Source organism: uncultured Photobacterium sp. (genome assembly GCF_947502415.1).
GTDB lineage: Bacteria > Pseudomonadota > Gammaproteobacteria > Enterobacterales > Vibrionaceae > Photobacterium.
In genome coordinates, this window is the sequence record NZ_CANMZV010000009.1 from 115,343 (window position 1) to 173,013 (window position 57,671).

Annotated in this window: 45 protein-coding genes (2 of these 45 running past the window's edge); 19 read left to right on the forward strand and 26 right to left on the reverse strand. The window is 46.5% G+C overall.

Features of this window, described 5'->3' with window-relative positions:
* From Q0852_RS11685 to Q0852_RS11705, 5 genes are all read left to right on the forward strand, one after another.
* Positions 1 to 36, forward strand: partial view of a PilZ domain-containing protein gene (locus Q0852_RS11685; protein WP_299018199.1) — the final stretch only. It extends 537 nt beyond the left edge of the window; only the last 36 of its 573 coding nucleotides appear in the window; its start codon lies off the left edge, out of view; it ends in the stop codon at positions 34 to 36.
* A 6-nt stretch (positions 37 to 42) separates the two neighbouring features.
* Positions 43 to 3,498, forward strand: a complete 3,456-nt coding sequence (gene mfd, locus Q0852_RS11690; RefSeq protein ID WP_299018200.1) for a transcription-repair coupling factor — start codon at positions 43 to 45, stop codon at positions 3,496 to 3,498.
* A gap of 29 nt (positions 3,499 to 3,527) precedes the next feature.
* A complete protein-coding gene (locus Q0852_RS11695; RefSeq protein ID WP_299018201.1) occupies positions 3,528 to 4,385 on the forward strand; it encodes a peptidoglycan binding protein CsiV in 858 nt (285 codons plus the stop codon).
* Between the two features lie 164 nt (positions 4,386 to 4,549).
* Positions 4,550 to 5,098 (forward strand): GNAT family N-acetyltransferase, encoded by a 549-nt coding sequence (locus Q0852_RS11700; RefSeq protein ID WP_299018202.1) that lies wholly within the window; start codon positions 4,550 to 4,552, stop codon positions 5,096 to 5,098.
* 196 nt (positions 5,099 to 5,294) lie between these two features.
* Positions 5,295 to 5,717, forward strand: a complete 423-nt coding sequence (locus Q0852_RS11705) for an FKBP-type peptidyl-prolyl cis-trans isomerase (RefSeq protein ID WP_299018280.1) — start codon at positions 5,295 to 5,297, stop codon at positions 5,715 to 5,717.
* A 101-nt stretch (positions 5,718 to 5,818) separates the two neighbouring features.
* Here the strand turns inward: Q0852_RS11705 and Q0852_RS11710 are convergent, their stop codons facing one another.
* The 8 genes from Q0852_RS11710 to hinT form a co-directional block, all read right to left on the reverse strand.
* Positions 5,819 to 7,108 (reverse strand): NAD(P)/FAD-dependent oxidoreductase, encoded by a 1,290-nt coding sequence (locus Q0852_RS11710; protein ID WP_299018203.1) that lies wholly within the window; start codon positions 7,106 to 7,108, stop codon positions 5,819 to 5,821.
* 208 nt (positions 7,109 to 7,316) lie between these two features.
* Positions 7,317 to 7,859, reverse strand: coding sequence for an alpha/beta hydrolase YcfP (ycfP, locus tag Q0852_RS11715; protein WP_299018204.1), 543 nt, complete (start codon positions 7,857 to 7,859; stop codon positions 7,317 to 7,319).
* A 112-nt stretch (positions 7,860 to 7,971) separates the two neighbouring features.
* Positions 7,972 to 8,841 (reverse strand): DUF6279 family lipoprotein, encoded by an 870-nt coding sequence (locus tag Q0852_RS11720; protein WP_299018205.1) that lies wholly within the window; start codon positions 8,839 to 8,841, stop codon positions 7,972 to 7,974.
* A 143-nt stretch (positions 8,842 to 8,984) separates the two neighbouring features.
* Positions 8,985 to 9,827 (reverse strand): phosphotransferase, encoded by an 843-nt coding sequence (locus Q0852_RS11725; RefSeq protein WP_299018206.1) that lies wholly within the window; start codon positions 9,825 to 9,827, stop codon positions 8,985 to 8,987.
* A gap of 31 nt (positions 9,828 to 9,858) precedes the next feature.
* Positions 9,859 to 10,452 (reverse strand): penicillin-binding protein activator LpoB, encoded by a 594-nt coding sequence (lpoB, locus tag Q0852_RS11730; RefSeq protein WP_299018207.1) that lies wholly within the window; start codon positions 10,450 to 10,452, stop codon positions 9,859 to 9,861.
* Positions 10,453 to 10,515: 63 nt separating this feature from the next.
* Entirely contained in the window at positions 10,516 to 10,902 is a 387-nt protein-coding gene (locus Q0852_RS11735) for a YcfL family protein (RefSeq protein WP_299018208.1), read from the reverse strand.
* Between the two features lie 2 nt (positions 10,903 to 10,904).
* Positions 10,905 to 12,290: a hypothetical protein gene (locus tag Q0852_RS11740; RefSeq protein ID WP_299018209.1), complete on the reverse strand. Its 1,386-nt coding sequence runs from the start codon at positions 12,288 to 12,290 to the stop codon at positions 10,905 to 10,907.
* Positions 12,291 to 12,455: 165 nt separating this feature from the next.
* A complete protein-coding gene (gene hinT, locus Q0852_RS11745) occupies positions 12,456 to 12,806 on the reverse strand; it encodes a purine nucleoside phosphoramidase (RefSeq protein WP_299018210.1) in 351 nt (116 codons plus the stop codon).
* A gap of 379 nt (positions 12,807 to 13,185) precedes the next feature.
* Here hinT and Q0852_RS11750 point away from each other — a divergent pair, with 379 nt between their 5' ends.
* The 3 genes from Q0852_RS11750 to Q0852_RS11760 all read left to right on the forward strand — a co-directional run bounded on the left by Q0852_RS11750 (position 13,186) and on the right by Q0852_RS11760 (position 19,125).
* Entirely contained in the window at positions 13,186 to 15,189 is a 2,004-nt protein-coding gene (locus Q0852_RS11750; protein WP_299018211.1) for a methyl-accepting chemotaxis protein, read from the forward strand.
* Positions 15,190 to 15,388: 199 nt separating this feature from the next.
* A complete protein-coding gene (pyrC, locus tag Q0852_RS11755) occupies positions 15,389 to 16,417 on the forward strand; it encodes a dihydroorotase (RefSeq protein ID WP_299018212.1) in 1,029 nt (342 codons plus the stop codon).
* Positions 16,418 to 17,277: 860 nt separating this feature from the next.
* The gene (locus Q0852_RS11760) at positions 17,278 to 19,125 is read left to right on the forward strand and encodes a CHASE3 domain-containing protein (protein WP_299018213.1); all 1,848 of its coding nucleotides are present in this window, start codon (positions 17,278 to 17,280) and stop codon (positions 19,123 to 19,125) included.
* Positions 19,126 to 19,269: 144 nt separating this feature from the next.
* On the opposite strand, the gene Q0852_RS11765 is transcribed toward Q0852_RS11760, so the two are convergent.
* From Q0852_RS11765 to Q0852_RS11780, 4 genes are all read right to left on the reverse strand, one after another.
* Positions 19,270 to 22,338, reverse strand: a complete 3,069-nt coding sequence (locus tag Q0852_RS11765) for an efflux RND transporter permease subunit (protein WP_299018214.1) — start codon at positions 22,336 to 22,338, stop codon at positions 19,270 to 19,272.
* 1 nt (position 22,339) lies between these two features.
* Positions 22,340 to 23,425 carry an efflux RND transporter periplasmic adaptor subunit gene (locus Q0852_RS11770; protein ID WP_299018215.1) on the reverse strand — a complete coding sequence of 362 codons (1,086 nt, stop codon included), beginning with the start codon at positions 23,423 to 23,425 and terminating at the stop codon, positions 22,340 to 22,342.
* A 1-nt stretch (position 23,426) separates the two neighbouring features.
* Positions 23,427 to 24,461, reverse strand: coding sequence for an efflux RND transporter periplasmic adaptor subunit (locus Q0852_RS11775; protein WP_299018216.1), 1,035 nt, complete (start codon positions 24,459 to 24,461; stop codon positions 23,427 to 23,429).
* Positions 24,462 to 24,797: 336 nt separating this feature from the next.
* Positions 24,798 to 26,306 carry a fumarate hydratase gene (locus Q0852_RS11780; protein WP_299018217.1) on the reverse strand — a complete coding sequence of 503 codons (1,509 nt, stop codon included), beginning with the start codon at positions 26,304 to 26,306 and terminating at the stop codon, positions 24,798 to 24,800.
* Between the two features lie 309 nt (positions 26,307 to 26,615).
* On the opposite strand from Q0852_RS11780, the gene pabB reads away from it, so the two are divergent.
* The 4 genes from pabB (at position 26,616) to Q0852_RS11800 (ending at position 31,790) form a co-directional block, all read left to right on the forward strand.
* Positions 26,616 to 28,019 carry an aminodeoxychorismate synthase component I gene (pabB, locus tag Q0852_RS11785; RefSeq protein ID WP_299018218.1) on the forward strand — a complete coding sequence of 468 codons (1,404 nt, stop codon included), beginning with the start codon at positions 26,616 to 26,618 and terminating at the stop codon, positions 28,017 to 28,019.
* Between the two features lie 122 nt (positions 28,020 to 28,141).
* Positions 28,142 to 28,747: a CoA pyrophosphatase gene (locus tag Q0852_RS11790; RefSeq protein ID WP_299018219.1), complete on the forward strand. Its 606-nt coding sequence runs from the start codon at positions 28,142 to 28,144 to the stop codon at positions 28,745 to 28,747.
* A 190-nt stretch (positions 28,748 to 28,937) separates the two neighbouring features.
* Positions 28,938 to 30,191 carry an aromatic amino acid transport family protein gene (locus tag Q0852_RS11795; RefSeq protein ID WP_299018220.1) on the forward strand — a complete coding sequence of 418 codons (1,254 nt, stop codon included), beginning with the start codon at positions 28,938 to 28,940 and terminating at the stop codon, positions 30,189 to 30,191.
* A gap of 237 nt (positions 30,192 to 30,428) precedes the next feature.
* Positions 30,429 to 31,790, forward strand: coding sequence for an L-serine ammonia-lyase (locus tag Q0852_RS11800; RefSeq protein ID WP_299018221.1), 1,362 nt, complete (start codon positions 30,429 to 30,431; stop codon positions 31,788 to 31,790).
* 69 nt (positions 31,791 to 31,859) lie between these two features.
* Here Q0852_RS11800 and Q0852_RS11805 read toward each other — a convergent pair whose 3' ends face one another.
* The 4 genes from Q0852_RS11805 to Q0852_RS11820 all read right to left on the reverse strand — a co-directional run bounded on the left by Q0852_RS11805 (position 31,860) and on the right by Q0852_RS11820 (position 36,946).
* Positions 31,860 to 32,822, reverse strand: coding sequence for an ADP-ribosylglycohydrolase family protein (locus tag Q0852_RS11805; RefSeq protein WP_299018222.1), 963 nt, complete (start codon positions 32,820 to 32,822; stop codon positions 31,860 to 31,862).
* Positions 32,823 to 32,969: 147 nt separating this feature from the next.
* On the reverse strand, positions 32,970 to 33,560 hold the full coding sequence (locus tag Q0852_RS11810) for an acetate uptake transporter (protein ID WP_299018223.1): 591 nt from the start codon (positions 33,558 to 33,560) through the stop codon (positions 32,970 to 32,972).
* A 415-nt stretch (positions 33,561 to 33,975) separates the two neighbouring features.
* Positions 33,976 to 35,217, reverse strand: a complete 1,242-nt coding sequence (locus Q0852_RS11815) for a hypothetical protein (RefSeq protein ID WP_299018224.1) — start codon at positions 35,215 to 35,217, stop codon at positions 33,976 to 33,978.
* A gap of 541 nt (positions 35,218 to 35,758) precedes the next feature.
* Positions 35,759 to 36,946 (reverse strand): iron-containing alcohol dehydrogenase, encoded by a 1,188-nt coding sequence (locus tag Q0852_RS11820; protein WP_299018225.1) that lies wholly within the window; start codon positions 36,944 to 36,946, stop codon positions 35,759 to 35,761.
* Between the two features lie 313 nt (positions 36,947 to 37,259).
* Between Q0852_RS11820 and Q0852_RS11825 the strand changes: the two genes are divergently transcribed.
* From Q0852_RS11825 to Q0852_RS11840, 4 genes are all read left to right on the forward strand, one after another.
* Positions 37,260 to 37,523 (forward strand): GrxA family glutaredoxin, encoded by a 264-nt coding sequence (locus tag Q0852_RS11825; protein WP_299018226.1) that lies wholly within the window; start codon positions 37,260 to 37,262, stop codon positions 37,521 to 37,523.
* Positions 37,524 to 37,713: 190 nt separating this feature from the next.
* Complete coding sequence (locus Q0852_RS11830; RefSeq protein WP_299018227.1) at positions 37,714 to 39,396, forward strand: aspartate:alanine antiporter; 1,683 nt, start codon at positions 37,714 to 37,716, stop codon at positions 39,394 to 39,396.
* A gap of 210 nt (positions 39,397 to 39,606) precedes the next feature.
* A complete protein-coding gene (locus Q0852_RS11835) occupies positions 39,607 to 40,281 on the forward strand; it encodes a response regulator (RefSeq protein WP_299018228.1) in 675 nt (224 codons plus the stop codon).
* Complete coding sequence (locus Q0852_RS11840) at positions 40,278 to 41,621, forward strand: ATP-binding protein (protein WP_299018229.1); 1,344 nt, start codon at positions 40,278 to 40,280, stop codon at positions 41,619 to 41,621. The genes Q0852_RS11835 and Q0852_RS11840 overlap by 4 nt, the downstream gene beginning before the upstream one ends.
* A 64-nt stretch (positions 41,622 to 41,685) precedes the next feature.
* On the opposite strand, the gene fabV is transcribed toward Q0852_RS11840, so the two are convergent.
* The 4 genes from fabV to Q0852_RS11860 form a co-directional block, all read right to left on the reverse strand.
* Positions 41,686 to 42,888, reverse strand: coding sequence for an enoyl-ACP reductase FabV (gene fabV, locus Q0852_RS11845; RefSeq protein WP_299018230.1), 1,203 nt, complete (start codon positions 42,886 to 42,888; stop codon positions 41,686 to 41,688).
* Positions 42,889 to 43,216: 328 nt separating this feature from the next.
* The gene (locus tag Q0852_RS11850; RefSeq protein WP_299018231.1) at positions 43,217 to 45,493 is read right to left on the reverse strand and encodes an acyl-CoA dehydrogenase; all 2,277 of its coding nucleotides are present in this window, start codon (positions 45,491 to 45,493) and stop codon (positions 43,217 to 43,219) included.
* A 46-nt stretch (positions 45,494 to 45,539) separates the two neighbouring features.
* Positions 45,540 to 46,214: a TetR/AcrR family transcriptional regulator gene (locus Q0852_RS11855; RefSeq protein WP_299018232.1), complete on the reverse strand. Its 675-nt coding sequence runs from the start codon at positions 46,212 to 46,214 to the stop codon at positions 45,540 to 45,542.
* A gap of 1,474 nt (positions 46,215 to 47,688) precedes the next feature.
* A complete protein-coding gene (locus Q0852_RS11860) occupies positions 47,689 to 48,525 on the reverse strand; it encodes an NAD-dependent epimerase/dehydratase family protein (RefSeq protein WP_299018233.1) in 837 nt (278 codons plus the stop codon).
* A gap of 322 nt (positions 48,526 to 48,847) precedes the next feature.
* Here Q0852_RS11860 and Q0852_RS11865 point away from each other — a divergent pair, with 322 nt between their 5' ends.
* Together Q0852_RS11865 and pyk are read left to right on the forward strand one after the other, a co-directional pair.
* A complete protein-coding gene (locus Q0852_RS11865) occupies positions 48,848 to 49,702 on the forward strand; it encodes a MurR/RpiR family transcriptional regulator (protein ID WP_299018234.1) in 855 nt (284 codons plus the stop codon).
* Between the two features lie 358 nt (positions 49,703 to 50,060).
* On the forward strand, positions 50,061 to 51,506 hold the full coding sequence (gene pyk, locus Q0852_RS11870) for a pyruvate kinase (protein WP_299018235.1): 1,446 nt from the start codon (positions 50,061 to 50,063) through the stop codon (positions 51,504 to 51,506).
* A gap of 80 nt (positions 51,507 to 51,586) precedes the next feature.
* On the opposite strand, the gene rimJ is transcribed toward pyk, so the two are convergent.
* Complete coding sequence (gene rimJ / locus Q0852_RS11875) at positions 51,587 to 52,171, reverse strand: ribosomal protein S5-alanine N-acetyltransferase (protein ID WP_299018236.1); 585 nt, start codon at positions 52,169 to 52,171, stop codon at positions 51,587 to 51,589.
* A gap of 184 nt (positions 52,172 to 52,355) precedes the next feature.
* On the opposite strand from rimJ, the gene Q0852_RS11880 reads away from it, so the two are divergent.
* Positions 52,356 to 52,859, forward strand: coding sequence for a methylated-DNA--[protein]-cysteine S-methyltransferase (locus Q0852_RS11880; protein WP_299018237.1), 504 nt, complete (start codon positions 52,356 to 52,358; stop codon positions 52,857 to 52,859).
* Between the two features lie 69 nt (positions 52,860 to 52,928).
* Here the strand turns inward: Q0852_RS11880 and tyrR are convergent, their stop codons facing one another.
* The 5 genes from tyrR to pspB form a co-directional block, all read right to left on the reverse strand.
* Entirely contained in the window at positions 52,929 to 54,464 is a 1,536-nt protein-coding gene (tyrR, locus tag Q0852_RS11885) for a transcriptional regulator TyrR (protein ID WP_299018238.1), read from the reverse strand.
* Between the two features lie 228 nt (positions 54,465 to 54,692).
* Positions 54,693 to 55,721 (reverse strand): YcjF family protein, encoded by a 1,029-nt coding sequence (locus tag Q0852_RS11890; RefSeq protein ID WP_299018239.1) that lies wholly within the window; start codon positions 55,719 to 55,721, stop codon positions 54,693 to 54,695.
* Positions 55,718 to 57,115, reverse strand: a complete 1,398-nt coding sequence (locus Q0852_RS11895; RefSeq protein ID WP_299018240.1) for a YcjX family protein — start codon at positions 57,113 to 57,115, stop codon at positions 55,718 to 55,720. Before Q0852_RS11895 ends, Q0852_RS11890 begins: the two co-directional genes overlap by 4 nt.
* 140 nt (positions 57,116 to 57,255) lie before the next feature.
* Positions 57,256 to 57,642 carry an envelope stress response membrane protein PspC gene (gene pspC, locus Q0852_RS11900; protein WP_299018241.1) on the reverse strand — a complete coding sequence of 129 codons (387 nt, stop codon included), beginning with the start codon at positions 57,640 to 57,642 and terminating at the stop codon, positions 57,256 to 57,258.
* Positions 57,639 to 57,671, reverse strand: the final stretch of a protein-coding gene (gene pspB, locus Q0852_RS11905) for an envelope stress response membrane protein PspB (RefSeq protein WP_299018242.1). It continues 192 nt past the right edge of the window; 33 of the gene's 225 nt are visible here — the last part of the coding sequence; its start codon lies beyond the right edge, outside the window; the stop codon is at positions 57,639 to 57,641. The genes pspC and pspB overlap by 4 nt, the downstream gene beginning before the upstream one ends.

Genomic DNA, 57,671 nt, shown 5'->3' on the forward strand with positions numbered 1-57,671 from the left:
CGCCAACGCGCTCAGCAGCGAACTGATACCCAATAAATACACATGAAACAGAATCTTTTACTTTCTCTTCCGTTACCGGGTAAGCAAGGAGACAGCCGATTTATCGGTAATATCTCAGGCGCAGCATTGGCGTTATCGGTTGCTGAACTTGCACAATCTCATCAGGGGCCGGTTCTGGCGGTTGTACCCGATACCCAGACGGCTCTTCGCCTGCAACCGGAGATCACCCAGTTTACTGATGTCGAAGTTAATGTTTTCCCGGACTGGGAAACCCTGCCCTACGACAACTTTTCGCCTCACCAGGATATTATCTCCGATCGCCTGTCGCGCCTGTACAGACTGCCGACCCAGAAAGATGGTGTCATCCTGGTTCCTATCAGTACTCTGCTGCAGCGACTGTCACCGCGTGAATTTATCCACCAGCATGCACTAATCGTCTCCAGCGGTGACCGCTTGTCACTTGACAAGTTACGTCTGCAACTGGAAGCCTCCGGCTACCGCCATGTTGACCAGGTGATGGAGCACGGCGAATATGCCAGCCGAGGCTCACTGCTGGATCTGTTTCCGATGGGCAGCGACAAGCCTTACCGAATTGACTTCTTCGATGATGAAATCGATTCAATCCGCCAGTTTGATCCGGAGAACCAACGTTCTACCGGAGAAATTGACAATATCCACCTGTTACCGGCCCATGAGTTTCCTACTGATGAAATCGCAGTAGAGAGCTTCCGAATGCGCTGGCGCGAACACTTTGAAGCACGCCGCGAACCTGAGTCTATTTACCAGCAGGTCAGCAAACGCACCTGGCCTGCCGGTATCGAATACTGGCAGCCTCTCTTTTTCGATCAGACCGAAACCCTGTTCGACTATCTGCCTGAAGCCAGCCTGCTTGTTACTATCGACGAGCTTGAACCCGCTGTAGACCAGTTTCTGGGCGATGCCGAATACCGCTATGACCAGCGCCGCGTAGACCCGCTACGCCCGTTGCTACCGCCTAAAGAGCTATGGCTAACCAAAGATGAAATGTTCTCTGGTTTCAAAACCTTACCGCAGGTACGGATCCGCCACGAGGCCGAACCAGAAAAAGCAGGCCGCTATAATCCGGAGCTTGAATCCGTACCGGAACTCACCATCAACCACCAGCTCAGAGAGCCGCTGGCAGAGCTACGCCGTTTCTCAGAACAGTTTGACGGCCAAATTATTTTCTCGGTTGCCTCCGAAGGCCGCCGTGAAGCCCTACTCGACCTGCTAGCCCGGATCAAACTGCGCCCGATGGTGTGCAGCAACCTGTACGAAGCGGTTTCTTCACAGTCCAAGTTTACCCTGGTTATCGGTGCCGCCGAGCAAGGCTTCATCCTGAATAAACCATCCGTTGCCTTCATCTGCGAAAGCGACCTGCTTGGCGAACGCATCGTCCAGCGTCGCCGGCGCGAAGATAAAAAATCGGTCAGCACCGACACCATCATCCGCAATCTGGCTGAACTTCAAATTGGCCAACCCGTAGTTCATATCGACCACGGTATCGGTCGCTACCAAGGCTTACAAACTCTGGAAGCCGGCGGTATTACCACCGAATACGTCACCCTGGAATATCAGGGTGGTGCCAAGTTGTATGTGCCGGTAGCGTCACTGCACCTGATCAGCCGCTACTCCGGCGGTGCGGAAGAAACGGCTCCAATCCACAAGCTTGGCGGAGAAACCTGGGCTAAAGCGCGTAAAAAAGCGGCAGAGAAAGTTCGTGACGTTGCTGCCGAGCTGCTTGATGTTTATGCCAAGCGAGAAATGAAACCAGGCCACAAATTCAAGTTAGATCGTGAAGCCTATGCGGATTTCTGTACCGGCTTCCCGTTCGAGGAAACCCATGATCAGGCATTGGCGATAAATGCCGTGCTGTCGGATATGTGCCAGGCCAAAGCCATGGATCGTCTGGTCTGCGGTGACGTCGGCTTCGGTAAGACCGAAGTAGCGATGCGTGCTGCCTTTGTGACCGCCGATAACAGCAAACAGGTAACGGTACTGGTTCCGACTACCCTGCTGGCGCAACAACACTTTGAAAACTTCCGTGACCGCTTTGCCAATACGCCGGTTCGGGTCGAGGTCCTGTCTCGATTCAAAACCGCCAAAGAACAAAAGCAAATCCTGGCTGATGTTGCCGAGGGTAAAATCGATATCCTGATCGGAACCCACAAACTGCTCAACACTTCCGTCAGCTACCATGATCTTGGCCTTCTGATCGTCGATGAAGAACATCGCTTCGGTGTTCGCCAGAAAGAGAAAATTAAGGCTATCCGTTCTGATGTCGATATCCTGACCCTAACGGCAACCCCGATCCCGCGTACCCTGAATATGGCCATGAGCGGCATGCGTGATCTGTCGATCATTGCCACACCTCCGGCCCGACGACTGGCAATCAAGACCTTTGTCCGCGAAAGCGATGACATGCTGGTTCGCGAAGCTGTCCTACGTGAAATCATGCGCGGCGGCCAGGTGTACTTCCTCCACAATGATGTCGAGTCGATTGAAAAGACGGCTGAAAATTTAGCCAAGCTGATCCCGGAAGCGCGGATCACCTTCGCTCACGGCCAAATGCGTGAACGCGAGCTGGAAAAAATCATGGGGGATTTCTACCACCAGCGTTTCAACCTGCTGGTATGTACCACCATTATCGAAACCGGTATCGATGTTCCGACAGCCAACACCATCGTCATCAACCGCGCAGATCATCTCGGCCTTGCCCAATTGCATCAGCTAAGAGGGCGTGTCGGGCGCTCACACCACCAGGCATATGCGTATCTGCTGACACCGCATCCTAAGCGAATGACCAAGGATGCAGTAAAGCGTCTGGAGGCAATTTCTTCCCTCGAAGATCTTGGAGCCGGCTTTACCCTGGCCACCCACGATCTCGAAATACGTGGTGCCGGAGAGCTGCTAGGCGATGAACAAAGTGGACAAATTCAATCCGTTGGCTTTACCCTGTTTATGGAAATGTTGGAACAGGCCGTAGAAGCGCTAAAAGAAGGTAAAGAGCCATCATTGGAAGATTTACTACGCCAGCAAACAGAAATTGAGTTACGTTTGCCAGCGTTGCTACCGGATGACTATATTCCGGATATCAATACCCGTCTGTCGCTTTACAAACGTATTGCAAGTGCAGACAGTGAAAATGCCCTGAACGAGCTTAAAGTTGAACTGATTGACCGCTTCGGTCTGTTGCCTGATGCAACAACAAACTTATTAACACTCAACAAGCTTAAACTCAAAGCGGCGGGGCTAGGCATTCGCCGTATTGAAGCCGGCGAAAAAGGCGGGTATGTTGAATTTACACAAAATGCAGCAATCGACCCCGGCTTCCTGGTCAACTTACTGCAAACGCAACCACAGCATTACCGCATGGATGGCCCGACCAAACTGAAAGTTATGGCACCAATGAGCGATCGAAAAGATCGCGTCAAGTATGTTGACGGCCTTCTAACAAAGCTTGCGGAAAACACTCTATAATTCATGGCACCAAAGTGCGGAGTATTATCTTGAAAAAACTGATTTATTTGCTGCTCTTAGCCATTAGCTGGCCGAGCCTGGCAGCACGACAATTTGATATCGAAGTGATCCTGTTCAAGCGCAATATCGAACCTGCGCAAGTCAGTGAATCCTGGCCGGATCAGCCAAAACCAATCAATCTGAAAGGCGTGATTGGCTTTGATGACGAACAAAACCTGGCAGCAAAAGGCATTACTTTGATGCCGCCCACACAATTTCAGCTGACTCCCCAGTACAACCAGCTGCAAAACCATGCCGGATTCACTCCGCTGGCGCACTTTGGCTGGCGCCAGGGAGATTTGAGCAAAGCCGTAGCTCCTAAGTTCTACATAACTGCAGGAACAGACTTTTCTTCGCAATATCTGCCTGACGGCACATCGAAAGCGGTGCTACGCCAGCGCGACGAGTTAGTTATGGAGCCTGCAGTAGAGACTGAAGTACAGGAAGAGAACGGAATTGTCGTCACAACCGATAATCCCCTTACAGAGTCAGATGCAGTTGCAACGCCAGCAGTAGAACCTGAAGCCCCGCTGTATGAACTGGAAGGAAAAATCCGCGTATACGTTCAGCACTACCTCTTCACTGAAGCCCAGCTGGATTTGCGTGAACCAAGCCGCCGTGAAGTCATTGTTGGTGCAGAGCCAATTGATATGGAGTCTGAACTACTGGCCGATGACAGCAATGTCCAAATCGGTCATTTACAAAAAGTGAAGAAAAAAGTCGAAGTAGAGGAGTTCCTTAAATCTTACCGCTTTGATCAACAACGTCGAATGCGCAGCGGTGAAACGCATTACCTGGACCACCCACTGATGGGAATGGTGATCCAGATCCGCCGTATTGACGGTTAATCTTGCATTAACAGCATATTAAGGGCTGCCAGCTGGCAGCCTTTCTTTCATTTTTATCCCCTGTCACATACACTCTTCACAGATACAACATCCTTTGGTTGCCGCTGCGTCAGCCCTCTGCCTAAGCTTTTATCGGGAAACATTCCAAGGAAAGATTGAACCGTATGAAGCCCGACTTTGAACTCACTACCTCACGACTTCTCTTTCGCCCGTATAAGAGTGCCGACCTACATGCCCTTTTTGATGCAGTCAAAACATCAATTCCACAGCTCAGCCCCTGGTTATCCTGGTGCACAGAAAGTTACGACCACGATGATGCCTACGCCTGGATCAACGCCAGCCGGAACAATTGGCAAAATGATATCAGCTACGAGCTTGCCATTTTTGACCGCCAAAGCCTGCAATTTATCGGTGCAATCTCTCTGAACAACCTATCAGAGCAACTCAACTGTGCAGAGCTTGGTTACTGGATAAAAACCGACTCTCAGCGCCAAGGCTTTGCTACTGAGGCATGCAAGGCGATTGCAAAATTCGCCTTCAGTACACTCGGGTTAACACGGTTGGAGATTGTCGTCCATACCGGTAATCTGGCCAGCCAGCGTACCGCCCTTGCCTGCAGGGCACAGTTCGAGTGTACCGCCAGAAACAAAATTTATACTTCAGGCTGCGCCTATAACGGCTTGGTCTTTTCGCTGATCCCCAGTGACTTGTAGCAAGTTAAGAAGTACCCAGTCACAGTACTTAAGAAACAACAAGAATTGAAAAGAGATATTAATTCCAGTGACTTAACAATTGGTAGGAACGCAGCGCATCAGGTAGTATTAATACTTACCTCTAGCTAAGGAACAGGTATTTATTGTGTTTAAAATCATCATTGCCGTTGTTGTTATCGGCCTTGTCATTTTCTTTATGCAACGCGTGCAAGTCAGCAAACAAGCAGCAACCGAAAACATTAAAATTGGGGAAGAGTTTCTTGCCAACAACCTGAAGCAAGAGGGGGTAAAAGTCACCGAATCAGGCCTTCAATACCTTGTTCTCCAGCCTGGCACTGGTACGGCTCACCCGAAAGCATCAGACAAAGTGACCGTTCATTATCATGGAACGCTTCTTGACGGTACCGTTTTCGACAGCTCTGTCGAACGAGGTGAATCTATCCAGTTTGGCCTGAACCAAGTAATCAAGGGCTGGACGGAAGGCCTGCAGCTGATGGTCGAAGGTGAAAAGACGCGTCTGTTTATTCCTGCAGAACTGGCTTACGGTAACCGTGCTATTGGCTCAATACCACCGGGCTCTGTACTGATTTTTGATATTGAGCTGATCAAAATTAACTAATCGCATTTAATCCCGATTAGTATTACTAAATCAGTAAATAAAAAGATCAAAAAAACCGCCAAGAATGGCGGTTTTTTTTATATCCAGATACAACTACACCATCAATGCAGTTTCAGGTTTGGTCGCAACACACGGTTAATACGGCCAACCAGCATCATCAAACCGGTTTTAAACATACCGTGAAGCGCTATCTGGTGCATTCGGTAAAGCGATATATACACAATACGCGCGATACGGCCTTCAACCATCATTGAGCCCTTGGTAAGGTTACCCATCAGGCTACCTACCGTTGAGAAACGGCTCAGTGAGACCAGTGAACCATGGTCGCTGTATACGTAAGGCTTCTGTTCACGATCTGTCATCTTAGCGACAATGTTCGAGAAGCAACGGCTTGCCATCTGGTGGGCAGCCTGCGCACGCGGAGGTACAAAACTGCCATCTTCCTGAACACAAGAAGCTAAATCACCAATTACGTAAATATCATCATCACGGGTAGTCTGGAGTGTCGGCTTCACTACCAACTGGTTAATACGGTTAGTTTCAAGGCCCGCAATTTCTTTCATAAAATCAGGCGCCTTGATACCTGCAGCCCACACCATGATCTGCGCAGGAATATGATCGCCATCTTTGGTTGTCAGACCCGTCTCATCAGCCTTGGTAACCATTGTCGCTGTGCGTACATTAACACCAAGCTTGGTCAGTTCGCTGTGAGCAGCACCGGAAATACGCGGAGGCAATGCCGGCAGAATACGCTCACCCGCCTCAACCAGATTTACGTTCAAACGAGAGCTGTCCAGATCACCAAAACCGTAATTCTGAAGCTCTTTCACTGCATTGTGCAGCTCCGCTGACAACTCAACACCGGTTGCGCCGCCGCCAACAATCGCAATATCGACTGTCTGCTGATCTTTATTGGCATGCAATTTCAGGAACTGGTTATTCATCTCAGTACGGAAACGGTGCGCCTGCTCCGGACTATCCAGGAAAATACAGTTTTCACGTACCCCCGGAGTATTGAAATCATTCGATGTCGAACCGATGGCCATCACCAGAATATCGTACTCCAGTTCACGCTCCGACATCAGCAGCTCATTTTGCTCATCATAGAGCGCCGCTAATTTAATTACCTTACGTTCACGATCGATCGACTGCAGGCTGCCCATCTGGAAATCAAACGAATGGTTCTTGGCGTGTGCTCGATAACTAAGTGCATCAACACCGGCATCCATCGAACCTGTTGCCACTTCATGCAAAAGTGGCTTCCACAAATGGCTGGCCTTACGATCTACAAGGGTAATAGAAGCACGACGCTTACGCCCCAAGGTACGACCTAACTTTGTGGCAAGCTCAAGGCCGCCCGCACCGCCACCGACTACGATAATACGTGTCACGATAACTTCCTCTTATTTTCTTAATATTTTTTGCTCTGGCCTTAATATCGATTATTCATCCATAAATCACAGATAATAATGCACTGGCAGACTGACTAATACCAAACAGAAAAATGCTCTGGGCATGACAAGACAAGCTCAGAAGACCACTGTTCAATTTAGTATTGATACAGACGGAGCGGCTCCGTCTGCGGAGGGTATAGAGGTCTTACACTGTTTCTTTAAATGCTTTTATAGTTTGTAGATGCTGTGAGATTTTTTTGAATTTATGACCCTGAGTCTCATCCCAGATAATCTTGTAATAATCTTTCAAAACATCCTTTGTGCTGCGATTATCTAACACTTCATCCTGAGTTGAAAGTATGCAGAGGCAATTACCTGTATTTTTTTTACGAAAGTCAGTTACACACTTTGTACCAATGTCGGTATATTCTTCAGGTCGGTCAATTTTCCCTTCCATGTTAGATTCAGGGTGTAAATTAGGGTTAAAAACAACCTGTTTTATCCCACACAAAAATCCAATTCGTTCAGACCAATAACCACCCAAGCCCACACCGCAAATCAACGGGTGAGGATCACTAGACTCTTCTTTCAGCTTATGCACTTCCTTTAGCAGATGCTGCATATCGTGCTTTGGGTGCAAGGTACTGTAATTGACAAAACGAACATCAGGATCGATAAATTGCAGCTGCATTACCTTTTCATGATTACCCGGGCTTGTTGAATCAAAACCATGCAAATAGATGATCATTGGTTTCCCCCTATCATTCTTCTTATTCCATTCTGAATTTAATCTAACATGTTTTATAAGGTTTAAAAGGTGAAAAGCATGACACTTAAAGCAAAAATCAGTGTAATCATGCTCACTGATTTATCAAAACTGCGATGTTTTTCCTTATATCCGTTAGCCTACGTTCAAAGTATTTGCGCTGGCCGGCGCTGAGACTGTTATTCAACCGCCGAATGACATCAAAACGACGGTTAAGGTAAAAATTCAGCTCAGCCTGGACTTTATCATTTTCAAATGCGACCAACCGTTGTAGCACCTTACTCAACTCAGCTTGAAAGTGCGGCTTCCCCCGATCTTCCATTAACAACCGCCAGTTATCCAAGAAATCAGTCCAGAAAAAGAAGAAGACAGACTCCATTTCAACCTGATAACCAGCCATTTCACTCAATAAAATTTTCTGTTTCCGGGTTAGCGAGCCAACCCAGAAAAGCGAGGCATCTTCAAGTGCCTGCGACCTTTTATTGACTTTCTGCTTGGTTGTCAGGATTGCTCGGTCTTGTCTGCGCTTCTCAATCTCACTTTTAATTTGATTGTTAAGCTGTGCAATCTGCTGGCCATCCAATTGACTCAACATAGCAGCAAGCGGCTCAGCCATCAGCGTCATCGTATCCTGACCTATGGCTGTAAACCTAAAGTGATAATCCCGAATTTGAGTATAAGTTAGCGGCTTGCCTAAATCGGGTTGAAGATCGTAGAGCAAACGATGTAGCTTAGGTAATTCCTTTCGCCGGTGAACCATCAAAGCCTTTCGCAGCTCATTATCAAAAATAAGCTCCTGCTTAGAATCCAGGTTCACAAAATCAGAGAGATAATATGGAATCCAAAAATCGAGGGTATTATAGGCAAGACGCATTGCACATCCGGCCAGTAGCAAAAAAACAGTAATGGCAACGAAAAAACGCGCCACTCTTGGGGAAATTGTTCGAAGTGTATTGCCTAGCATCCAGTTCTCCACACTCAACCTACCCCGTTCAAACAATACCCACTCAACAAGTCAATGGGATAGAGATAGTGGGTATAAATAGTGTAGACCTACGTTCTAGGGATAATACTTCCTCTCAATTACGGCCTGATGCATAAAAAAGTTCACTCAACTATCGAGGCCAACTTCAGTTGTAGTGCCTTCGCTTCCTTGATGTAACTGGTATCTTGCCAAAGCGAAGCCCCAACGAAATACCACAACATAGCCAAGTAATCAGACCAAGGTAGCCAGAATTGCACGGCTTCGCACCAACGTTTGTGATCACTATACCCTTGCAATTCACAATACGTTGAAACAGCCGAGCTAATATCAAGGCCATTGGCAGTGATAGTCAGGGTCAAATCGAGAGAAGGATCACCCGCAGCCGCATACTCCCAATCAATCACACGCTTGTTTCCATCCGGCTGACAAATAATATTGTAACGCCCCAGATCATGATGACAGCAGGTATCATCAAACCAATGGAAAAGCGTCTGTTGTTGGAAATAACGGTGGATCTGCTCTAGTTGGAGAGACTTATATTCTCGTGGGATATGCTGCCAATAATGTACGGCCTTAGCCTGCGGTTCAAGTCGCCAGCTCGGCACCGGAAAGGTATGAATCTCGGCCTGTAACTGAAGTAAATCTTGATCTGGCAATGTTTCATCAGCTGTCGAGCCGACAACCCACTCCACAAGCAGCCCTTGTTCAAGCAGAGCTAGGCTATTAGGTGCAATTGGCGAACGGTGAAGTTGTTTAAGAATATGGTGCTCTTGCCTGCGCGATAAACCAAACGCCTTAGTTGAATCGGCAGCCGGACGCCAGACAGCCTTAACGGTTTCCCCTGTCTGGCGTCTCTGTAGTTCCAGCGCCCAGCAGCGGTTACTAAGGCCGCCGCTGAGCGGTTTTGCGGAAAGTAGCTGGAACTGCGTTGAGGTAGCCAGCAAAATTGGATCAAACGTATTCACTGGCACCTCACCAAAAAGTCACTATCCGCGATTACCAGCCAAGCAGCTTCTTGGCTTCTTGCTTACGGATTTCGGTTTCATCAGCCCACTCAATCAAACCTGTTTCCAGATCCATCAGGCGCATAGTCATTTTGTAGTAAACATCTTTATCACTACCAGCCTGTTTTACAATACTCGCAAGGTTGCCGTACATCATATATTCCGCACCAACCATTTTACCAAACTGAATAGCCGTGCTCTGGTTTACCAGTTCATCATTATTCTGGAAATTAAGTTGCTTACGAACCGCTTCAACCCTAGTCATATCCACAAAGCGGAACTTACCAGAGTTAAGTAGGCGAGTACTAACTGAGTCTGTAATTGACTCAGTATCAATGTGCTCGCTCGTCTTATTCTTGATGCTATCAACAACAATAATTGGTCGATTGCCGTTGCCGGTAATATAAGCGACAGAACCAGACGACAACATGCTGTCTGTCATCTCTTCAGCAATTTTTTGCAGATCAGTCGAACCAAACTCGATGGTGGTCGTTTCTGCTTCCTGCGCATCACCGTAGCTGACTTTCTGCGCACAACCACCCATTAATGCTGCTACACTTAGTAATGCAATTACGCTTTTCTTCATCTTATTACCTTTTATTACAATCGTCGCAATTTCGTTCAAAGTCGTTGCCAGAACGGAATCTCATTAATAATCCGCCTCACGGATATAAATACGGTACTGTGTAGCCTGAGGCTTTTTCGCCACAGCTTGCAGCGTCATCGAATCTTTGCCATGCAAGACAAATTGGCGCCAGGGGCTATCACTTCCTTCCACTTCCAATCCCTGAGCATCGTACCAATAGAAGCGATATTGCAGCTTCATATCTGAATTTATCTTACTGGTAACCGGTACACCGGCCTTCATCAAACCATTTACATTCACCACGGCTGCTTTTTCTATAGCAAGGCGGCTGGCCAACGAAGAGTTTCCAATCACTACATTTTGGTTACTGCTTTCAATACTGATTCCGGATGTTGCAGTTGTACAGGCAGACAGCACCAATGCGAACAGCAAAACAGAAAGATGTTTCATTATTAGTTTCCTCCCAATAATACCGACCACCAGCTTTGCTGGTTGCCCTGTCGTGAAACCCAAACCATGGTTGTTCGTCCCGCAAGAACCTTTATATCCAATTGTCGGCCGTTCCAGCCAACCTGATGAGATCCTGCTTTCAGATCAGTGTGATACACACTGACTGACGATGGCAAAGATTGCCAACTCCGGGTATCCGGCTGCTCTGTCAGGGTATTAAAGACATTGGCCAGCAGATTGCCGACATCATTGCCCCCCTTAGCCGCGGATTTTCTCACCTCATTTTTTGCCACCACGCGCAATGCCTGGCGAACAATAATAGCCGGCAACTCTTCGTTCAGACTGCCCTTGGCCATTTCATCAATATTAGCCAGCTCGCTACTACGAACCGCCTGATTATTCAGCATCAATGGACTCAAACGCGGAGTCACCGCATTACGGTAATACGGCAAAGCCAGGTTGTACATCACCCCATTGCCATGGCTGTCCGGCAGCCACAAGGGTAAACGCCAGCCGTCACGCGCCTGAACAACCCCCTGCTCATCAAAAATCACCAACCGGCCGGTTCCACGTGCAGCCTGTTCATATTTACCGTAACGCGCTTCCAGCGTTCTGCGATCCTCATTCATCTGCATCCGGGTTGCTAACCGCAAAACAGTATTAGCGATATAGGTATTACCCGGAGCTACAGCCAGTGCCCGTTTGTAATCGATATAGGCACTGTTCAAATCCCCGTCGGCCTCATATAACACCCCCGACAGGTAAAACAGGTAACCATTCTGTACATCAGAAAGTTGTTTTCCGGCATCCGGATAACGGGCCAGTACAGCCCCCAAATTCTGGCTTAGCCCATTACTTCTGGCATCCCGTGCAGCACGATTAAGTTCTGCTTCCCGGTTCTTCCGTGCCATTTCCTGCACCTGATTTGCGCGGCGCACCTCGACCAGCGCTCCCTCCAAATCCTTCTGATGAATATAATTAAGCGCGAGATAAAGGTGCAAAAAGCCAAGCTCATAGTCTGCTGGCTGATAGGTGATCATATTATCATTGGTCAGCAATGCACCCGCCTGGCTAACCCCGTCTGATATCTGGATGGTAGCCTGGCGCTGCTGCTCCTTCACCGCCATATCAGCTTCTTGCAAGGCAGAAAAACTACTCGGGTACTGCCCGGCAACAAAATTAACGCGCCCACGCTCCATACCATCAAGGATTTCTCCTGCCGGAGCATCCGGTAGCGCATCCACAGCCTGGGAATAACTTCCCTGCAGCAGTGCATTATGAACATCCGCATTAGCTGCACTATAGTGACTGAACAGGCTTTGAGCCGATAAATTGGCACAAGCCGTCATACTCAAAGACAGCACCAGCACTGCGGCACGTTTTAGCATCGTGTTAATAACTCAATCTCTATACAAAAAAGCCTGAGTGCCTATGGTTCAGACACTTCAGTTACTACCTGTCAAACAAAGCCTGTAACCGGCTGAAAAACATAATCCACTCAGACCTGACTCTGCAATATTAGTTCCCACCTATTACGGTGAAACTCAATTGCCTTATCCGATTAGCATTGGGCCAAGCGGACGACCTCCAAGAAGGTGCATATGAATATGGTAAACTTCCTGACCACCATACGGGTTGCAGTTAACAATCACACGATAGCCGTCTTCTGCGATGCCTTCTTTTTCTGCCAGCTTACGTGCAACCGTAAACAGGCGCCCCATCATCGCCTCATCCTCAACTTCTACGTCATTCAGCGTTGGAATAAGCTTGTTCGGAATGATTAAGATATGGCTTGGCGCACGAGGGTTGATATCACGAAACGCGGTTACTAAATCATCCTGATAAAGGATGTCTGCAGGAATTTCCTTACGAATAATTTTACTGAAGATGGTTTCTTCTGCCATTTCTCATGCTCCATAGTGTTCTTAAGTCTAAGGCTGTGCCTTAACTCAGGAGTATGCGCCAGTCTGATTCACAGAGCAATATTGAACACCGTTTTAAACCAACTTTCCAGTGAAATTTTCATTAGTTAAGTTTTTTTTGATGCAACCGTCAAAGTATGTAGCAATAGGTTTCAATTAATATCAAGCGCTATCACTCAGTGCCGATAACTAATAGCAAGGTGGTATGTGAGTCAATTTTGTCATTTTTGATGTGCTTTTTTTGCCGCTGAAAATTACAAGCTCGCACTTTGTACGCAAGCAAATAACATAACAACAGCTTCGTATTAATGTACTTCTGTGAGACTGCTGTCGCTCACATTTGGTGTTATTTAGGGATATTATGAAGACTACGAAACACACCTCAGTTATACGACGAATGTACACTGGGTTTGCGGTAATGGTTTTACTCTTTGCCGCAACAATTTATCTGATGCTTGACGGAACCAATCGCATCCACCACCAACTGGAAACAGTAACAGCCGATGCGCTTCCGTTGGTTTCCATGTCCAACCAAACCAGCGTCAGACTTTTCGCCGCCGATAAAATCTTCAAAGATTTTCTTACCAGTCAAAATCCCGAGCGGATGGCAACCTATGAAGGTAACTTTAGCCAGGCCCACGAAGTATTTATTGAAGCACTCGATCAGCTGGTCAAAACCGCCAACGGTAATCAAGCCCTAAGTGCCAACCTCAGTGAATTAATCGCTCTGGAAGGACGTTACTTCCGCGAAGCCCATACCGCGATGAGCAACTACCGTAGCCAATTGCTTGCTCAAGAAGAGCGGTTAAAATCAGCACGCCGATTCCAGCAGCTTCATAACGAGCTGAATATAAGGATGAAAGAGTACGTTGAAGACCAAGAGAGTATCTCGGTCAAGATGATGGCAAAAAACTACTTCGTCAAACTGCGCCAAACCGAGACCATCACCTCTGATGCCCTGGCAACAGACGACATTGCACTTATCGAAAAGGCGGTAAAAGGCAATAAGCGTTATGTTAACCACCTCAATAACGCCTACCGCTCGCTGTCTTCCATGATCCCCGAGCTCAAACCAATATTCGACAAATCCATAGACCAATACACCCTGGATATCGGCAAATCCGGAGGGGTACTGGATGCTCATTTCCGCTATATCGATACCCGTAATCAGCTTTATGACAATATCGCCAGACTGGCAGCTGATATCGATCAGGCAACCAACTTGCTCGATACTTTCCGCACCCAAGCCAACAAGCATATGGACAAAGCCATTACTAATGCCGACAAGGCTTATAGTCGTGGCCTTAGTAATGCCATCCTTATCGGTATTGCTGTCACCCTATTTGCGGTATTCATTGGTTGGTATCTTGCGCAAAGTGTTCGCAAGCCTCTCGAATCGACACTGGTAACATTAGAAGCATTAACCAATGGGGATATGACCAAGCGCAGTGACCTTAGCCAGTTTATCGAATTCAACAAACTCAACCATCATATCAACACGTTGGCTGACAACCTTCAGGAAGTACTGGGCAAACTCAGCCAAGCGTCAGGTGAGCTGACTGCCGTTGCCGAAGAAAATCAGTCCACCACCTCACAAGCCAAGCACAGGCTTAATGAACAGCGCCAGCAAACCGCCTCTGTCGCCACGGCAATGACCGAGATGGAACAATCTGTCACCGATGTCTCGCACAGTGCTCAAAATACGATGGAACGGGTAAACGAAGTCGAGCAAGCTTCAAATACCGGTCGTGAGGTAATGAGCCGCAACATCAACACTGCGCACCAATTATCTGAACGACTTGATGAATCAGTCCATGCCGTATCGAAACTGCAAGAAATGAGCAGCAACATAGGCACAATACTTGATGTGATCCGCAATATCGCAGATCAAACCAACCTGCTGGCACTCAATGCTGCAATCGAGGCTGCGCGAGCCGGAGACCAAGGCAGAGGCTTTGCTGTCGTTGCCGACGAAGTACGGGTACTAGCCAAGCGCACAACTGACTCGACTGCTGAAATTGAAAGCATGATCCAGCGCCTACAATCCAGCTCAGGTCAGGCCGTATCAGTTATGCAGGGTTGCGTCAGTGAGATGGAAAACAGCATCAACCAGGCTTCTGATGCCAATCGCACGATGGAAGAGATTAAGACAATTATCATGACAATAAGCCAAATGAGCTCACAGATCGCTCAAGCAGCTGAAGAGCAGCGCAGCACCACAGCATCCATCGCCCGTAGCCTGGAAGATATCAGCCTGATTGCTGATTCCAACTACAGCTCTATGGAGGAAGTTGCCGAAGCCAGCAATAAACTAGATGACTTGGCTCACCAGCAAAATGATCTGGTGCAGCGATTCAAGCTTTAAAGAAGAGACGTGATAACTCAGGCCCTGGGTATACAATTCCTGGGGTCTTTCATACCCTATCTTTTATCATTAATTTCCCTGCCACACCTGCAAACGATTGCCCTTTTAATCATCAATCAGATACATTGTTGGATATTTGACCTTTACTTACGAAAACTATGCTTTTAGAATCGGGCAAATTTTTTGGGAGGGAAGCATTATGACGACTATTACGATCACACGCCCAGATGACTGGCACACGCATTTACGTGATGGCGAAGTATTAAAAGATACTGTTCGCGACATCAGTCAGTATATGGGGCGGGCTATCATCATGCCGAATCTGGTTCCACCGGTCACCGATACTGACGCAGCTCTTGCCTACCGCGATCGTATCCTTGCCGAAAAGCCCCAAGGCAATTTCTCTCCTTTGATGACCCTCTACCTCACCGACAACACCTCCCCCGACGAAATTCACAAAGCTAAAGCAACCGGCCATATCTACGCTGCTAAGCTATACCCTGCCGGTGCAACTACCAATTCAGACTCTGGTGTTACTTCTATCGACAAGCTACTGCCAACACTGGCAACAATGGAAGAAGTAGGAATGCCACTGCTAATCCACGGCGAAGTAACTACGCATGATGTCGATATTTTCGACCGTGAAAAAGCGTTCCTGGAAACTGTCCTTACACCTATCGTCGAGAAAATGCCCAACCTAAAAATTGTCGTTGAGCATATCACCACCAAAGATGCGGTCGAGTTTGTCTTAAATGCCGGATCAAATGTGGCAGCAACAATCACTGCGCACCACTTACTTTTCAACCGCAACCACATGCTGGTTGGCGGGATCCGTCCACATTTCTACTGCCTGCCAATTCTCAAGCGCAATACCCACCAGCAGGCGCTCGTTGAAGCGGCAACCAGTGGTAGCCCTAAGTTCTTCCTGGGTACAGACTCAGCACCACACGCCAAAGGCCGCAAAGAATCGGCATGCGGCTGTGCCGGCTCTTATACCGCCCATGCAGCCATTGAGCTGTATGCCGAAGTCTTCGAACAAGCCGGTGCACTCGACAAGCTTGAAGCTTTCGCCAGCTTTAACGGTCCGGACTTCTACGGCCTGCCACGTAATACCGATACCATTACGCTGACTAAGGAAAACTGGACCGTACCGGAAGCCATGTCTTTCGGTAGCGATGTTGTCGTCCCTATCCGTGCTGGCGAACAAATTAATTGGAAAGTGGTTTAACCCGACAATCCAAGACAGATTAAGCGGTAAAAAGTCAGACTAACTAATATCTGTCTCTTATACATAAAACATCAGCTAATCAACTGAAGAAACTGTATAAGAGACAGCATCACAATTGAATTCGACAAATATTAAACACTGTTGGTAACGCATTTTTGGTAACGCATTTTTGATGACGCTTTATTTATAAACCACTCAATTAAAGCAAGTGAAATAAGAATCACTTATACCACCTAACCTCTGATTATATCCAACGACACTATTTTATAAATAATCTGCACTCTCAATCGAGGTTTAAGGCAGTTAATTTCTGCCAGCCTTACAAAATAACGGAAATTGCCAAAAAGCACCTATACCCTCTTTGACATATTTTATTTAGCTTGTCTGTAATTTATATCAAGCTTTGAGTGCCATATAAAACTAACCAGTTGAAAAATCATTACAATTACAAGCCAAATCAAGAAAATAGCATTTTAATATATCAAATATCCTTAGCTTTAAATCAAAGCCATAGCACTACGATAACCACCCCAAAGGCATTAAAAACAACGTTAATTAGCTTCATTATATTGAGCTCATCTTTTTCAATTAAAAGCAGGGGATAAATCAATCTAATTGATACACGGTAAATTATCATGTATTTCATCACAATCAATGACAATAAACATCTCAAAATAACAAGTCCACCCTAACATTAAATTGCGATTCGAAATTTTTGTTAAGGATGACTTAATATGAACATATCAAACGTATCAAACGTATCAAACGTATCAATAAGGAATAAACTGTTATTTGGAAACGCCGTAACAGCAACTATTTTGTTAATACTGCTGACTATTGTCTGGAATTCCATAACGACCATGAGTGCTACAGATAAAATGGTGGAGCACACCTATAAGGTCATTGAACATTCCAACGGGCTGGTTAATGCCATGGTTGATCAAGAAACGGGGTTACGAGGTTTTGCTATCGGCGGCCAAGATGACTATCTGGAGCCCTATATCAACGGGAAAATAATGTTCCAGGAGCACCTGATAACTGTTAAACAACTCACGAGTGACAACCCTGTTCAGCAAAAACGATTTGACGCTGTCGCAAAAGATGCAGCCAGCTGGGAAAGCTATGCAGAAAAACTGATAGCACTCAGACAAAATATCCGAGAGGGAGAACGCTCTAATCAGTCACTAAAGAAACTGATTGCATCCGGTATCGGCAAACAAAAAATGGATGGAATACGTTCAGAAATTGCCTTAGGCAAATACGGTCAGAACGGGGATGATATCCTTGAGGCCATAATCAATATGGAAACCGGGCTGCGAGGCTTTATGCTCAACAGGAAAACTGAGTTTTTAGCCCCATATATTAATGGTAAGGACATCATATCAAACCTTTTGCCATCAATCCAAGGAACCAAACTAGCCAGTGACATCAACGGCTGGATCAACAACTACGCAGAAAAAGCCATTGCAATGGTTCATGATGCGGATCAATTCAAGGGAATGGATAATCTCTATTTAGAGCTTTCCCAAAAAAAAGGAAAGCTCTATATGGACGGATTGCGCGAAAAAATTGCCACTATCGTCGGAGTCGAAAAAGAATTGATGATAGAGCGACAAAATGCAGCCGAAGAATCCGCCTCACTGGCGAACAACGTGATTCTGTTTGGCGGGCTGCTTACAATCTTGCTCTCTTTCGGGTTCGGAATGTTAATTTCAAACAGTATTACAACCCCTATAGGTCGTGCTGTCGATGCCGCCAAGCGGCTTGCCCAAGGTGATCTGACCATTCAAATAGAACATGGTGGTAAGAATGAAGTTGGAGTCTTACTAACAGCCCTGCAAACCACCGCCGATAGCCTTCAAAAAATCATTGGTAACATGGCCTGTGCCAGTGAACGCCTGAATAATGCTTCAAATCACCTAAGCTCTACCACCTCAAGTACCAGTGAGGGGGTTCGCGAACAACTGAACATCACTGATCAGGTGGTTGTCGCCATGAACCAAATGTCAATCTCGGTACAGGAAGTTGCACAGAATGCAGTTCAGGCAGCGCAGTTTGCCAACGAAGCCAATAGCGAAGCCCAAACAGGTATTCAGGTAGTTCAAGATACGGTTGAAAGCATCAACACATTAGAAAAGGAAATCAGTAATACTTCCGCCAGGCTCGGAGGTCTGGCACAAGAAACGGAGAACATTGGTAGTATCCTTGACGTAATCCGAAGCATTGCTGATCAAACTAACCTCTTGGCCCTTAACGCCGCTATCGAGGCTGCCCGTGCGGGTGAACAGGGACGAGGGTTTGCAGTTGTCGCCGATGAAGTCCGTGGGCTTGCCAAGCGCACTCAAGACTCAACCTCAGAGATACAGGTATTAATTGAGCACCTTCAACAGGGTACCCGTGAAGTCGTATCTAGCATGAAAATAAGTAACGATTTTGTTCAGTCCAGTGTAGAAAAAGTTGGTAAATCCGGCGATACGTTCACAGTCATCACCGACGTGATAGCCAAAATTAACGATATGAACACACAAAATGCCAACGCATCTGAAGAACAAAGTGTAACCGCTGAACAGATCAATCAAAATATGGTCGAAGTCAACAAGATCTCCCAACAAAGTGCTGCTGATGCTGAGAATACGGTAGAGTCCAGTAATGATCTGGCTACTCTATCCACAACACTGCAGGGGATCGTAGGCCAATTCAAAATGTAATTTCAAAGCCAGCACTACAACATTAATCAATACGATCAAACAGAGTGAATTCATACCCGACTTATCGATTATATTTAAATATTCCCCCAGCCATTAAAAATCCCCTGCCACCTGTCAGGGGATTTTAACATCAAAAACAATTAATTACGCTTCGGCTGGTAACACCACTGAGTGGAACATACGATACAGCACAGGCACCACTATCAGTGTCAGTACTGTGGCAAAGCCCAGGCCAAACATAATCGTCACAGCCATTGGCTTGAAAAAGACATCCGGCAATAGTGGGATCATACCCAAAATTGTGGTCACGGCCGCCATACAGACAGGGCGAACACGACTTACAGCGGCATCAACAACAGCCTGATATTTCTCCTTACCACTGCTGATCTCAATTTCAATCTGATCCAACAGAACAATACCATTTTTGACCAGCATCCCGGACAGGCTGAGAAAACCAAGCAGCGCCATAAAGCCAAATGGCGTATTCAGCGCCAACAAGCCAGTTGTTACCCCAATAACTGCCAACGGAACCGTCGCCCACACAATCAGGGCTTCCTTCACCTTATTGAACAGGAAGATAGTAATTAGGAACATAAACAGGTAGCCCATCGGCATCGTCTGGAATAACGATGCTTTCGCATCAGCCGATGATTCATACTCCCCGCCCCACTCCAGCGAATAGCCAGGAGGGAATTCCAAAGACTCAATTTGCGATTGGATCCGCTTCTGTACCGTCGCAGCCGTTTCTTCACCCAGCGGGTTTGGATCCGCCATCACTGTCAGCATTCGCTTACGGTTCTTACGTACAATCAATGGGTCTTCCCAACGGATGTTCACCCCGTTGATCACCTGCTGCAACGGAATATAACCCGCGGTTGCCGGACTCCAGATCTTCATCCCTTCAATCGTTGTTACGTCCACACGCTCTTCATCCGGCAAACGCGCAACAATCGGCATCAGGTTCGTACCATCACGATAAATACCTACAGTCAGCCCGGAGAAAGACATCTGAAGCAGCTCATCAACATCTTTTTTAGTGATCCCGTAACGGCGCGCCTGGCTTTCATTGAAAATCGGCTCCAGCACCTTATTACGTTCACGCCAGTCATGGCGAATATTGAACGCACCAGGATCAGCATTCATGATATCGACCACCTGCTTAGCCAAGCCGCGAAGTATAGTCGGATCCGGACCGACAAGACGGGCCTCAATCTTAGCACCGGAAGATGGACCAAGCATGATTTGCTTGAGTTTGTATTCCAGTTCAGGGTGTTGAATGTCCAACACTTTACTGAATTCAGTCATCACCGGAATAACATCCTCAAAGGACTTCACCCGGATAATAAGCTCACCATAAGACGAATAACTCTTCTCTGGTGAGTAAGTCAGCATGAAGCGCTGAGAACCCTTGCCAGCACTGGAACTAACATAAGTTACGTTCTCATTCTGGCTGACAACTTTTTCCAGCTCACTCAGCGTATCGTTAGTCGCCCGAATATCCGTCCCCTCCGGTAACCAGACATCCACCATAAACATCGGAGTCGTTGAAGCAGGGAAGAAAGACTGCTTAAGCTGTGTAAATCCAAACAAACTGGCGCCTAGCATGGCAATAAGCACAATCACTGTCAGCCAGGCACGGCGCATACAGAATTCCAGAAATGCCTTGTAACCTACAAACAACTTGCCGGCATAAGGATCTGCATTTTCATCATCACCACCAACCTTTGCCTTTTTGAAGAAAAGATCAGAGAAAAACGGCGTTAACGAAATAGCGGTAAACCAACTCAACATCAGAGAAACAAGCAGTACTGTAAACAGCGTTCGGCAGTACTCACCGGTAGAATCCTGTGATAGTCCGATTGGAGCAAAAGCCATAACCGCAATGACGGTCGCGCCCAACAGCGGCCACTTGGTCTGGGTAACAATATCGGAAGCGGCCTGCATCCGGGTTCTGCCCTTCTGCATCCCGATCAAGACCCCTTCAACAACGACGATGGCATTATCCACCAACATCCCGAGGGCTATAACCAAGGCCCCTAACGATATCCGCTGGAGATCAATTGCCATCCATTTCATGAAGACAAATGTACCCAGCACAGTCAGAAGCAAGATTAAGCCAATAAGCACACCTGAACGCAGCCCCATAAAGAACAGCAAGACAATGATAACAATCGCCACAGCCTGGCCAAGGCTTACCACAAATCCACTGACTGATTTATCTACCTCCGTTGGCTGGCTGTAAACCGCTCCAATATCAATCCCTACCGGCTGCTGCTCTTTCAGTTCAGCCAAGCGTCGTTCGACACGCTTGCCCGCTTCAACCACGTTAATGCCGGATACAAACGAAATACCGACATTCAAGGCTCGCTTACCGTTATAACTCACCAAGTTGGACGGAATTTCCTTAAAACCACGCTTAATATCTGCGACGTCACGCAAGTAAATCAGCCCTGCGGCACCGCTTTCGGTAATGATCAAATCACCGAGTTCGTCCACATCCTGAAATTCACCAGTAGGGTGAACACGGATATACTCATTCCCGATTCGCACCGCACCAGCGCTTGTCACCAGGTTCTGAGTCTGTAAGGTGTTATAGATTGTTTGAGGCGAGATCCCCAAGCTACTCAGACGCTGCATCGATATTTCGATAAATACCTGCTCTTGCTGCCCCCCAGTTACAGAAACCTTGCCAACGCCATCAATCAGCTCAAGTTCACGGCGCAGATAGTCAACGTAATCATTCAACTCTTTATAGGAATAACCATCACCGGTAATTGCCAACAAAATACCAAATACATCGCCAAAATCATCGATCACCTGAGGTTCTTGTACCCCCGGTGACAAACTTGGTTTTAAATCGTTAACCTTACGACGAAGTTCATCCCAAATCTGAGGTAAATCATCCGGACCATAATTGTTTTTCATAGTCACGGTGATCTGAGATAGCCCCCGGCTAGAGATAGAGTTAACCTCATCCACATAAGGCAGTTGCTGGATCTCTTTCTCTATCGGGTATGTAACCTCTTCCTCAACCTGAAGCGGCGTTGCCCCCGGGTAAGCAGTCACAACCATCGCATCTTTAATGGTAAAGGCCGGATCTTCTAGACGCCCAAGCCCGAAGAAGGACATAGTTCCGCCAATCAGAAAGATCAGCGTCATCATCCAGCTGATCACCTTATTCTTAATAAAGTAGGCTGCAATATCCTGTTTCATCTTATTCAGCCTCCCGAGTCACAACATTCACCTCTTGTCCTTCTCGTAAACGGTTACCGCCTTCAGTCACAATCACTTCCCCTTCATCAAGGCCAGCACGCAACCGTACACCATCAGGCACCACTTTATCGGTAACGACTTTACGCTTGCTGACGGTATTGTTGTCATTGAGGATCCAGACAAACTTACTTTCCATGGACAATGCATCGCCATCTTCATTAAAAATGGCTCCGAATGGAATAACAGGCTCACCCGAACGGTAAATATTGAGCTTCTGGGCATCAACTCTCACTTCAACCGCCATCCCGTCCAGGATGAACTGCCTTCTTGGCATAGGCATTGTCAAGGTCACCAAAAATGAACCCAGTTCAGGATCAGGCTCTGTTGTATATTCCTTTAAAAAAGCTCGGAATTCAGCACCGTCATTTAAAACAACTCTGGCTCCCGGCCTAGACTTTTCTATCTCTACCGGTGTGCTCTGAGAATAAATCATATCCGGAGCCTGAATCAGAATATCGACCATATCGGTGCTGTGAATATTCATAATCGCCTGTCCAATCTGAACATTCTCAAACTGTTCAACCGGCACCCTGGAAATCACACCGTCAAACGGCGCCTTGAGTTCGGTAAACGTCAGGCGTAACTTAGTCAATTTCAGTTTTGCTAAAGCAATTCGACGCTGGGCTTTCAGCTCATCAAATTGTGACTGAGCCAAAAAACCCTTCTCAACCAACTTGGAAGAGCGACGATATTGGCTATCGCTCACATTAAACTTGGCTTGGGCATCATCAACTTCAAGTTTGTAATCAGTAGGTTCTAACCTGGCTAGCAGCTGGCCGCGTTTTACCCTGTCGCCCGGTTTCACATAGATATGGGTCACTTCACCAGGGATACGAAACGACAAACTGGATTTATCCGCTGCTGCAGCCACTGCCGGAAAAGTCAGCTTAGGCGCACTTTTCGCCAGCTTGACCGCAGTCACACTCACTGGCGCAACAATCACCCTTTCATCTACGGCCTTTTGCTCGCAGCCTTGAAGCCCAAGTAACAGTCCCAACAGAACCGGAGCCATAAATTTTTTCTTCATTTTATAATCCCCGCTCCTTAACCCAAGCTCTGACTTTTTGTCCTTCCTGCAGTTCTTCAACACCAGAAGTTGCAATCTGGTCACCATCATTCAAACCTTCGACCACCCGCCTGTCATCATCCAGCACAACTTTGGACTTATGCACAACGCCCTGCTCATCAACGCGCCAGACATAACTGTCCTCACCTTCACGGATAATGGCTCGTTCAGGAACTGCACCTGCCGAACCACGAGGTATGGCAATACGAACCTGTCCGGCCATCCCGGGTAACAAGTTGTAGCCTTTAGGTTTTTCCATCGACAAAGTCACTTTATAACTTGAAGTTTTGGCATCCGCTTCAGTGTCAATTTCCTTAAACTGGGCATCAAATTTTTTATCAGTGATAGTGTCGAAAGTTACTATTGGGCGAGAATCATATTTTCCTTGATAACGGGCCAGAAGCTGTTCAGGTAACTGAAAGGTAACATTGATCAGGCCGGCACTCTGAATATGCATTACCGGCGCTTTTGCGGCGACATATTCATAGTTTTCAACCAGTGAAAGAGAAAGGCTACCGTCATAAGGTGCCGTCAGTGTGGCATAACCAAGATTTGCTTTGGCTTTATCAAGAGAAGCTTTGGCCTGATTCAAAGATGCCTTGGATTGGTCATAATCCAACTCAGAAACCACATTTGTTTTGCGTAGCTCTTTATTTCGTTTGAACTGAACATACGCTAGGGCGTAGTTCGCCTGTGCCTGCTCCACCAGCAACTCAAGCTCGTCTGTTTTCAGACTCGCCAGCTTTTGTCCCCGATTCACCCGTTGACCAGGAAAAACATCAACGGTTTCCAGTTGCCCTGAAACCCGAAACGCAAGAACGGCTTTATCTCCCGCCTCAACGGTGGCAGGAAAAGTCCGGTAGGTCTCATTATTTCCCACAGAAACAGTCCGGAGTTTAACCGGCCTGGAATCAGGCTCCAGTATTTCCGCCTGCTTTTCGCCACACCCAGACAGGAACAAGCAGGCAAATACCATGGCTAATAGCGCGCGTCCCATACAAACCCTCTATTTTATTATTCATTTTGCTTTTGACTTTAAGCACAATCCATTCTTTGGCTTACCAATCATCACCTGAAGGCAATACTTATCCGTAAGGTAATATTGTAGCCAATAAAATCGTACGAAAAGCCAACAAACCACTAAAAAGAAAGAAAAACAATTAATTAAGCACAAACGCGGAACAATACCAATCCATTCGGTTATTGACGAGTACATCAGAACAAGTTTCAGATAAAATCAGAACAAGACAGATCTAAGAAAAAATAAAAAAATATAAAAAAGGAGCCCGGAGGCTCCTTTCATTAATCATTGGGAACTAAACCTTAGCTAAGCTTAGCCATCAAGTTCGGCAATCTTAACTTTCCATGTATCAGGGCCGGTTTGGTGCGCATTCGAACCATCGGCATCTACGGCTACTGTTACCGGCATATCTTCTACTTCAAATTCGTAGATAGCTTCCATACCGAGGTCTTCAAAAGCAACCACGCGCGCCTTCTTAATTGCCTTGGCAACCAGGTAAGCCGCACCACCGACCGCCATCAGGTAAACGGCTTTGTGTTCTTTGATTGACTCAATAGCAGCAGGACCACGTTCGGCTTTACCAATCATACCTGTCAGGCCAGCCTGACCCAGCATCATATCGGTAAACTTATCCATTCGAGTCGATGTCGTAGGACCCGCAGGACCGACAACCTCATCACCCACAGCATCAACCGGGCCAACGTAGTAGATAAAGCGATTATTGAAATCAACAGGGAAATCTTCCCCTTTTGCCAACATATCCTGAATCCGCTTGTGAGCAGCATCGCGGCCAGTCAGAATTTTACCTGACAGCAGCAACGTTTCACCTGACTTCCACTGTTGAACATCTTCTTTGGTGACTTCATCAACATTGACGCGGCGGACACTCTCGCCCACCTCCCAAGTCACTTCCGGCCAGTCTTCCAACTTAGGTGGTACCAGCTCGGCAGGGCCTGTACCATCAAGAGTAAAGTGCACGTGGCGGGTTGCCGCACAGTTCGGAATCATACATACCGGCTTAGAAGCTGCGTGAGTTGGAGCAGTCTTGATCTTCACATCCAGGACTGTTGTCAAGCCACCCAGGCCCTGAGCACCGATGCCAAGTTTGTTAACACGATTATAGATATCAAGACGCAGCTTTTCGTCAGCACTTTGCGCACCACGTTCCTGGAGCTCATGGATATCAACAGACTCCATCAAAGATTCTTTAGCCAGCACTGCCGCTTTTTCTGCAGTACCGCCAATACCAATACCCAGCATACCTGGCGGGCACCAGCCTGCCCCCATTAGGGGAACTGTCTTCTCAACCCACTCAGCCACATCGTCTGAAGGATTCAGCATTACCATCTTGGTTTTGTTCTCAGAACCACCACCCTTAGCAGCTAGCTGAACCTCTACTTTGTCACCGGGAACCATTTCAACATGTACAACAGCCGGTGCATTATCACGAGTATTTTTGCGGCTACCAGCGGGGTCTGCAACAACAGAAGCTCGTAGCGGATTATCCGGATTGGTGTAAGCCAGGCGCACACCTTCATCAATCATTTCTTGTACGGTCAGATCACTGTCCCACTGCACATTCATACCAATCTTCACAAAGCAAGTAACGATACCGGTATCCTGGCAAATTGGACGACGGCCTTCTGCCGACATACGAGAGTTTATTAAGATCTGAGCGATGGCATCTTTCGCCGCCTTGCTTTGCTCTTTGTCGTAGGCTTTTTTCAATGCCTGGACAAAGTCCAGCGGGTGGTAATAAGAAATGTATTGTAGCGCGTCTGCAACACTACTAATCACATCATGTTTGCGGATGACGGTCATAATTGCCCTCGTTGATTATTATCATTCCATGGCGCCCGACTGTCTTTTACCACTACAGTATGCTTCCAATGTAGGGGGAGTGATTCACATTATTCATAACCTGCCTGTAGGGATTAGAATGCAGGCGTAATGTAATCACATGGCCATGTTCCACATGGCAGATGTCCTTTGTGAACTATCGCTACTAAAACAGCAGCAAATAAAACACATCGGATCGTCCTTGGGCGTCGTATTAAATTCTGCGTTTATGATACTCTTGCGAACAATTTCGCGCTATGCGCCAGTCGAACAGCTGTCACAAAAAAGAAAATGATTTGTAAATCACATCCTCTGCTAAATATTGAACAACTCGATTACACGCAGGAAGCGACCCTGTCGTGGTTTGAACCATTCGCGGGCCAGCCGTGGTCTATGATATTACGCTCCGCGGCCAAAGATCATCCAGATAATCGCTTTGATATTTTAGTTGCTGATCCTTTAGCCACTTTAGAGACACATGGTGAAATAACTCATATTAATTTTTCAAATGGTGATGAAAAAACCAGCACCAAAGACCCATTTAAGCTGCTACAAGAAATCCAAAAAAAACTATTGCCAGCGCTTAAACCCATGACAGACGTACCATTTATTGGTGGTGCGCTAGGTTACTTTGCCTATGATCTGGGTCGCCGAATTGAAAAAATCACACCGATTGCCAACCAAGATATCTCAGCCGCAGAAATGGCTGTCGGGATCTACGACTGGGCTCTGATCGCTGATCACCATACCCGTCAGCTTTACCTCATCTCCCCCAAAGGCAGTGACCGCTTACAATGGCTGCAAGAACGGAAAGCGGCCTTCAACCTGAAGCACGCCAATCACGCTTTACAACATAAAGCCACATTCGAGTTAACAAGTCGCTGGAAAGCCAATATGACCAAGCCCTCATATTGCAACAAATTTAATCAGGTACAGGAATACCTGAAATCCGGCGACTGCTACCAAATCAACCTGGCCCAGCGCTTTCAGGCAACTTACCAAGGTGATGAATGGCAAGCATACCTTCGTCTGGAGCAAACTAACGGCGCGCCTTTTTCCGGATTTATCCGCACGCCTGAAGGCACTGTACTTTCAGTTTCACCGGAGCGATTTCTACAACACAACCAAGGCAATGTAGAAACCAAACCGATCAAAGGTACTCGCCCGCGAGGGATTAACGAGCAGCAAGATCAGCAATATGCTGACGAGCTTCACCATGCAGACAAAGACCGCTCGGAAAACCTGATGATTGTCGACTTGCTTCGCAATGACATTGGCCGGGTTGCCAAACCTGGCACTGTACAGGTACCGAAGTTATTCGACATCGAAAGCTTCCCTGCTGTCCACCATCTTGTCAGCACCGTAACGGGCGAACTTGATAGTACCTACTCGCCGGTTGACTTATTACGTGCGTGTTTCCCTGGAGGCTCGATTACCGGAGCACCTAAAATCCGTGCGATGGAAATCATTGAAGAACTCGAACCTCACCGCCGCAGCATATATTGCGGCAGTATCGGATATATCAGCCGGTGTGGCCGTATGGATACCAGCATTACGATCAGAACCTTGGTTTCTCAACAAGATACCTTGTTTGCATGGGCTGGTGGCGGTGTCGTTGCCGACAGCGAAGCTGATAGCGAATACCAAGAAACATTGGACAAACTGAGTAAAATTCTGCCAATCTTAGAGGAGTAGTCCATTTCTCCGCCTAACAGGATGTGGGAATACATAGTGTATCGGCTGGATATTCATTTTTTTGTCATATAACCAGCCTACAATACGCAGAAGTTTACCAAAGTAACAAGCACGGAAGGTTTATGAACGATCAGCAGCAGTTGCTAGCACGCTTCCTGCTCGGCCCACAAACACACTATGATCCCAGCCACTCGGCCAGGATTAAGTTGTCTGCTGCTGGTTCATCACCCCGCACTTACAAGCAAGCCGCAGTACTGATCCCACTCGTACCACGCCATAACACCTATAGCGTTGTTTTCACCCTTCGTGCCCGCCACCTTAAACATCATCCAGGTCAAATTGCCTTCCCCGGCGGCCGTTATGAGCCACAAGATGTTGATCTTATTGATACCGCGATTCGAGAAACCAAAGAAGAAACCGGGATTTCATGCAACAGAGAGCGTATTTTAGGCCAGCTCCCTTCACTCCCGACAATCAGCGGTTACATAGTGACACCGTATGTATCAACAATCTCGGCCAACTACAGACCAGACCTTGACCCCAATGAGGTTGACGACCTCTTCGAAGTACCCATCGAGTACCTATTAAACCCAGTAAATATGCGTTCTGCCAGATTTAGTATTAACGGAACAGATTTGAATATCTACGCAATTCCGTATCATAACCACTCAATATGGGGAGCTACAGCCCAAATGGTAAAACTCCTTTCCAATCAGCTTTGGTATTAGCAAATCTAATCCGACAAGTTAACCAGCCTAATTTTACCTTCTAACCTTATGTGATCGCGATCACTTTTAATTGTATTGCAATTTACACCCGTTACAGAACGAGATCTCGATCAAAGTTTTCCTTTCATAAATCCTCAAAATGCGCGCCGTTCCTAATTTCCGTTCCGTAACAAAACTTTGGATATAAACCATGAATAAGACATTAAGCTCTACTTCAGCTAATGCTGAAAAAGCAAGATGGACATATAAAGATTTTACTTGGGCCCTTTCACTGTTCGGTACAGCTGTAGGTGCCGGCGTTCTATTCCTTCCGATTAAAGCGGGTGCTGGCGGTTTCTGGCCACTAGTTATCCTGGCACTGATTGCAGCACCAATGACTTGGTTCGCTCACAAGAGCCTTGCTCGTTTTGTTCTTTCAGCTAAAAATCCTGAAGCAGATATCACAGATACTGTAGAAGAACACTTCGGTAAGACTGGCGCAAACATCATCACTTTTGCTTACTTTTTCGCTATCTACCCAATCGTTCTAATCTACGGTGTTGGTATCACTAACACAGTAGACTCTTTCATGGTTAACCAGCTAGGCATGGAATCTCTGCCACGTTGGATTCTGTCTGGTGGCCTAATCATGGCAATGACGGCGGGTGTAGTATTCGGTAAAGAGCTAATGCTGAAAGCGACTTCAGCGATGGTTTACCCTCTGGTATTCATCCTGCTTGCGCTATCTATTTACCTGATCCCTGGCTGGAACACTTCTATGATGGAAGTTGCACCAGACTGGAGCTCAATGCCTCTAATTATCTGGCTAGCTATCCCAATCATCGTATTCTCTTTCAACCACAGCCCAATCATCAGCCAGTTCTCTAAAGAGCAGCGCCGTGTGTACGGTGACGACGCAGCGAAGAAAACTGACATGATCACTGGCGGTGCGGCGATGATGCTGATGGGCTTCGTGATGTTCTTCGTATTCTCTGTAGTACTGTCTATGTCTCCAGAGCAGCTAGCAACAGCAAAAGCACAAAACATCAGTGTTCTGTCTTACCTTGCAAACATCCACGAATCTGCACTAATTTCTCTGCTTGGCCCTCTAGTTGCTTTCGCAGCAATTACTTCAAGCTACTTCGGTCACTTCCTGGGTGCTCACGAAGGTCTTGTAGGCCTAATGAAATCTCGCTCTGAAATGCCAGTAAGCAAGGCTGAGAAAATTTCTCTAGGTTTCATTGTAATCACTACTTGGATCGTTGCAGTAATCAACCCAAGTATCCTGGGTATGATTGAAACAATGGGTGCACCGATGATCGCTGCAATCCTGTTCATTATGCCAATCTTTGCAATGTACAAAGTACCAGCAATGGCTAAATACAGCACATCTGCACCAGCACGTATCTTCACTGCGCTATGTGGTATTGCTGCAATCACTTCAGTAATTTACGGTGCATTCTAAGAGAGTCACTGAAACGAAGTGAAGAATTATCTTTTACAGCTGGTTCTTCTGAGAAAATGTGCTTGAACGCATAGTCTTCTGAGGCAATTAGCGTAAAATGGATGATACTTAAGAGCAGGGACGCACGAGTTACCTGCTCTTTTTTTCAAATATCTCGCCAAGGAAGGGGCGAGAATAAATAAAACTATACAGTCTTGGACGGAGGCAAGATTGCTTCCCCTGGCTGAGGTAATAAGCATGATCAGTGTTTTTGATATCTACAAAATTGGTGTGGGTCCTTCCAGTTCGCACACTGTTGGCCCAATGAAAGCAGGTAAAGAGTTCATCGATGACCTGCGTGCAATGGGTAAATTACGTGATGTAACCAAAATTACCGTTGACGTCTATGGTTCGCTTTCTCTTACCGGTAAAGGTCACCACACAGATATCGCTATCATCATGGGTCTTGCAGGCAACAGTCCTGAGCGTGTTGATATCGATAGCATTCCTGGCTTCATTGCTCGAGTTGAAGAAACTGAGCGTCTTCCAGTCGGTATGCATTGCCACACTGTAGAATTTCCTCGCGATGGCGGTATGAACTTCCATACTACCAACCTTCCCCTACACGAGAACGGCATGACCATCCATGCATGGATTGGTGATGAAGATGCCTACACCAAAACTTACTATTCTATCGGTGGTGGCTTCATTGTTGATGAGGAAAACTTCGGTAAAGAATCTGAATCAAATGTTAAAGCTCCTTACATGTACACGACAGCTGAAGAGCTGGTAATCCAGTGTAAGGAAAGTGGTCTGTCTATCAGCTCTCTGGTTATGGCTAACGAACGTGCCATGAACGCCGAAGACGAAATCAACACTTATTTCGCTAATATCTGGAAAACCATGCGCGAGTGTATGGAACGCGGTATGAGTGAAGAAGGTATTCTGCCTGGTCCACTACGTGTACCACGCCGTGCAGCAGCGCTTCGCCAGCAGCTGATGACTACCGAAAAACTAAGCAACGACCCAATGACAGTTGTCGACTGGGTGAACATGTTCGCATTTGCGGTTAACGAAGAAAACGCCGCAGGCGGCCGTGTTGTAACAGCACCAACAAACGGTGCTTGCGGTATTATCCCAGCGGTACTGGCATACTACGATAAATTCATCCAGTCGGTCGGTGCAAAAGAATACACCCGTTACTTCGCTGCTTCTGGTGCAATCGGCGGCCTATACAAGCGCAATGCTTCTATCTCTGGTGCCGAGGTTGGCTGTCAGGGTGAAGTTGGTGTTGCATGTTCTATGGCAGCAGCTGGCCTTGCTGAGCTAATGGGCGGTAGTCCTGAGCAAGTATGTATGGCAGCTGAAATCGCAATGGAGCACAACCTAGGTCTGACTTGTGACCCAGTAGCCGGTCAGGTACAGGTTCCATGTATCGAGCGTAACGGTATTGCTGCAGTTAAAGCAATCAACGCATCCCGTATGGCTCTTCGCCGTTCATCTGAGCCTCGCGTATCCCTGGATAAAGTTATCGAGACGATGCTTGAAACAGGTAAAGATATGAATGCCAAGTACCGTGAAACTTCTCAGGGTGGTCTGGCAATCAAGGTTATCTGCTAATTTTCAGACAACCTGAATAATAAATCCCAAAGCTACCCTTTCTCGGGTAGCTTTTTTATTGACTAAAAATCACAGGCCCGACTTTTTCAACAACGCCTCAATATCTTCAGCCAACGCTTCACCACACTGCAACGTCGTAACCCAAGAAATCGGAATCCCTTTTTCGTCACCAAAACCATAACAGGCTCCGGCCAATGCCCCGATAAGAATACCTCGCCCGCAAGAATCACCTGACGCCAAAATATTCATCTTGATTGCCTCAGTGTAGCTTTCACTGTTTTGCAGTATCCACGCAGCCAGCGGGAGGCTGTCAGCAAGATGGCAAGCTTGATTAGCGATCGTCAGCACATGCTTGAGATCATTTACCTCACCACTCAAGCTCCTCACCTGTTCGATTTTGTCCCGGATATCATCAGGAGCTTTTATTTTTAGCACATTCAACACAGGTTCCACCCGCTTAGAGCGCAGAGCTTCATTCAGTGCACAGGCAAATGCTTTGGCGCAAACTTGTGCCGTTTCATTCTGGTGGGTAATACCGACGATACGCTCAATCTCCTGCTCCAACGGCTCAGATGGCAGCTTCAGTGCCACCAATGCCGGTATTGCGCATAAAGCAGGATTCTGATCATCATCAGAGCCAGAATCGTCCGGCCAATCCTCTGGAGGAAGGGAGAACAAAGTCAGCAACAAGGCTTTGGTTGGGCTATCAATATATCCGATGAATTCCCCGCCAGGGCCGAAGTAATCCAAGATCTGCTGCTGAATAGTGTGAGTATTTGTGTCTGGCTGGCCAAGCAACCGAATGTAAAGAGCAAGCCACTCACCATAGGCCGTCAGCTCGCCCGCGGTCAGCTTGTCATGAGCATAATAACTATCCACACCCTCATAGTGCGTGGCATCTGGTTCAATAAAGGGGAAATGAGGAAGATTGGCGAGCATACTGACTCGCTCGGGAGAGTATATCCAATGGGTCCCCATACTTGCGGCATCCGCCACCAGAGCCCCCATCAAAGCCGCATAACGTTGCGCCATATCCCTGCCCTCTTGCGGTAAAAAGACTGATCATAAGCTTATACCAATTTCGGCAACGGTTTCGGAAACAGCGCAATTTCTGCCACCCGCTAAACTCCAGGTATAAAAAAACCTCGCCGAAGCGAGGTTTTTTTTCAATCTGTCAGATTAAGCAGCAGCTTTCAGGCTTGCTTTATCTTTCTTCAGTTCACCAATAGGCAGAATAGTGCGGCCGTATTCGTTGTTCAGAACCTGAGCCATTGCGAAGTAAATCGCACTTGCGCCACAGATAATACCTTCAAAGCCAGCGATAGTACCGATTAGTTCGCTACCAGTGAAGTCGCGAGCAGCCAGCAGGAAGAAAAGAACTGTTAGTGAAGCAAATACAAACTGCTTAGCACGTGGGTAGCATAGAGAACCGATGAACATGAAACCAGTGAATACACCCCATAGAAGCAGGTACCAGCCCATGAAACCAGCAGGGCTTGCTGGAAGACCCATCTTAGGCATAACGATCAGACCAACAAGAGTCAGCCAGAACAGACCGTATGAAGTGAACGCTGTTGTACCGAAAGTGTCACCACGCTTGAAGCACATTGTGCCTACGATTACTTGGCTCAGGCCACCATAGAAAATACCCATAGCCAGGATCATGGAATCAATTGGGAAAAAACCCGCATTGTGGATATTCAGAAGGATGGTAGTCATACCAAAACCCATTAGGCCTAGTGGCGCTGGGTTAGCTAGTTTCGTAGACATTGAGGTCCCCTACAGGAGTAATTCAAAAAATATAATAAAAATTAAAAAATGGGTGCATTTCTAATGCGCGGCGAATTCTAATGGATGACGAAAAGCAAATCAATCCATAATCAGACTAAAAATCGAGCAAAGACAAAAAAACCAAATTAGAGCTGTAATTTGTAAAGCATATTTGTGACCCAAAGGCTTGATAAATGTTAGAAAATGTAAGCCACGCTAATTACAAAAAAAGATTAATCAGCAAAAAAATAAACATAAGCCACTGATTTTAAAATAGATAATCAAGACACAACACACCTGACTGCATATCTTTTTTTAATAAACACAAAAAAAGCAGCTTAACGCTGCTTTTTGTCCTAAACTGCAATACTTGCTAGTCAACTACGTCTGACAGTACCTACATCATTGTCCAGACCTACTGAATATCTTGTGGCTCTTCCTGCTCGATAGCAACAGGTCGCCTCACTGAACTTTCCTGTGATTGAGCCTGAAAATCGAAATCCGGCTCAACACTGGTTGCCAGTTCGGCATTCAAATCACTTGGTTCAGCCTTTAGTTCCATTAACCGTGACTTAAGCTGAGCTATTTGTTTCTGTTGCACGGCAACCAAGTCCCGGAGTGATTCTACTTGTCCGCTTTCCTGAGATGGTTGCTCCGCCTTCGGATTACGAGACGCATATTGTTGGCGGGCTGCCATGACTTCTTGTGTAATTAACGACGCCTGCTCTTTTAACGACTTGTCACGAAGGTCATTATCGTTAAGGGCCAGAGAGATCTGTAATAACTTGGCTTCGATATCCAAAATAAAGTTTTCATATTCATCTTTACTTCGATCACGAAGTCCCTGAACTTCCTGCGCAATATGTTCGGCATGAGACAGCTCAAACTGGATCACTGATACCTTTTGCTCAATCTGGGTAAATGCGCGTGGCGAGCGCTCGATAAGTCCCTTTCCACTGGTGATTCCAGCTTCAACCCGAGCATAGCTGATTGGCGCATAATACTTAACATCTTTACGCTTCAAATCACGCAGGGCATCTTCCAGCGGTGAGATGAACGTTTTCTTGATCGTACGAACTTCCAGGCTATGTGCCCGCTCCAGAAACTCCTCCTGCTCTTCACCGGCATCACTCAACTCATCCTCTTCCACCAAATGGAACAACTTGGCATAAAATCGCGTTAACCTGACATACTCACTCCGATAATAATGCCGTGCATTTATCGAGTTCAGGTACGCCATTTGAGTGATCGCGGGTTCTAGTATCTCATCAGCAATTAGCTTCAAAGATTCAAGTTCAGAAAGCGTCTTTTCCATGACATCAATTTCTTCATAGAAACGATCTAGGTAAGTTGAAGATGAAAAAAGCGAATAACTTTGAAATGCCTTGTCCGGTGTTTCTTTAAATTCTTGATATATAGAATCTGCATTTTGCCAACTGGAAAATACCAATGCATATTTTTGAGGCGAATACACTTCCAGGTACTCAATCCCCTGCAGTTTCTTCTGCCAATCACGATGTGCTGTCAAGGCCCCCTGATACACATTTTCCGTATTTATTTCCGATGAAACTCCCTCTTCACCTTCAGGTGTGCTCTGGCAGGCACTCAGTAAAGTAGCAAGACAGACAATACAAGCTACTTTGCCTATTTGTTTCATATTTATTTCCGCTGATATAAAAACACGACACTGAAGGAGAGCTAGCCAAAACCATGGCAAATAGCCCCTACTCTCATGTACCCGTATATAGCTGTCACCTTATTATTCCATCCTAGAATACAGCTGGTAAGCCTACGGTAAGTCAACATCCTGTCAGTTATGAGTAAATACTCAAACTCATTAGTTTATCTGACTCTTGTTGAGTTAAAAAGTTCTATATTATTGTTATTTAAGGCTATAGCCATTTATTTAATAAAATTCTTAATAAATGGCCCAGCTTCCTTATTTAAGGTAGCCTTAATTTCAGAATCCTGTGCTGGATAGCCCAGGTACAGCCGACGACTATTCTTGCACATGCCCTTGCACAATAGGCTGCCCATTAAACTTTCGGATAGAGCTATGACAGAGAATCGTTTCAATCGTCAAGTTCATAGACATCCTTAATACAGAGCAAAACCGTGGCGAAATTTCGCTCAATGTAACACAAATTCTCTGTATCTCGCACCCAGGTTCAACCAATCCTATAAATTATCTGGCCAATCTATTGCAGGTGCGTGATTGATGGCTGGCTAGTGCGACACTGTTCACACATTTGTTCTAGGATACTCACCAAGCGCTGCTTATTCAGCGGTAACGGGTTGCCTTTAATCGCATTAGACAGCATCGCGTCTTCGGCCACCTCATCAAACATCACATCACAAAGGCCATATTCAGAGACAGGGGGCAGATTCAGCCGATTCAGCGTCCGCTTAGTCCAAAGAATACCATCAACAATTTCAGCATTCATTCTACCAGTCAAAATGCAAGCTAGTTGCCGATAACGGTTCAGCACATCCGCTCTGCCCGCCTCTCGGGCAGCCAGAACATTTTCCTGCATCACATACGGTGACAATTGAGCGGTGATCAAACCGTGATGAGCATTAAGACGACCACCAAGTGATGAGGCAAGACCATGGGCTGCGCCTAGCTTGGCATTCGCTAGTGCCATGCCGCCAAGCATGGCAGCGAATGACATATCAGAACGTGCCCGCGGGTCATCATCTTCACTAGCCGCCAGAATGGCACCGGCTAACCGTCTCAATCCCTCTTCACACACCATATCAGTAAGAGGATTCGGCTCGCCACAGACATAGGCTTCCATCAAATGACTAAAAGCATCCATACCGCAACACCCCGTCATCACCGGATCCATACCATAAGTGAGGGTCGGGTCAACAATTGCCAAATCAGCCAACATATCGGGACTACGCAAGCTTACTTTGACATTTTCCTGGGCAGAGCGCAGCACCGCATTTTTACTTACCTCAGAGCCTGTCCCGGCTGTCGTCGGTACCGCAATAAATGGAAGAGGTTTGGCTTGCAACGGCACATTACGTCCAATCACCTCAACGTAATCATAAACACTTCCCTGATTGGGGATCATCGCCGCCAATGCTTTTCCTGCATCAAGCACACTCCCCCCGCCAATAGCCAGCACCATATCCGGACGAAACTTACGTCCCATCGCCGCCATCTCCTCGATCATGGCAATCAAAGGCTCACCATGCACCGCTACTTGCTGATAACGCATGTTCTGCTGCTTGAGATAGCTGATCACAGGCTCTGCACGCTGATTGTCTTTTCCCGTCACCAGCAATACGCTATAGCCAAACTGATTGAGCAATGATAACGAATTATTCAAGGCCCCCTCACCGAATATAATCCGGGTAGACGTCATAAACTGAAACATAGGTACTCCATTACACAACTGAATAATCTGATTATTATCATTGAGTGTGCATACAAGATTGTTCCTGATTTTGATTCTGAGCAACAATTTACCGAGAACACCGTATCCGCAAGTAAGAACAAGCCATGTATCACACTTTATATTTATCGGTATCCTTACTGTCGCCCTACATTATGACTTCCAACTCCTCTCTGTATTAATACAAGCAGGCCTCTGACAATCGGTTTTATCTATCGCAACAAGAGATAAAACCCGCTTTCTCATCACGGCTGCCCAAGTTATAGTTATCACATCAGAATAAAGGAGAAAGATTATGTTCGTTGTTATTTTCGGTCGCCCTGGTTGTCCATACTGTGTTCGAGCCAAAGAGCTAGCAGATACGCTAAAAGAAGAACGCGATGATTTTAACTACCGTTATGTTGATATTCACGCCGAAGGTATCAGCAAGGCTGACTTGGAAAAAACTGTCGGTAAGCCGGTTGAAACAGTACCACAAATCTTTATCGATCAAGAGCATATCGGCGGCTGTACTGAGTTTGAAGCGTATGCAAAAGAAAACTTGGGGCTTTTCCAATAATTCTTTCATTAACAAAGTTTAAAGAAGGCTGACTTGCCAGCCTTCTTTGATATTTTCCCCGTTTTGGGAGCAACCGAATAGATTGCGTTTTTTTTACCTTATTCGGTCAGATTTCAGTATAACCCTTGCTTAAAATCAGCTAGAATTTCACAACTTTTATTGCTGTCACCCTTCTTCCGGAAATGTTGTTGTGAATATCGATGTCGCCGCCCTTCTTCATCAGAATGATATTCTGTTGCTCTTTGTCGTACTTGCTGTTGGCCTCAGTATCGGAAAACTCCGAATTGCTAACCTCCAGTTAGGAAACTCCATCGGTGTTCTCATCACCGCCCTATTGTTTGGTAATGCCGGCTTCACCTTTGATACCGAAGCACTAAACATCGGCTTTATGCTCTTTATTTTCTGTGTCGGAATTGAAGCTGGCCCCAACTTTTTTGGTATCTTCTTCAAAGACGGGAAACATTACCTACTGCTGACTCTGGTTGTCCTGATATCTGCGATTATCATCACCCTGACAATGGCGCATAATCTAAACCTGGATCATGGTCTTGCAACTGGTTTGATGGCAGGCTCACTGACAGCCACACCTGTACTGGTCGGTGCAAAAGACGCCTTAAACAGCGGGCTTTCCGGCATTAATGATAGTTTCACAATCCAGCAAATGGTCGACAGCCTGAGCGTCGGTTACGCCATGTCCTACCTGGTTGGCCTGGTTAGCCTGATTTTACTGGCCAAGCTAATGCCTAAGTTACAAAAACAAGACCTCGCCGAATCATCGCAGCAAATTGCCCGCGAACGAGGGATCGGTGAAGTTGCCCAACGTAAGGTTTACCTGCCAATCATCCGTGCCTACCGGGTCGGCCCGGAGTTAATCAACTGGATTGACGGCCGTAACCTGCGTGAGCTGGGTATTTACCGCCAGACAGGCTGCTATATTGAGCGTGTGCGACGCAACGGTATCCTAGCTAACCCGGATGGCGACGCAATTTTACAAGAAGGCGATGAAATTGCCCTGGTAGGCTACCCTGACAGCCATGCCCGATTAGATCCAAGCTTTAGAAACGGTAAGGAGGTTTTTGATCGTGACCTGCTCGACCTGCGAGTCGTTGAAGAGGAAATCGTGGTTAAAAATGACAGTATTGCCGGTAAGCGCCTGTCGGATCTGAACCTGTCGGAATACGGTTGTTTCCTGAACCGTGTTGTTCGCGCCCAAATCGAAATGCCGATGGACCACAATATCCTGCTTAACAAAGGGGATATCCTTCAGGTCAGCGGTGAGAAAAGCCGGGTTCTCGGCCTTGCGGAACGGATTGGTTTTATCTCCGTACATAGTCAGATTGCAGATTTACTGGCATTCTGCTGTTTCTTCATTATCGGCTTGCTGATTGGTGCGATCACCATGGCATTTGGTCAGATAGCCTTTGGACTAGGTAGTGCCGCAGGCCTGTTGCTGGCTGGTATTACCCTGGGTTTCCTGAGAGCAAACCACCCGACATTCGGGTATGTACCACAAGGTGCGCTGAACATGACCAAAGACCTCGGCCTGATGGTCTTTATGGTTGGTATCGGCTTAAGTGCAGGTTCGAATCTGTTTGACTCTCTTGCCCAAGTCGGTATGGCGGTGTTTGTCACCAGCCTGATGGTTAGCGTGATCCCAGTGGTATTGGCTTACCTGTTCGGTGCCTATGTCCTGAAGATGAACCGGGCACTGCTATTTGGTGCCATCATTGGTGCCCGCACCTGTGCACCGGCGATGGACATGATCAACGAACACGCACGTAGTACTATTCCGGCACTCGGCTACGCTGGCACCTATGCAATTGCCAACGTTTTGCTTACGATTGCCGGTACCCTGCTCATCATCCTCAATTAAGGTTAGGGGTCCCTAACTTTTTTCGATGCTGACTCATCAATCCTCCCTCTGAGTCAGCATCTATTCAGTCCCTTCGCCTATAGTGAATATCAGTACAAGCACTTTTAGGCGAATATTGCCTATTAGCACACATTTAAGTTGCTGAATATTCGCCACTCTCTTTGCTATTCAGTATATTAAATAGAAACATTTATTATTGGTAATCAAACTATGCGTATTCTTATCGTCGAAGATGACCCTATTCTGAGTCACCACCTTAAATCGCAGCTAAGCGAGCTTGGTCATCAGGTTCAATGTGCCGGTACCGCAGAGGAAGGGCTTTTCTTTGCCCAGAACTACCCTAATGATGTAGCTATTGTAGATATCGGCCTTCCGGATCGTGACGGCATAAGCATGATTAAAGATATTCGCAATAAGGGGCTTCGCCTGCCGATTCTGATCTTAACAGCCCGTTCTAACTGGCAAGACAAAGTCACCGGCCTTGAAGCCGGGGCTGATGATTACCTTGTCAAACCATTCCAAAAAGAAGAGATGGTCGCCCGCTTGAGTGCACTGGTACGCCGCAGTGCCGGTTTCGTCAAACCGGAAATGAGCGCTGGCGATATCCGTGTTGATCTATTAGCAAAGCAGGTGTTTATTGGAGAAAACCAGCTTGAGCTGACTGCCTTTGAATACGATTTATTGGAATACCTGATGCGCCATAGCCGTCAGGTCGTCTCCAAGCAACGTCTGCTGGATGTTCTGTATGAAGATCAGGAAGGCGACCCAAATACCATCGAAGTGATGATCAGCCGTCTGCGCAAAAAATTCACAACTAACGGCCAGGAAAATCCGATTTCAACAATCCGTGGTCAGGGCTACATTTTCGAGTTACAAGCTCAATGAACCAATTGCTCAAACCAAGACTACGCCGCCGAGTACTGGTTACCTCGGTAGCAATCATCGTCCTTATCACATCGGCCCTGGCAGGAGTTATCAATCAGCTCTATAGCCAGAGCTATATGGCGGCCTACTCTTCGGATCTGGTAGCACAAATGCCAATGGTAGTAGCGCAACTTAACCGTGCCGGGCTGATCAAGGATGTCGACAAGTGGATTGACTCCGTCGATCCCTCCGACACCGATTACATGTCGGTTGTTTGCGATATGACAGATCATACCATTTGGTTATCTGATGAAGCGAAAGTGGCGAATATTGGCAATATCTGCAGTGAATTGCCTGATGATATCCCGGTCCCTACCCTAATAGAAACAAGCAATAAGCATAGTTACATTGCTTATAATATGAGCCGGGACAGAGAAGGCAGGAAAAACTACCAGCTTGTTGTCCTGCGATCAGGCGAATCCTATCAGTCATCAATCAACCAGCTCCACAAGCGAACCACCTTCTATCTTGGACTCTTTGTCCTGATCGCTATTGCATTCCTGATCACCGCCTTCCACTGGAGTTTCCAGCCGCTGCGAAAATTGGCGGCACAGCTTAATCAGATGACTGACGCCAAACGTGAAAAACTGGATGACGACTTTCCGATGGAACTGCAGGATGTCACTCTGGCACTCAACCGTCTAATCCAAATCAGTAACGACCAGAAAGGACGTTACCGCCATGCGATGGATGATTTGGCCCATAGTCTGAAAACTCGACTGGCTGCTACCAATGCGCTGTTAGACGATAAAGAAATTTCACGGCCAGAGCTCAATCAGCGAATTATGGAGCAAATCAGCCAGATGGATGATTTGGTTCAATATCAGTTAAAACGAGCCATGATGGGCCAGCAAGGTCTGCAAAAAGATCAGACCGAACTCAAACCCGCTGTCGATAGCTTCAACCGTATGCTCAGTAAGGTATACAGTGATAAAGAGGTCAAGCTTGGCTACCATTTCAACAGCTTGCTTAAACTGCCAATTAACCGCACTGACCTGATGGAGCTGCTTGGAAACCTGCTGGAAAACGCCTACCGCTTCTGTATCAGCGAAGTGCGGGTATGTGTTAATGAACTTAACGATTGCTTCTTGATCCGGATTGAAGATGACGGACCGGGGGTAAGCGAAAACATGCGTGAAGCTATTTTCCAACGTGGTGTCCGTGCCGATCAGCTTAATCCCGGACAAGGGATCGGCCTGTCAGTCTGCCATGAAATCATCAAGAGTTACCAAGGCACCATCCATGTCGAGACAGCCAAAATCGAAGGCGCAGCATTTGTGATCCGCTTGCCGAAACATTAAAAGATATCCCTTCATTAACAAAAAAACCGCCTTTCGGCGGTTTTTTTATCAAACTTGAATCCGATTAGATGTTTTCTACATCAAACTCAACCAACGGATTAACATCTGCATCATAGTCTACAGAGTCAATACCAAAACCAAACAGCTTCAGGAATTCATCTTTGTACTGCTGGTAATCCGCAACTTCGAACAAGTTCTCGTTAGTTACACTCGGCCACAGCTCACGACAGTGCTTCTGAATGTCTGCACGCAGTTCCCAGTCATCCAGGCGCAGACGGTTTTCTTCATCCACTTCTGCCGCAGAACCATCAGCTTTATACAGACGCTGAGTAAACATACGGTGAATCTGCTCCATGCAGCCTTCATGCACGCCTTCTTCACGCATTTTCTTGAATACCATTGCAATATACAGCGGCATAACAGGAATTGCCGAGCTCGCCTGAGTTACCACACTCTTAAGAACCGCAACGTTTGCTGAACCACCATTTGCAGCCAGCTTGCTATCTAGCTCCTTCGCTGCACGATCCAGATCCATCTTCGCCTGACCCAGAGCACCGTGCCAGTAGATTGGCCAAGTAATTTCAGTACCAATGTAACTGTACGCTACAGTCTTACAACCGTCAGCCAGCACACCCGCATCAGACAGAGCATTAACCCATAGTTCCCAGTCCTGGCCACCCATTACTGTAACTGTATCTTTTACTTCCTGTTCGTTTGCCGGCTCAATGCTTGCTTCGATCAGAACATCTTTATTGGTATCAACCGCTGTTGCAGTGTAAGTCTCACCCATTGGCTTCAGGGTAGAACGTACAACTTCACCAGTTTCCGGCATCTTACGTACTGGAGATGCCAGCGAGTAAACCACCATATCAATCTGACCAAGGTCTTCCTTAATCAAATCAACGACTTTTTGTTTTGCTTCGTGAGAGAAAGCATCACCGTTCAGGCTCTTCGAATAAAGGCCTTCCTCTTTCGCAAACTTGTCGAATGCTGCTGAGTTATACCAACCTGCAGTACCTGGTTTTTTCTCTGTACCCGGCTTTTCAAAGAACACACCGATTGTCGCAGCACCACCACCGAAAGCAGCAGCAATACGCGAAGACAGGCCGTAACCACTAGAAGAACCAATGACCAATACACGCTTAGGTGCGTTTGCAATTGGGCCCTGGGCTTTGGTGTAAACAATTTGCTCTTTTACGTTCTCTTCACAACCCACAGGATGAGTTGTTGTACAAATAAATCCACGAATCTTAGGTTTGATGATCATTTTCAACTTCCCTTACATAATTGCCTGTAGGATAAAAGGTAAATGACAAATTCGCATTAAATTTATGAGTAAAAACGCTAAAAAGGTTAGTGGTTGGAGGTGTTGATTACCAATTTACCATCCAATTTGCCGTTTTTTACATCAATTCGAACATCCAGCGCATAATACGGCTATTGCATCGAACTCCTACAAAAAGACATATGATTTACTGGTTTGACAATCAGTATAGCCGCCACTCTGTTTTCTCGACGGCAGACAAAAAAATGCCACGCAATTGCGTGGCACATGGGATACACCAGGTTTATTGTTCGTCATAGAGCTTACGCTCTTAGGCGGCCTTTCCCGGTTGCAAGCCACCATTTTTAAACTGAGCAGCGACAAAGTGATCAACCTGAATCGCTTTCACCCTTAGCTGGTCAGCATTGTGCATTTTTTCGACTTCCGCTTCTGTGACGACGCCCGCACTCAACGCAATTTGTAGCTTATCTGTTAACGAAACTTTGCGTGGGATCTCACCAGACTTAATAGCCTTGGCCAGCTTACGTTCAATTCCTTTCACATCATGCATCGCAACAAAGGCACGTTCCATTATCGCAACCGGGTCGGATTCCTTATCACCAATGTAACAAAGGTGAGTCAAACGCTCACGGTGGGCTCCCGGTGTCATCAGCAACTCAGCAACCGCAACAGTCACTTCATCTTTCGGAGCCTTGTAACGAATACCCAGCGGGAACAATAAGGTACGAAGCAAACGACCAACGCCTCTGCGCGGGAAGTTACTCAGCACTTCATTAAACGCTACCCCACACTGGTGCAGGCAGTGCTGTAACGCATAATGAACCATAGGCAAATCTTGCTGTTGCCGTCCTTCGTCCTCATAACGCTTCAAGGTCGCTGAAGCCAAGTACAAGTGGCTGAGAACATCCCCCAGTCGGGCCGACACAAGCTCCCTGCGTTTCAGTTCACCACCGAGGCTGAGCATTGCAAAATCGGCGGCAACAGCTAGTGCCTTACTCATACGGGACAAATGGCGATAATAAGCTGCCGTTTCACCACTAACCGGTGAGTGATTGAAGCTCGATCCACTAAAAGCATTAAGCATCGATTTCGCCACATTACCCACAGCAAAACTGATATGTTTTGCCAACAATGAATCGAAATTTTTTGCTCCCTGCTCACTATCAGGATCAGCTGCCGCCTCCATTTCACTAAGAACAAATGGATGGCATCGTGTTGCCCCCTGACCAAAGATCATCAGGTTGCGGGTTAATATATTAGCCCCTTCCACCGTGATAGCTACAGGCATTCCAAAGTAGTGGTGACCAAGATAATTCATCGGCCCCAGCTGAATAGCACGGCCAGCATGAACATCCATGGCATCGTTCAGGATGGTTCTAGCCATTTCGGTCATATGATACTTAGCAATCGCCGTAACGATACCTGGCTTTTCTTTCATATCCAGCGAAGTGGTTGTCAGGGTGCGGGCAGCCTCCAGCATATAGGTATAACCGCCGATCCGCCCCATGGCTTGGGCTACCCCCTCAAAATTACCAATCGACATGCCAAACTGCTTACGGACGTAAGAGTAAGCCCCTGTGGTACGAGCAGTCAGGTGACCAACAGCAGTCCCCAGAGCCGGTAACGAAATACCTCGTCCGGCCGACAAACACTCCACCAGCATACGCCAGCCTCGACCAACAAATTCCTGCCCGCCGATAACCCAATCCAGAGGAATAAAGACATCCTCGCCACGGGTTGGACCGTTCATAAAGGCCAGATTTAAAGGGTCATGGCGCTCGCCAATCTCAACTCCCGGATGATCAGTCGGGATCAGAGCACAAGTGATACCGATATCTTTCTTATCACCCAGCAGACCATCAGGATCCTGAAGCTTGAAAGCCAGTCCCAATACTGTCGCCACCGGCGCCAAGGTTATATAACGCTTGTTCCAGCTGACACGAATACCCAGTACTTCTTCGCCTTGGTGCTCACCATAACAAATGACGCCCAAATCCGGAATCCCACCAGCGTCTGAGCCTGCTTCAGGTCCAGTCAATGCAAAGCACGGAATATCCTCACCATGGGCAAGACGTGGTAACCAGTAATCTTTCTGTTCCTGGGTACCGTAATGAGTCAGCAGCTCACCTGGGCCTAATGAGTTCGGTACCATAACGGATACAGCAGCACTCAGACTCCGTGTCGCAATGCGCGTCACAATAGTAGAGTTAGCATGAGCGGAAAAATTCAAGCCACCGTATTTTTTGCCAATAATTAATGAGAAGAACTTTTCCTTTCTCAGATATTCCCAAACTTCAGGAGGCAAATCCTTTTGTTCCTGAACAATCTGGTAGTCATCCAACATGGCAAGCAAAGTTTCAAGCTTAGTATCAATGAAAGTCTGCTCTTCATCATTGAGCTTAGGTTTTGGGTAGTTCAACAAGGTGTTCCAGTTTGGTGAGCCACTGAACAACTGCCCATCCCACCATACACTTCCCGCTTCCATTGCCTCACGCTCGGTATCAGATAAGGGCGGCAGTACTTTCTTGAACATCTTAAACGCGGGATCACTGAGGTAGCGTTTTCGCAAATCAATTAACGTGCTCATGTTTCAGGTCCTTTTGTCTCATTCATCGTTATTGGTATTACATTGCTTATCGTGTTCCTGTCGATTCTTCATGCACCAGCGAAAGTGCCTGCTCTATAGGAGCAGCAACTCCAGCGGCTAAATAAGGTACCAGGCGCTCAATCAAATCTTCCGTGGTAACTTTGCGCGCAAAGTCATTTTCGGCAATTTCACACAGCGCAGTTGACGAAGCCATTGTGAATACCGATGCGCCTAACGTGAAATGCAGTCGCCAAAATAGGGTTTCAGGATCAAGAGATGGGTTGGCGCGGCAGACAGCGGTCGTAAATAGTTTTAGTACATCATCGTAGCGGGTATAAATAAACCAGCGCAAATGTCCCTGCACATCGGTATAACCTCTACCGATCAAAGACATAAAAATAGTCGCTCCACTAGAACGATATTGATTCAGGCCAAGCAGTGGACTCTTCACACAGCTGAAAACATCCTCCATCGAAAAATCATCGCGGCTAAGTAACACTTCCAGCTCTGATTTCAATGCAGGCATGAACTCTTCCAGATAGCGGCCAAGTACCGCCCGGACTAATGTTTTCTTGTCACCATAATGGTAATTAACCGAAGCAAGGTTAACACCTGCCTTGCTGGTAATGGTTCGCAACGAGGTATCCTTAAAGCCGTGCTCGGCAAACAGCAGCTCCGCTGCATCAAGGATTCGGCCTTTCGTCTCTCCCTTTCCCGCCATTTTCATTCACCTGTATTAAACACATGTTTAAACTTTACATCCCATTAATATTTTTAACAAGCTGCAAATAAACTCCAATCGAGCGTTTTGCATAGCTTAATGAGATGAATAGATAAAGATGTGATACTGATCGAATATCAAGGGTGTTTTTTTAATTTCAACGAATTAGCACAGCGCGTGATAACATATTGATAAATATACGAGTATGTTATCTTACGATAAAAAATAGCGCAGAAAAATTCACTGTGAAATCAAAGTTCAGAAAAAATAATACGAAAAATGAAATTTACCGGGAACAAACAAACTGATCGCACGGTCATATATAGTGCCACTGCTTTTTCTTAGAAGACATTCTTCAGAGCCCGTCACACATTGGAGATGGGCTTCTTTATTTCAGCCTGAACCAGAAAAAACAGTATACCATCCCCATTATCACCTCTAGCTCTCGTTATACCAAACGGAACAATAAGCTGATCCAACATCGTAAAAAAAGCAAACACTACCTATACGCATTTTCTAATGACTGATACAAGGCATCCGGCAGAGACATCCATTCTTGAATGGTTGAAGATAAAATAGTTTTGAAATAAAATTTCAAAAATCAACCACATAAAAAAGTATCATTTTTTTTATGGGTTAAGGGGAACAAAACCTAAAAGCTCGAGTCATATATAAAGACATTACGATTAAAGACGCATCATTATTTGTTAGCTGGCCGCGAAACAAACCTTCTATCCTTTAATCTGATATGCCACTGCTGCTAAACTCCTAATTGTGTAAATAGAGCCTTTGCCCGCTGAATTACAGCGGGCTTTTTTTATTCGCAATCTCGACATTTATCCAGCTCACAATATCAGATAGTAAATAGCAATAGTACTGACATAACATTATCCATTGAATAGTAAGAGTTTTTAAAATAAACCAGAAAAAACACTATTAGTTATGAACCTTTTACTATCATCGCAGTCTTATATAGTAACATTCACATTAATGGAGATTTCTGGAAATCATCTTCATTAATCGACAATGCCACTGCTGCTAAACTCCTAATTGTGTTTAACCCGCTGAGCATTCAGCGGGATTTTTTTGTCGCTAATTTAACGAATAGCTAAATAGCAAACAATCACAACAATGAGCGCTCATTTATTTTAAATTACACTTCTGTGAGATATTCATAGTGCTTTTTGCTTATTCCGCCAAACTATAATCAGTCTATATACAACAAAACTCATTTATGAAACAAACCAATCAAAAATCAGAAAAATAAAATGACACTTTTTTAAATTATTATTGAACCAATCTAAATCACTGAAGTCTCAATATACAAGATTGATGTTATCCGCTTCATTGCAAGCTACTCTCAAGCGAATAACTTTAATTGCCACTGCTGCTTTAACTCCTTATTGTAAATGGAATTGTTGCGCTGAGCCTTTCTCAGCGCTTTTTTTTTTGCACGGTATACAACTAATTAAACTCAATTAATGGCAGCTATCTCCGGTTCCACGCTCATCAGATCAGGATACTTCATCGCCATCGCCAACACTTCACATGTATGGCTTGCATCTACCACTTTTCCCCCGCTACCCGATACCGAAGAAAATTCAGGTACTGGCAATTTCGCCCACAAAGCCATCGCTGTGTAATAACTCTCCCGAGAAGGGTGGCTTCGCGCCGCTAAATGCAGAACCTGTTGTGAAGGCCAGTTCGCTACAATCTGGCTTATTGCACAAAGGCAGTCATCCAGATGCACCAAATTCACAGGATCAGAACCATTTGCCAACGACGAGCGCCCAGCTAAATAGCGTACCGGGTGTCGTCCAGGGCCAAATAGCCCGGCAAGTCGTAAAACAACTAACTCCCGGCCCCATTCCTGCGCCAACCATTGTTCTAACTGCAAATGAGCATGACCGGAAGCGGTATCAGGTACTGGCACGGTCTCTTCATTTGCAACCCCGGTGACGCTACCGTATACCGATGTCGTACTAATAAAAATCACCTTCCTGCAACCGTATTTCTTCGCCACATAAGAGAGACTTTTTATCTTGGCAATAAAGGCCTGATCGGCTCCCTCTCCTCGACCTGGCGGTACATTAATTATCAAAATATCAGCTGTCAGGAATTCTTCGAGATCACTATCCACCTCATTAAGTTCAACAGGTAAGGTCAACGCAACACCATGAATACCGTATTCCTTTAAATGAGAAACCTTCAGCGGATTCTGTTTACTGCCAAAAACAAAATGTCCTTGCTGCACCAATTTTTTTGCTAACGGAAAACCAAGCCAACCGCAACCGCATATACTAACTTTCATTTTTATACCCTCCTTATCAATGCAACAAATGACATAAAGTAACCACATCTAATTTATTTTAATCTGTAAATTAATTCCTTTCATTTGAAAATAAACAACAATAAAAAGGCATTATTTTGCTTACATCTACCACTTAGCTAAAAAATATTTTCAGAACTGAAAGGAAAAATTCGATCCCTGTCAAACTATAATAAAAAGTAAAAGCCAGATTCATGGAATTGCTAGGAGCAAATCCATGAAAAGTAGTATAGTTTCATCAAATTGGCTTCGTGTAATCATGAAGGCCTCTAATGAAATTCAGTAACGAAGCGCGGTAATCGCCATGAATACCCTAGAGAAAATTCAGAAAAATTTAGATAACTTCAGCAAGTCTGAACGAAAAGTCGCTGAAGTGATCATCGCATCGCCTCAAACAGCGATTCATTCCAGTATTGCAACACTGGCCAAAATGGCTGATGTTAGTGAACCAACGGTTAACCGTTTTTGCCGTCGCCTTGATACCAAAGGCTTTCCGGATTTTAAACTGCACCTAGCGCAGAGCCTTGCAAACGGAACACCTTACGTTAATCGCAACGTCGAAGAAGATGATGGCCCAGACGCATACACGGCAAAAATATTTGAATCAACAATGGCATGTTTGGATGTTGCAAAAAATAGCTTGGATCCAATGCAGGTCAACCGTGCCGTTGACTTACTGACCCAAGCTAAGAAAATTTCTTTCTTCGGCCTGGGAGCTTCGGCTTCTGTTGCCCACGATGCACAAAACAAATTCTTCCGCTTCAATATCCCTATTGTTTGTTTTGATGACATTGTCATGCAGCGCATGAGCGTAATCAATTGTACTGACGGCGACGTCGTTGTCATGATTTCACATACCGGTCGCACCAAGAGCCTGGTTGAAGTTGCTCGCATGGCCCGTGATAATGGCGCAACTGTTATTGGTATTACCGCCAAAGATTCACCGCTTGACCGTGAGTGTTCACTATCAATTTGTCTGGATGTACCAGAAGACACCGACATCTATATGCCAATGGCAAGCCGTGTTGTACAAATGACGGTTATTGACGTTCTGGCAACAGGCTTCACACTTCGTCGTGGCGCAGGTTTTCGCGAAAACCTAAAACGCGTAAAAGAGTCCCTGAAAGATTCGCGTTTTTCCAAAGAAGGCATGATGTAACCTCAGCAATTCTTTCCACAATTCAACCTCAAAAGCATGAACATCCGTTCATGCTTTTTATTCCGCCTCGATCCTTGCTTACAGCCCCCCAATTCAGCGACCAGAGCACTACAATTATTCCAGACCACGACTGGTTTTTTACTTGATGTTATCTAGCATTAACCATAACAGCTTAATACACAATGAAAATGCATATCACTCCGCTATCAATGATACCTTGGTGTGTTTCATACACCTGCTTCATTGATAGCTTCTGTATGAGGCGAAAATTGTAGTAAATTTTCACCGTAAAAGGTTCCAGTTTCTGTTAGACAACCTCGCAACACTGTCTGACACCAGATAAAAACGGAGTTTCCCCATGTCAGAAAGGCTAAGACGTACCAAAATCGTGACAACCCTAGGCCCGGCAACGGATCGCGACAATAACCTGGAAAAAATAATCGCCGCCGGAGCCAACGTGGTTCGTATGAACTTCTCCCATGGCAGTCCGGAAGATCACATCAAGCGAACCAATACCGTACGGGAAATTGCCGCAAAACTTGGCAAACACGTAGCTATTCTGGGTGATCTTCAAGGCCCTAAAATTCGGGTATCAACATTTAAAGATGACAAGGTTCAACTGGCGATCGGGGACAAGTTCACGCTGGACAGCGAACTGCCCAAGGACGAAGGCGACCAACATGCCGTTGGCCTTGACTACAAAGAACTGCCAAAAGATGTTATCCCCGGCGATATCCTGCTGTTAGACGACGGTCGCGTTCAGCTAAAAGTCACTTCAGTGGAAGAAAATAAAGTTCACACTGAAGTAACCGTTGGCGGCCCACTATCCAATAACAAAGGCATCAATAAAAAAGGGGGCGGCCTATCCGCTGAAGCCCTGACCGATAAAGACAAAGCCGACATCATTACAGCTGCCTCCATGAAAGTTGACTATTTAGCCGTCTCTTTCCCGCGTAACGGTGAAGACATGAAATATGCCCGTCGGCTGGCAACAGATGCAGGACTGGACGCTCGGTTGGTTGCCAAGGTCGAACGCGCCGAAGCCGTCGCCACAACAGACGCTATGGATGACATTATCATGGCATCCGATGCGGTGATGGTTGCCCGAGGTGACCTGGGGGTCGAAATTGGTGATCCAGAACTGGTTGGCGTGCAGAAAAAACTGATCCGCCGGGCACGTAGCCTGAACCGCACAGTTATCACCGCAACCCAAATGATGGAATCGATGATCACTAGCCCAATGCCCACCCGAGCCGAAGTCATGGACGTTGCCAACGCTGTATTGGATGGAACCGATGCAGTTATGCTGTCAGCTGAAACCGCTGCGGGGCAATACCCGGAAGAAACCGTTAAGGCAATGGCCAGTGTCTGTCTTGGTGCCGAGAAAGAACCAAGTATCAATATTTCCACTCACCGCCTTGATAAGACCTTTATGTCGACAGAAGAAACCATCGCCATGTCGACCATGTATGCTGCTAACCATATGGATGGCGTCAAGGCGATGATCGCGATGACAGAATCTGGCCGCACGCCGCTAATGATGTCGAGAATTTCCTCCGGGCTCCCTATCTTTTCCCTATCACGCAATGAAAGCACACTCAACCGTGCAGCGTTATACCGTGGTGTGACCCCGGTCTTTTTCGATCGTGACAGCGATACCGGACTCGCTGCCGCCAGACACGCAATTGCGGTACTGAAAGAACAGAGCTTTCTGGTCGTAGGTGATTTAGTCATTATCACCCAAGGTGACGAAATGGATATTGTCGGTTCAACCAACAATATGCGGATCCTGACAGTAGAATAAACATAACGAGAAGCGAGATTTCTGACCATCACCACAATGAAGGTCTGAACTCTCGCTTCATAAATTTATAGTTTCATAATTTATAATTTCGGCTGAGCCCAATGAGGATTAATCCGCGCGGTCAGAATATGATCCTCCCAACAACCATTTATCAATAAATAGTCTTTTGCGACGCCTTCCTTCTCAAAGCTGGCAGCACTAAGCACCGCTGCACTGCGCTGATTCCTTGGCATGTAAGCCGCCATCACGCGATGGAATTGTTGCTCATCAAACATCCATTCAACTGCAGCATTCAGTGCACGTCGCATCATCCCTTTCCCTTGGCAACGTTCATCTAAGGAATAACCAACATGGCAAGCATAAAATGGATGCCGCACTAAGTTACTAAAATTAATCACACCGCATATTTCATTCGAACCTTGTTTTACAATCACAAAGTAATAAGCCAACTTATGCTTATGTAACTCTGCAAGCTGATGTAAACGCTTTTCCCAGCCAGCTTCCGTAAAAAATGCCTCATCACGCAATGGCTCCCAAGGTTGTAGATAAGCCTTGTTACGCTGGTAATATGTAGCAATCTGTTGAACATCCTTAACGGTAATTAACCGAACTTTAAAGTCATCAACCACGATAGCCGGAGAGCGATTAATAATTGAATGAAACAACAGCACCTAACCTTTCAAATTTAAAACCCTAAGACAACTCCCACACAGGATACCTTAACCCTATTCGTAAACTAATGACAGGTATAACGTTTTACAGAGTAAATACCCTGTTGTATGACTTTTTCTGAACTATGATTGGAACTATAAAAGCTACAGCCTAGTATGAATCCTCAACAGGATAGTAATGATCATGTACTACGATTGCCTCGATACAATATTAGGGAACATCTTTTTACTTGCCGATCACCAAGGGCTCCGGCAGCTTACAATAGGAAGTGATGGATTCTGTCCCAACACGAACTGGGAGCACAACCCTCAGTTTATGAGTGAATACATCCACCAGCTCCAGCAATATCTTGAGGGGCAGCGTAAAACATTCACCATTCCCCTGGCTCCCCAAGGCAGTAAGTTTCAACAACAAGTATGGCAAGCAATCACTGACATTCCCTATGGCTCAACCTCTACATACCAGCAAATAGCCAAAGCAATTCACCTTCCTAATGTCATTCAGGCTATCGGTATGGCCAAGAACGTTAACCCAATCCCCATTATTATCCCTAGCCATCGGGTACAAAGCGAAAACAACCAGCTAATTAGCAGTCGTTACGGAAAACAATTTGTTTTGCTGCTCCGGGCGCTGGAATCAGGTGAAATTATTTTGCACCAAACGGAAAAAGACTCGGCCTAAAAAATCACTGCGGCCAAAATTGAGGTGGCAACAAAAAAGGAGGCTAAGCCTCCTTTTTTGTATCAACGTCTAGCGCTTGTTTATGCCATATTCTCGCAGCTTATTCGCCACTGCGGTATGGGAGACCCCAAGGCGCTTAGCCAGTTTCCGGGTCGATGGGTAACTGCGATAAAGGCTATTCAAAATACCAAACTCATAACGCTTCATAATTTCATCCAGCGAACCATCAAGGGTCTCTTCGCTGATAATACCGGCTGACTCATTTTCAGGTAACTGCACATCATCTACCGTCACTTCTGAGCCCTCCACCTGGGTCATTGTCCGGAACAAGACATTTCGTAACTGCCTGATATTCCCTGGCCATGCATACTGGCTGAGGTATTGAGCAAGCTCTTCTGATATCACAGGTTTTGGCTGTTGCAGCTCCTGGGCAAACTGAGCCAGAAACAGCTCAGCTAACGGAACAATATCAGCCGTTCGTTCACGCAACGGTGGCACAACCAATGCCAATACATTGAGGCGATAATACAAATCTTCACGAAACTCCCCGGCGGCCACCAGATCAGGCAATTTCTTCTGGGTCGAGCAGATCACCCTGACATTGACTTTCATCTCTTGCTCTTCACCGACACGACGGAATGTTCCATCCTGCAGGAAACGAAGTAGCTTAATTTGCAAATGGGCGGACATCTCACCAATTTCATAAAGGAAGACGGTACCACCGTCAGCCTGCTCGAAAATCCCCTTCTTGCCCGACTCGGTTGCCGTACCGGCAAGACCGAACAACTCAGTTTCAGCTGCGTTATCCGGCATTGATACGCAATTAACTAGCAAAAACGGGTTATCTCGTCTTAATGAACGCTGATGACAAGCCCGAGCCAACATTTCCTTACCGGTGCCAGTTTCACCCTGGATCAACAGAGGCGCATCTAAAAGTGCGAGCTTTTTCGCCTGTGCCAGCATGTGCTTAAAGCGCGACGATTGTCCAACTAAGTGTTCAAACCCGTTGTCTCCGCTAAATTTTCGCATCGCAACTGGCATTTTTGCTTCAGACAGTGACTTAAGCAAAATCATTGCACTAGCGAGCACCTGCGTTTGACTTTCATCAGCGACATAAACCGGCATGACTTCCATCATGTAGTCCAAACCAGCTATGACCACCATTTCGCTGCGCTTGGCCGCTTCTTCTTTTTCCAGCCAACGATGGAAATTAAAGCCAAGCAGTGTCTGAATACTCTCGCCGACAATATCACCACGGGACTTACCCATCAGCGATTCAGCTGAATCGTTAGCTAAATCAACCTTACCTTGCAAATTGATAGAAAAGAACGGATCAGGCAACGTTTCCAACAGCGCCTTCAACTCTTTATGCTCACGTTCGCTCGGCATGAACTGAATTTTCCGAACATCCGTTACGCCATCAAGCTGGCGGATCTGCGACATAAGCTGACTAAACTGCTCAAACTCTATTTCAGGGCAGTTGAGATAAATGATCCCAATACGGTCAATTTCAATACCACGCAAATCAATTTGCTGACTGGTCAGAATATCTAGCAACTCACGGGTCATACCAAGTCGGTCTTCACAAAAGACTTGAAGCCTCATAACACACGCCTTCTCATTTTCTTTTCTTACAAGGTGTCAGGAATTGTTGACACAAAAGAAGTTTGCGCCCGGACTGTTTGCGAGTCAAGTCACTGTTGATAGACGATGAGAGGTTCAACACGCTGCAAAAAACGATTTGGCTATTTGACAATCAATTATAAGGACTTGTCTTTCAAGATATTGCAGAAACCGCGAAAATAATTGCGGCTCCTACAGAATAATCAGATATTAAACGTCTTTCTGCTGGCGAGTCAGACGCAGCACAAGATCTTTGCGGATTTCACTCAGCTTCGGTTGCTGCTCCGATTGCCATGGCAGCGGACGCATCAGGCTGATTGCCTTAAGCCCTAACCGCCCGGTCAGCAAACCAACACCAACGCCCTGAGCAACGCGGGTCGACATTCTACCGGCCAGATCCATAGACAGCATATCCATGCCGGTATCGGCTATCATCTCTGTAGCTCCAGCCACGGCCATATTCGCCAGTACCAACTTCACTAACTTAATACGTGACCAATAACCCAATTCAACACCGTATACTGCTGAAACCTGCTCGATAAAACGAAAATTACGCCAGGCCACCAACAACATATCCGCCACAGCCAAGGGGCTGACTGCCACCATGACCGCCGCTTCGCTTGCATACTTGGTAACCAGGCGACGTGCCAGTTTATCTTGGTGGCTCAACACCATCTGATCATAAAGCTCAAGGACTTCCCGATCGTTATGGGTTGCAGCCAATGACTGCAACCAGCGATCGTACTCGGCATGGTCATCCCGAATAACACTCTGTTTAGCAAGCTTCATACAAAATGCCTTGCCCTGCCCGATACCGTCGGCATTGAGTAGCTGCTGTGCCTGATCACGCTCCGATTGACGCTGCTTCAAGCGACTCAGCTTAACCAATTCACGGCCTAATGCCGTAATACCTGTTGCCGCTACAGCTGCCACAATGGTGCTCCATCCAAGTGCAAGCCAATCCGCACTTTGATAAGCCGTAAGAACATAATCTAATGTCTGCCAGCCGGTCATCACAGCTCCGGCAACAAGCAATCCTTTGAACCAGCGACTACTGCGCTTAGGTTTGCTGGCCAACGTTTTCACCAGCTGCTCTTCGACATCCGGCTCAGGCATCGTTTCAGGTAGAAACGAATTGTCCTCCGCAAACTGCTGCTGCGCAGTAAGATCCGGCTCTGACTGCGAAGACTGCTGTTCCGGTTCATCAAATAATATTTTGCTCTTATACGGTTGGTTCATCGCAGTTTATCTCCCAACAAGTAGTCCAGTACTTTATCCATGCGGATATGAGGCAAAGGCTCATCACTTTGGAGTTCAAGCGGACGAAAATTGACAAAATCAAAACCATGTCCCTGCCAAAATGAATCGTTCGGCAAACGACGAGGCACTTCACCGGGAAATAATGTCTGCGCCTGACCTGATAGTGTATCTCCGCGCAATGCCGGCATTTGCTGCCCCTGATAGGAAACAAAACCCGGCTCGGTAGCCTGAATTGATGACAAGCTGATACAGTCCATTTTGATCCCCTCAAAAGATGCAGTCTGCCAGGCATCATTAACAATCTGCTGAAGCAGGCTAACTAAATTAGGATGCTGCTCCGGTGTCACATGGTCAGCCTTGGTGGCGGCAAACAGCACCTTATCAATCCGCGGCGACAACAAACGGCGTAGCAGTGAACTTCGGCCATACTTAAAACTCTGCATCAATTGATCCAAGGCTTGGCGCATATCGTTAAATGATTCCGGCCCGGCGTTCAATGGCTGCAAGCAATCGACAAGAATGATTTGGCGGTCAAATTTGGAAAAATGCTCACGGTAAAATGCCTTCACCACATGTTGCTGGTAATATTTATAGCGGCTTTTCAGCATACCAAAGTTACTGTGTTCGTCAGCCTGCTGAAGCTGCGACTCTGAATATTTCCCGGCCCAGACAAATGGGAAAAACTGCAGTACCGGCGCCCCCGCAAGCTCACCCGGTAGTACAAAACGCCCCGGCTGTACCCAATGCAAGCCACCCTCAGCCTTACATTTATACAAATAGTCAGTAAATGCTGCCGACAATTGTTCAATCTGTTTTTCATCCGCTGGAGCAAGCGGGTCTAGCCCATCGGCCATGACCATCCAATCCCGCGCTAACTCTTCACGCTTGCCTTTAAGCAATTTCTTCTGCTGCTGAGACCAGCTCAGGTAATCCATCTCCAACAACGGAAGATCCAGCAGCCATTCACCCGGATAATCAACGATATCCAAATACAGGGTCGCCGTATCCTGCAACAGTTTCATCGCACCCTTTTGTGGTTTATAACGCAGTGCCAGCCGGGTCTGACTCACATCACGGGTCGGCTCGGGCCAAGAAGGAGGCAAAGATAGTAGCGAGTTCATACCTTCGTCATAGCCAAACTTGGGCACATGCATATCAAGCTGCGGAACCCGCTTAGCACCAAGCAAATGCCCATCGCGTACGGCAGAAAATAACGGTAATCGCGGATTGGTACTCACATGAAGCAACTGATTAACTAGTGAGGTAATAAAAGCCGTTTTGCCCGCTCGCGACAACCCGGTAACGGCAAGACGTACATGGCGATCCAGGCTGCGGTTGACTATTTTATTTAACTCGTTACCAATTCGATTCATACTGCTTCCTAACTGATTCTTCTATTTAAAGAATACCGTTCCCTACATTAACCATTGATGAATAATGATGACAGAATATTGTTCAGGGGAGACAACAACAAAAGCAGGCGCAATGCCTGCTTAGAGTAAATAATGAGCTTCTAGAGCTTATTGAACTCTCTGGAAACCCGGAAAGCCGAGGATGTCACATAAGCTTCCATATTACGTAGCTCTCCTTCCATATCATCCAGCTTATGCTCAACGTTTGACAGGATTTGCTCAGATGACAGACCTGCCTGCCAAGGCTTTTGCTTTAGGGTGTGCTCTCGGTGAGCACTTTGCTGCACCTTTCTATCTTCCGGCATCTTATCCAGGATAAGACTGGCCGCGATGTAGGCGATCAGGGTGAGAAAACCAAACCCGAGTAGAAAAGAAGACACGGCAAGAATCCTCACAAGCCAAACTTCTATACCAAAGTATTCGGCAATCCCGGCACAAACGCCACTGATCTTGCCGTTCTGCGGATCGCGATACAGAGTTTTATTCATTGGCGCTGCCTCCATTGCGGTGCCTCCTC

Excerpts from the sequence above, each read along its gene's own strand:
- mfd (WP_299018200.1), top strand. The coding sequence starts at position 43 with ATGAAACAGAATCTTTTACTTTCTCTTCCGTTACCGGGTAAGCAAGGA.
- Q0852_RS11700 (WP_299018202.1), top strand. The coding sequence starts at position 4,550 with ATGAAGCCCGACTTTGAACTCACTACCTCACGACTTCTCTTTCGCCCG.
- Q0852_RS11705 (WP_299018280.1), top strand. The coding sequence starts at position 5,295 with ATGCAACGCGTGCAAGTCAGCAAACAAGCAGCAACCGAAAACATTAAA.
- ycfP (WP_299018204.1), bottom strand. The coding sequence starts at position 7,859 with ATGATCATCTATTTGCATGGTTTTGATTCAACAAGCCCGGGTAATCAT.
- Q0852_RS11720 (WP_299018205.1), bottom strand. The coding sequence starts at position 8,841 with ATGCTAGGCAATACACTTCGAACAATTTCCCCAAGAGTGGCGCGTTTT.
- lpoB (WP_299018207.1), bottom strand. The coding sequence starts at position 10,452 with ATGAAGAAAAGCGTAATTGCATTACTAAGTGTAGCAGCATTAATGGGT.
- Q0852_RS11735 (WP_299018208.1), bottom strand. The coding sequence starts at position 10,902 with ATGAAACATCTTTCTGTTTTGCTGTTCGCATTGGTGCTGTCTGCCTGT.
- Q0852_RS11740 (WP_299018209.1), bottom strand. The coding sequence starts at position 12,290 with ATGCTAAAACGTGCCGCAGTGCTGGTGCTGTCTTTGAGTATGACGGCT.
- hinT (WP_299018210.1), bottom strand. The coding sequence starts at position 12,806 with ATGGCAGAAGAAACCATCTTCAGTAAAATTATTCGTAAGGAAATTCCT.
- Q0852_RS11750 (WP_299018211.1), top strand. The coding sequence starts at position 13,186 with ATGAAGACTACGAAACACACCTCAGTTATACGACGAATGTACACTGGG.
- pyrC (WP_299018212.1), top strand. The coding sequence starts at position 15,389 with ATGACGACTATTACGATCACACGCCCAGATGACTGGCACACGCATTTA.
- Q0852_RS11760 (WP_299018213.1), top strand. The coding sequence starts at position 17,278 with ATGAGTGCTACAGATAAAATGGTGGAGCACACCTATAAGGTCATTGAA.
- Q0852_RS11765 (WP_299018214.1), bottom strand. The coding sequence starts at position 22,338 with ATGAAACAGGATATTGCAGCCTACTTTATTAAGAATAAGGTGATCAGC.
- Q0852_RS11770 (WP_299018215.1), bottom strand. The coding sequence starts at position 23,425 with ATGAAGAAAAAATTTATGGCTCCGGTTCTGTTGGGACTGTTACTTGGG.
- Q0852_RS11775 (WP_299018216.1), bottom strand. The coding sequence starts at position 24,461 with ATGGGACGCGCGCTATTAGCCATGGTATTTGCCTGCTTGTTCCTGTCT.
- Q0852_RS11780 (WP_299018217.1), bottom strand. The coding sequence starts at position 26,306 with ATGACCGTCATCCGCAAACATGATGTGATTAGTAGTGTTGCAGACGCG.
- pabB (WP_299018218.1), top strand. The coding sequence starts at position 26,616 with ATGATTTGTAAATCACATCCTCTGCTAAATATTGAACAACTCGATTAC.
- Q0852_RS11790 (WP_299018219.1), top strand. The coding sequence starts at position 28,142 with ATGAACGATCAGCAGCAGTTGCTAGCACGCTTCCTGCTCGGCCCACAA.
- Q0852_RS11795 (WP_299018220.1), top strand. The coding sequence starts at position 28,938 with ATGAATAAGACATTAAGCTCTACTTCAGCTAATGCTGAAAAAGCAAGA.
- Q0852_RS11800 (WP_299018221.1), top strand. The coding sequence starts at position 30,429 with ATGATCAGTGTTTTTGATATCTACAAAATTGGTGTGGGTCCTTCCAGT.
- Q0852_RS11805 (WP_299018222.1), bottom strand. The coding sequence starts at position 32,822 with ATGGCGCAACGTTATGCGGCTTTGATGGGGGCTCTGGTGGCGGATGCC.
- Q0852_RS11810 (WP_299018223.1), bottom strand. The coding sequence starts at position 33,560 with ATGTCTACGAAACTAGCTAACCCAGCGCCACTAGGCCTAATGGGTTTT.
- Q0852_RS11815 (WP_299018224.1), bottom strand. The coding sequence starts at position 35,217 with ATGAAACAAATAGGCAAAGTAGCTTGTATTGTCTGTCTTGCTACTTTA.
- Q0852_RS11820 (WP_299018225.1), bottom strand. The coding sequence starts at position 36,946 with ATGTTTCAGTTTATGACGTCTACCCGGATTATATTCGGTGAGGGGGCC.
- Q0852_RS11825 (WP_299018226.1), top strand. The coding sequence starts at position 37,260 with ATGTTCGTTGTTATTTTCGGTCGCCCTGGTTGTCCATACTGTGTTCGA.
- Q0852_RS11835 (WP_299018228.1), top strand. The coding sequence starts at position 39,607 with ATGCGTATTCTTATCGTCGAAGATGACCCTATTCTGAGTCACCACCTT.
- Q0852_RS11840 (WP_299018229.1), top strand. The coding sequence starts at position 40,278 with ATGAACCAATTGCTCAAACCAAGACTACGCCGCCGAGTACTGGTTACC.
- fabV (WP_299018230.1), bottom strand. The coding sequence starts at position 42,888 with ATGATCATCAAACCTAAGATTCGTGGATTTATTTGTACAACAACTCAT.
- Q0852_RS11850 (WP_299018231.1), bottom strand. The coding sequence starts at position 45,493 with ATGAGCACGTTAATTGATTTGCGAAAACGCTACCTCAGTGATCCCGCG.
- Q0852_RS11855 (WP_299018232.1), bottom strand. The coding sequence starts at position 46,214 with ATGGCGGGAAAGGGAGAGACGAAAGGCCGAATCCTTGATGCAGCGGAG.
- Q0852_RS11860 (WP_299018233.1), bottom strand. The coding sequence starts at position 48,525 with ATGAAAGTTAGTATATGCGGTTGCGGTTGGCTTGGTTTTCCGTTAGCA.
- Q0852_RS11865 (WP_299018234.1), top strand. The coding sequence starts at position 48,848 with ATGAATACCCTAGAGAAAATTCAGAAAAATTTAGATAACTTCAGCAAG.
- pyk (WP_299018235.1), top strand. The coding sequence starts at position 50,061 with ATGTCAGAAAGGCTAAGACGTACCAAAATCGTGACAACCCTAGGCCCG.
- Q0852_RS11880 (WP_299018237.1), top strand. The coding sequence starts at position 52,356 with ATGATCATGTACTACGATTGCCTCGATACAATATTAGGGAACATCTTT.
- tyrR (WP_299018238.1), bottom strand. The coding sequence starts at position 54,464 with ATGAGGCTTCAAGTCTTTTGTGAAGACCGACTTGGTATGACCCGTGAG.
- Q0852_RS11890 (WP_299018239.1), bottom strand. The coding sequence starts at position 55,721 with ATGAACCAACCGTATAAGAGCAAAATATTATTTGATGAACCGGAACAG.
- Q0852_RS11895 (WP_299018240.1), bottom strand. The coding sequence starts at position 57,115 with ATGAATCGAATTGGTAACGAGTTAAATAAAATAGTCAACCGCAGCCTG.
- pspC (WP_299018241.1), bottom strand. The coding sequence starts at position 57,642 with ATGAATAAAACTCTGTATCGCGATCCGCAGAACGGCAAGATCAGTGGC.